Source organism: Sphingopyxis sp. YR583, from assembly GCF_900108295.1.
Taxonomy (GTDB): domain Bacteria; phylum Pseudomonadota; class Alphaproteobacteria; order Sphingomonadales; family Sphingomonadaceae; genus Sphingopyxis.
In genome coordinates this window covers 1,414,816-1,472,116 of the sequence record NZ_FNWK01000001.1, presented here as the reverse complement: position 1 = coordinate 1,472,116, position 57,301 = coordinate 1,414,816, and the positions used below count along the sequence as shown (strand labels likewise).

General features: G+C 60.4%; 53 protein-coding genes and 2 pseudogenes (2 of these 55 running past the window's edge). 32 read left to right on the top strand and 23 right to left on the bottom strand.

Annotation, left to right across the window (positions count from 1 at the left end; all coding sequences use genetic code 11):
- Positions 1-748: the 5' end (the start) of an alkyl/aryl-sulfatase gene (locus tag BLW56_RS06780; protein WP_093510834.1), read on the bottom strand. The gene continues 1,214 nt to the left of window position 1, outside the view; only the first 748 of its 1,962 coding nucleotides appear in the window; its start codon is at positions 746-748; its stop codon lies off the left edge, out of view.
- Between the two features lie 65 nt (positions 749-813).
- On the opposite strand from BLW56_RS06780, the gene BLW56_RS06775 reads away from it, so the two are divergent.
- On the top strand, positions 814-1,299 hold the full coding sequence (locus BLW56_RS06775; protein ID WP_093510833.1) for an NAD(P)H-dependent oxidoreductase: 486 nt from the start codon (positions 814-816) through the stop codon (positions 1,297-1,299).
- A 389-nt stretch (positions 1,300-1,688) separates the two neighbouring features.
- Here BLW56_RS06775 and glpX read toward each other — a convergent pair whose 3' ends face one another.
- Positions 1,689-2,657, bottom strand: coding sequence for a class II fructose-bisphosphatase (gene glpX, locus BLW56_RS06770; RefSeq protein WP_093510832.1), 969 nt, complete (start codon positions 2,655-2,657; stop codon positions 1,689-1,691).
- A gap of 129 nt (positions 2,658-2,786) precedes the next feature.
- Between glpX and BLW56_RS06765 the strand changes: the two genes are divergently transcribed.
- Positions 2,787-3,194: a hypothetical protein gene (locus BLW56_RS06765; protein ID WP_256203331.1), complete on the top strand. Its 408-nt coding sequence runs from the start codon at positions 2,787-2,789 to the stop codon at positions 3,192-3,194.
- On the opposite strand, the gene BLW56_RS06760 is transcribed toward BLW56_RS06765, so the two are convergent.
- The 3 genes from BLW56_RS06760 to BLW56_RS06750 form a co-directional block, all read right to left on the bottom strand.
- On the bottom strand, positions 3,191-4,027 hold the full coding sequence (locus tag BLW56_RS06760; protein WP_143043406.1) for a hypothetical protein: 837 nt from the start codon (positions 4,025-4,027) through the stop codon (positions 3,191-3,193). The two genes, BLW56_RS06765 and BLW56_RS06760, sit on opposite strands and share 4 nt — an antisense overlap.
- 56 nt (positions 4,028-4,083) lie before the next feature.
- Complete coding sequence (locus BLW56_RS06755; protein ID WP_093509813.1) at positions 4,084-5,403, bottom strand: homoserine dehydrogenase; 1,320 nt, start codon at positions 5,401-5,403, stop codon at positions 4,084-4,086.
- A 113-nt stretch (positions 5,404-5,516) separates the two neighbouring features.
- Positions 5,517-6,398, bottom strand: coding sequence for a hypothetical protein (locus BLW56_RS06750; RefSeq protein WP_093510831.1), 882 nt, complete (start codon positions 6,396-6,398; stop codon positions 5,517-5,519).
- A 269-nt stretch (positions 6,399-6,667) separates the two neighbouring features.
- Here BLW56_RS06750 and BLW56_RS06745 point away from each other — a divergent pair, with 269 nt between their 5' ends.
- From BLW56_RS06745 to BLW56_RS06725, 5 genes are all read left to right on the top strand, one after another.
- Positions 6,668-7,324 carry an energy transducer TonB gene (locus BLW56_RS06745; protein WP_093509812.1) on the top strand — a complete coding sequence of 219 codons (657 nt, stop codon included), beginning with the start codon at positions 6,668-6,670 and terminating at the stop codon, positions 7,322-7,324.
- Positions 7,325-7,382: 58 nt separating this feature from the next.
- Positions 7,383-8,201 carry a MotA/TolQ/ExbB proton channel family protein gene (locus BLW56_RS06740; protein ID WP_177175863.1) on the top strand — a complete coding sequence of 273 codons (819 nt, stop codon included), beginning with the start codon at positions 7,383-7,385 and terminating at the stop codon, positions 8,199-8,201.
- 128 nt (positions 8,202-8,329) lie between these two features.
- Positions 8,330-8,851: an ExbD/TolR family protein gene (locus BLW56_RS06735; RefSeq protein ID WP_093509811.1), complete on the top strand. Its 522-nt coding sequence runs from the start codon at positions 8,330-8,332 to the stop codon at positions 8,849-8,851.
- 35 nt (positions 8,852-8,886) lie between these two features.
- A complete protein-coding gene (locus BLW56_RS06730; protein ID WP_093509810.1) occupies positions 8,887-9,312 on the top strand; it encodes an ExbD/TolR family protein in 426 nt (141 codons plus the stop codon).
- 202 nt (positions 9,313-9,514) lie between these two features.
- Positions 9,515-10,087 carry a superoxide dismutase family protein gene (locus tag BLW56_RS06725; RefSeq protein ID WP_093509809.1) on the top strand — a complete coding sequence of 191 codons (573 nt, stop codon included), beginning with the start codon at positions 9,515-9,517 and terminating at the stop codon, positions 10,085-10,087.
- 88 nt (positions 10,088-10,175) lie between these two features.
- On the opposite strand, the gene BLW56_RS06720 is transcribed toward BLW56_RS06725, so the two are convergent.
- Positions 10,176-11,762 carry a spinster family MFS transporter gene (locus BLW56_RS06720; RefSeq protein WP_093509808.1) on the bottom strand — a complete coding sequence of 529 codons (1,587 nt, stop codon included), beginning with the start codon at positions 11,760-11,762 and terminating at the stop codon, positions 10,176-10,178.
- A gap of 98 nt (positions 11,763-11,860) precedes the next feature.
- Between BLW56_RS06720 and BLW56_RS06715 the strand changes: the two genes are divergently transcribed.
- Entirely contained in the window at positions 11,861-12,361 is a 501-nt protein-coding gene (locus BLW56_RS06715) for a low molecular weight protein-tyrosine-phosphatase (RefSeq protein ID WP_371262210.1), read from the top strand.
- On the opposite strand, the gene thpR is transcribed toward BLW56_RS06715, so the two are convergent.
- Positions 12,268-12,885 carry an RNA 2',3'-cyclic phosphodiesterase gene (thpR, locus tag BLW56_RS06710; RefSeq protein WP_093510828.1) on the bottom strand — a complete coding sequence of 206 codons (618 nt, stop codon included), beginning with the start codon at positions 12,883-12,885 and terminating at the stop codon, positions 12,268-12,270. The genes BLW56_RS06715 and thpR overlap by 94 nt on opposite strands.
- Before the next feature lie 166 nt (positions 12,886-13,051).
- On the opposite strand from thpR, the gene BLW56_RS06705 reads away from it, so the two are divergent.
- Entirely contained in the window at positions 13,052-13,780 is a 729-nt protein-coding gene (locus BLW56_RS06705; RefSeq protein WP_093509807.1) for a Bax inhibitor-1/YccA family protein, read from the top strand.
- A gap of 93 nt (positions 13,781-13,873) precedes the next feature.
- Here the strand turns inward: BLW56_RS06705 and BLW56_RS06700 are convergent, their stop codons facing one another.
- The gene (locus tag BLW56_RS06700; protein ID WP_093509806.1) at positions 13,874-14,509 is read right to left on the bottom strand and encodes a glutathione S-transferase family protein; all 636 of its coding nucleotides are present in this window, start codon (positions 14,507-14,509) and stop codon (positions 13,874-13,876) included.
- 102 nt (positions 14,510-14,611) lie between these two features.
- Here BLW56_RS06700 and BLW56_RS06695 point away from each other — a divergent pair, with 102 nt between their 5' ends.
- Positions 14,612-15,373 (top strand): competence/damage-inducible protein A, encoded by a 762-nt coding sequence (locus BLW56_RS06695; RefSeq protein ID WP_093509805.1) that lies wholly within the window; start codon positions 14,612-14,614, stop codon positions 15,371-15,373.
- On the opposite strand, the gene BLW56_RS06690 is transcribed toward BLW56_RS06695, so the two are convergent.
- Entirely contained in the window at positions 15,346-16,581 is a 1,236-nt protein-coding gene (locus BLW56_RS06690; protein WP_256203329.1) for an MFS transporter, read from the bottom strand. The two genes, BLW56_RS06695 and BLW56_RS06690, sit on opposite strands and share 28 nt — an antisense overlap.
- A gap of 60 nt (positions 16,582-16,641) precedes the next feature.
- Between BLW56_RS06690 and BLW56_RS06685 the strand changes: the two genes are divergently transcribed.
- The 3 genes from BLW56_RS06685 (at position 16,642) to BLW56_RS20365 (ending at position 20,001) form a co-directional block, all read left to right on the top strand.
- Positions 16,642-17,418, top strand: a complete 777-nt coding sequence (locus BLW56_RS06685) for a transglutaminase-like domain-containing protein (protein ID WP_093509804.1) — start codon at positions 16,642-16,644, stop codon at positions 17,416-17,418.
- A gap of 339 nt (positions 17,419-17,757) precedes the next feature.
- Complete coding sequence (locus BLW56_RS06680) at positions 17,758-19,131, top strand: tyrosine-type recombinase/integrase (RefSeq protein ID WP_256203328.1); 1,374 nt, start codon at positions 17,758-17,760, stop codon at positions 19,129-19,131.
- 558 nt (positions 19,132-19,689) lie between these two features.
- Positions 19,690-20,001 (top strand): hypothetical protein, encoded by a 312-nt coding sequence (locus BLW56_RS20365; RefSeq protein WP_143043405.1) that lies wholly within the window; start codon positions 19,690-19,692, stop codon positions 19,999-20,001.
- A 19-nt stretch (positions 20,002-20,020) separates the two neighbouring features.
- Here the strand turns inward: BLW56_RS20365 and BLW56_RS06675 are convergent, their stop codons facing one another.
- Positions 20,021-21,133: a hypothetical protein gene (locus tag BLW56_RS06675; protein ID WP_093510826.1), complete on the bottom strand. Its 1,113-nt coding sequence runs from the start codon at positions 21,131-21,133 to the stop codon at positions 20,021-20,023.
- Here BLW56_RS06675 and BLW56_RS06670 point away from each other — a divergent pair.
- Entirely contained in the window at positions 21,123-22,052 is a 930-nt protein-coding gene (locus tag BLW56_RS06670) for a phospholipase D-like domain-containing protein (protein WP_143043404.1), read from the top strand. The two genes, BLW56_RS06675 and BLW56_RS06670, sit on opposite strands and share 11 nt — an antisense overlap.
- A gap of 11 nt (positions 22,053-22,063) precedes the next feature.
- Here the strand turns inward: BLW56_RS06670 and BLW56_RS06665 are convergent, their stop codons facing one another.
- Entirely contained in the window at positions 22,064-24,700 is a 2,637-nt protein-coding gene (locus BLW56_RS06665; protein WP_093509801.1) for an AAA family ATPase, read from the bottom strand.
- Positions 24,697-25,815, bottom strand: a complete 1,119-nt coding sequence (locus tag BLW56_RS06660) for a metallophosphoesterase family protein (protein WP_256203327.1) — start codon at positions 25,813-25,815, stop codon at positions 24,697-24,699. The genes BLW56_RS06665 and BLW56_RS06660 overlap by 4 nt, the downstream gene beginning before the upstream one ends.
- 179 nt (positions 25,816-25,994) lie before the next feature.
- On the opposite strand from BLW56_RS06660, the gene BLW56_RS06655 reads away from it, so the two are divergent.
- Entirely contained in the window at positions 25,995-27,872 is a 1,878-nt protein-coding gene (locus BLW56_RS06655; protein WP_093509799.1) for an ATP-dependent nuclease, read from the top strand.
- Here the strand turns inward: BLW56_RS06655 and BLW56_RS06650 are convergent.
- Complete coding sequence (locus BLW56_RS06650) at positions 27,859-28,755, bottom strand: hypothetical protein (protein WP_143043403.1); 897 nt, start codon at positions 28,753-28,755, stop codon at positions 27,859-27,861. The two genes, BLW56_RS06655 and BLW56_RS06650, sit on opposite strands and share 14 nt — an antisense overlap.
- Positions 28,756-28,827: 72 nt before the next feature.
- Between BLW56_RS06650 and BLW56_RS06645 the strand changes: the two genes are divergently transcribed.
- Both BLW56_RS06645 and BLW56_RS06640 read left to right on the top strand, forming a co-directional pair.
- A complete protein-coding gene (locus BLW56_RS06645) occupies positions 28,828-29,562 on the top strand; it encodes a TRADD-N-associated membrane domain-containing protein (RefSeq protein WP_143043402.1) in 735 nt (244 codons plus the stop codon).
- A 15-nt stretch (positions 29,563-29,577) separates the two neighbouring features.
- On the top strand, positions 29,578-30,312 hold the full coding sequence (locus BLW56_RS06640; protein WP_143043401.1) for a hypothetical protein: 735 nt from the start codon (positions 29,578-29,580) through the stop codon (positions 30,310-30,312).
- Positions 30,313-30,341: 29 nt separating this feature from the next.
- Here the strand turns inward: BLW56_RS06640 and BLW56_RS06635 are convergent, their stop codons facing one another.
- The 6 genes from BLW56_RS06635 to BLW56_RS06610 form a co-directional block, all read right to left on the bottom strand.
- Positions 30,342-31,817, bottom strand: coding sequence for a hypothetical protein (locus tag BLW56_RS06635; RefSeq protein WP_371262209.1), 1,476 nt, complete (start codon positions 31,815-31,817; stop codon positions 30,342-30,344).
- 183 nt (positions 31,818-32,000) lie between these two features.
- Positions 32,001-32,906: a hypothetical protein gene (locus tag BLW56_RS06630; RefSeq protein WP_093509794.1), complete on the bottom strand. Its 906-nt coding sequence runs from the start codon at positions 32,904-32,906 to the stop codon at positions 32,001-32,003.
- Complete coding sequence (locus BLW56_RS06625; protein WP_093509793.1) at positions 32,906-33,994, bottom strand: type IV toxin-antitoxin system AbiEi family antitoxin; 1,089 nt, start codon at positions 33,992-33,994, stop codon at positions 32,906-32,908. Before BLW56_RS06625 ends, BLW56_RS06630 begins: the two co-directional genes overlap by 1 nt.
- 129 nt (positions 33,995-34,123) lie before the next feature.
- The gene (locus BLW56_RS06620) at positions 34,124-35,236 is read right to left on the bottom strand and encodes a restriction endonuclease (protein WP_093509792.1); all 1,113 of its coding nucleotides are present in this window, start codon (positions 35,234-35,236) and stop codon (positions 34,124-34,126) included.
- 73 nt (positions 35,237-35,309) lie between these two features.
- Entirely contained in the window at positions 35,310-36,497 is a 1,188-nt protein-coding gene (locus tag BLW56_RS06615) for a hypothetical protein (protein WP_143043400.1), read from the bottom strand.
- Positions 36,498-36,542: 45 nt separating this feature from the next.
- The gene (locus BLW56_RS06610; RefSeq protein WP_177175862.1) at positions 36,543-37,160 is read right to left on the bottom strand and encodes an ImmA/IrrE family metallo-endopeptidase; all 618 of its coding nucleotides are present in this window, start codon (positions 37,158-37,160) and stop codon (positions 36,543-36,545) included.
- A gap of 463 nt (positions 37,161-37,623) precedes the next feature.
- On the opposite strand from BLW56_RS06610, the gene trbB reads away from it, so the two are divergent.
- The 15 genes from trbB (at position 37,624) to tnpB (ending at position 49,996) form a co-directional block, all read left to right on the top strand.
- A complete protein-coding gene (trbB, locus tag BLW56_RS06605; protein WP_093510825.1) occupies positions 37,624-38,553 on the top strand; it encodes a P-type conjugative transfer ATPase TrbB in 930 nt (309 codons plus the stop codon).
- Positions 38,550-38,864 carry a TrbC/VirB2 family protein gene (locus BLW56_RS06600; RefSeq protein WP_093509789.1) on the top strand — a complete coding sequence of 105 codons (315 nt, stop codon included), beginning with the start codon at positions 38,550-38,552 and terminating at the stop codon, positions 38,862-38,864. The genes trbB and BLW56_RS06600 overlap by 4 nt, the downstream gene beginning before the upstream one ends.
- The gene (locus BLW56_RS06595) at positions 38,864-39,127 is read left to right on the top strand and encodes a VirB3 family type IV secretion system protein (RefSeq protein WP_093509788.1); all 264 of its coding nucleotides are present in this window, start codon (positions 38,864-38,866) and stop codon (positions 39,125-39,127) included. Before BLW56_RS06600 ends, BLW56_RS06595 begins: the two co-directional genes overlap by 1 nt.
- 5 nt (positions 39,128-39,132) lie before the next feature.
- Positions 39,133-41,682: a conjugal transfer protein TrbE gene (gene trbE, locus BLW56_RS06590; RefSeq protein ID WP_093509787.1), complete on the top strand. Its 2,550-nt coding sequence runs from the start codon at positions 39,133-39,135 to the stop codon at positions 41,680-41,682.
- A complete protein-coding gene (trbJ, locus tag BLW56_RS06585) occupies positions 41,679-42,422 on the top strand; it encodes a P-type conjugative transfer protein TrbJ (RefSeq protein ID WP_093509786.1) in 744 nt (247 codons plus the stop codon). The genes trbE and trbJ overlap by 4 nt, the downstream gene beginning before the upstream one ends.
- Entirely contained in the window at positions 42,415-42,780 is a 366-nt protein-coding gene (gene trbK-alt / locus BLW56_RS06580) for a putative entry exclusion protein TrbK-alt (protein ID WP_177175861.1), read from the top strand. The genes trbJ and trbK-alt overlap by 8 nt, the downstream gene beginning before the upstream one ends.
- 3 nt (positions 42,781-42,783) lie before the next feature.
- Entirely contained in the window at positions 42,784-44,163 is a 1,380-nt protein-coding gene (trbL, locus tag BLW56_RS06575) for a P-type conjugative transfer protein TrbL (protein WP_093509784.1), read from the top strand.
- On the top strand, positions 44,160-44,855 hold the full coding sequence (gene trbF / locus BLW56_RS06570) for a conjugal transfer protein TrbF (RefSeq protein WP_093509783.1): 696 nt from the start codon (positions 44,160-44,162) through the stop codon (positions 44,853-44,855). The genes trbL and trbF overlap by 4 nt, the downstream gene beginning before the upstream one ends.
- Positions 44,852-45,691, top strand: coding sequence for a P-type conjugative transfer protein TrbG (gene trbG / locus BLW56_RS06565; protein ID WP_093509782.1), 840 nt, complete (start codon positions 44,852-44,854; stop codon positions 45,689-45,691). The genes trbF and trbG overlap by 4 nt, the downstream gene beginning before the upstream one ends.
- On the top strand, positions 45,688-46,788 hold the full coding sequence (locus BLW56_RS06560) for a TrbI/VirB10 family protein (protein WP_093509781.1): 1,101 nt from the start codon (positions 45,688-45,690) through the stop codon (positions 46,786-46,788). Before trbG ends, BLW56_RS06560 begins: the two co-directional genes overlap by 4 nt.
- Positions 46,789-47,202: 414 nt before the next feature.
- A protein-coding gene (locus BLW56_RS06555; RefSeq protein WP_093509780.1) for an IS5 family transposase occupies positions 47,203-47,963 on the top strand; the annotation gives its coding sequence in 2 pieces (ribosomal slippage) (positions 47,203-47,527 and positions 47,527-47,963; 762 coding nt in all).
- A 90-nt stretch (positions 47,964-48,053) separates the two neighbouring features.
- Entirely contained in the window at positions 48,054-48,410 is a 357-nt protein-coding gene (locus BLW56_RS20360) for a hypothetical protein (protein WP_143043399.1), read from the top strand.
- 221 nt (positions 48,411-48,631) lie between these two features.
- The gene (locus BLW56_RS06550; protein WP_177175860.1) at positions 48,632-48,892 is read left to right on the top strand and encodes a transposase; all 261 of its coding nucleotides are present in this window, start codon (positions 48,632-48,634) and stop codon (positions 48,890-48,892) included.
- Positions 48,864-49,022 carry a hypothetical protein gene (locus BLW56_RS20605; protein ID WP_177175859.1) on the top strand — a complete coding sequence of 53 codons (159 nt, stop codon included), beginning with the start codon at positions 48,864-48,866 and terminating at the stop codon, positions 49,020-49,022. Before BLW56_RS06550 ends, BLW56_RS20605 begins: the two co-directional genes overlap by 29 nt.
- On the top strand, positions 49,019-49,996 hold the full coding sequence (tnpB, locus tag BLW56_RS20730) for an IS66 family insertion sequence element accessory protein TnpB (protein WP_218140495.1): 978 nt from the start codon (positions 49,019-49,021) through the stop codon (positions 49,994-49,996). Before BLW56_RS20605 ends, tnpB begins: the two co-directional genes overlap by 4 nt.
- A 253-nt stretch (positions 49,997-50,249) precedes the next feature.
- Here the strand turns inward: tnpB and BLW56_RS21050 are convergent.
- From BLW56_RS21050 to BLW56_RS06520, 4 genes and pseudogenes are all read right to left on the bottom strand, one after another.
- Positions 50,250-50,894 (bottom strand): annotated as a pseudogene (locus BLW56_RS21050) (insulinase family protein); the annotation flags it as partial.
- A gap of 1,452 nt (positions 50,895-52,346) precedes the next feature.
- Positions 52,347-52,883, bottom strand: a pseudogene (locus BLW56_RS21045) (insulinase family protein); the annotation flags it as partial.
- Positions 52,884-52,939: 56 nt separating this feature from the next.
- Positions 52,940-56,461, bottom strand: coding sequence for a TonB-dependent receptor (locus BLW56_RS06525; protein ID WP_177175858.1), 3,522 nt, complete (start codon positions 56,459-56,461; stop codon positions 52,940-52,942).
- Between the two features lie 120 nt (positions 56,462-56,581).
- On the bottom strand, positions 56,582-57,301 hold the 3' portion of the coding sequence (locus BLW56_RS06520; protein WP_093509775.1) for a FecR family protein. The gene runs 399 nt beyond the window's last position; 720 of the gene's 1,119 nt are visible here — the last part of the coding sequence; its start codon lies off the right edge, out of view; the stop codon is at positions 56,582-56,584.

The window sequence follows — 57,301 nt, the reverse complement described above, 5'->3', positions numbered from 1 at the left end:
CGGTGCCCGACGACAGCTTCGGGCCCAGCCCGGTGTCGACCTGTCCCTTTTCGCCCGGCGGCAGGATCGCGCCGAACATATAAAGCGCGCGCCGCCCCATCGCTCCGCCCGCGAGGACATTTTCCGACGTCGCTTCTTCCGAAAATCCGTGCGGCGCGATGATGCGGATCTTCTGCGCCTTCACCTGTTCGGGGGTGACGATGCCGCCGACGCCGCCGAAATGGTCGCTGTGGCTGTGCGAAAAGATCACCGCCCTGATCGGCAGCTTGCCCGATTTCGCCTCGACCGTGTCGGCGAACAATTTCCAGCTCGCCGCCGCCGCTTCTTCGGACAGCAGCGGGTCGACGATGATCCAGCCGCTCTTTCCGCGGATGATCGTCATCACCGAAATATCGTAACCACGCACCTGCCAGATCTTGCCCGGCACGACCTCGAACAATCCATGTACCGCGTCGAGTCGCGCCTGCCGCCACAGCGACGGGTTCACCGTGTCGGGCGCTTCTTTGGCGTTCAGAAACGTATAGGGCCGCCGGTCCCACACCGTCTTGCCATTCTTGTCCGTAATGACCCCGCCCGGAATCTCGGCGAGCTTGCCGCGCATCACATTGGCTTCGTCGCGCGGATCATCCAGCGGCAGGCGCCCCGCGATCTCGGCCTGCGCGGTGCGCGTCGCCTCGCTCGCGGCGTCCTGCGCGGTGGCGGCAAAGGGCAGGCTGCTCGCAAGCAGCAGGGCGGTCAGTCGGCGCATCATATGTCTCCCCCATATTTCTGGGCAGCTTGCGCCGCGTGTCGGTGCTTGGCAAGCATCGGCTCATGACCGACACGCCGCACCTCCTCATCGCATGGCACAGCCGCACCGGCGGCAGCGAAGCGCTCGCGCGCGCTGCCGCCGAAGGGGCGGGGAACGCGAAGCTTGTCGCCGTCGCCGACGTGACCCCGGACGCGCTGCAGGCCGCGGGCGGCTATCTCTTCGTCGGCCCCGAAAATCTCGCCGCGCTGTCGGGCGCGATGAAGGAGATGTTCGACCGCTCTTATTATCCCTGCCTCGGCCGGCTTGAGGGGCGCCCCTATGCGACGATCATCTGCGCGGGATCCGACGGCGAAAACGCCCAGCGCCAGCTCGACCGCATCGCGACCGGCTGGCGGCTGAAGCGCGTCGCCGATCCGGTCATCGTGAACACCGCCGCGCAGACCCCCGAAGCGATTATGGCGCCCAAGACGATCGCGCCGGATCGCCTCGCCGAAGCCCGCGACCTCGGCGCCGCGCTGGCGGAGGGGCTGGCAGCGGGGATTTTCTGACAATGCCAAGGGTCATCCGAACTGTATTATTGAGATAATACGGCAAGGATGGTGCGCGGGTCAAGTGCGCGGGGTCCGCATTGGGGTGGGGCGCGGACGTTTCCGCATTTCACCTTCGTCATCCCGGACTTGATCCGGGATCCGCAGCCGCGCCGAAGTCATGGGCCCCGGATCAAGTCCGGGGTGACGAGATGAGTGATATATCCTCCCTGTCGCGCAGCGATGGGGGAGTCGCAGACGGCGCGTAGCGCCAGCGGGACCGCCGCCGCAGGCGGTGGTGGAGGGGCTGCGACTTAGCGCCATTGGCCCCTCCGTCAGCGCTTCGCGCTGCCACCTCCCCATGGCTACGCCACAGGGAGGATTAACGTCTACAATCGGCCGAAACCTTATCAATGCGCGCGATGCTCGCCCTTCACCCAGCGCACCGTGCCCGACGAGGCGCGCATCACCACCGTCTCGGTCGTCATCACGCCGTCGCGGCGGCGCTTGACGCCGGACAGCAGCGATCCGTCGGTCACGCCGGTCGCGGCGAAAATCACATCGCCGCTGGCGAGGTCTTCGAGGTCATAGACGCGGTCGAGATCCTCGATGCCCCACTTCTTCGCGCGCTTGCGCTCGTCATCGTTGCGGAACAGCAAGCGGCCCTTGAACTGGCCGCCGACGCAGCGCAGCGCCGCCGATGCCAGCACGCCCTCGGGGGCGCCGCCCGAACCCATATAGATGTCGATATTGGTTTCAGGGTTGGTCGTCGCGATCACGCCGGCGACGTCGCCGTCGGGGATCAGCGCGACGCCGCAGCCGATCGCGCGCAGCTCGCTGATGATCGCTTCGTGGCGCGGGCGGTCGAGTACGCAGACGATGATCTGTTCGGGCTTGCAGCCCTTTTCGCGCGCGACGGCTTCGACATTTTCGCGCACGCTGTTGTCGAAATTGACGATGTTCGGCGAATAGCCGGGGCCAACCGCGAGCTTGTCCATATAGACGTCGGGGGCGTTGAGCAGGCAGCCTTCCTCGGCGATCGCGAGCACCGCGAGCGCGTTGGGGCCGGCCTTGGCGGTGATCGTCGTGCCTTCCAGCGGATCGACCGCAATGTCGATCTTCGGGCCCTTGCCCGGCGCGTTGCCGACCTTTTCGCCGATATAGAGCATCGGCGCCTCGTCGCGCTCGCCTTCGCCGATGACGATCGTGCCGTCCATATAAAGCGTGTTGAACGCGGTCCGCATCGCTTCGACGGCGGCGGCGTCGGCGGCTTTCTCGTCGCCGCGGCCGATCAGCTTCGCGGCGGCGATCGCCGCGGCTTCGGTGACGCGCACCATTTCGAGCACGAGCACCCGGTCGAGGTTGCTGCTATTCGTCATCTCGGCCACTCTCCGTCTTTACTTGTTCCGCCCCGTCGGCATGGTGGGCGCCATATGGTCGCCCGTGCCACTTGTCGAGAACGCTTCGCCCGATTCGGTGCCGCTTTCGCCATGAGCTGTGTCATCGCCATGACCGCGGCCGTGCCCGGCGCCACGCAGACGCAGGGGCCGCCCGCGCCGCCGCCACCGCGCAATGCTGAAAGTGCCGCGGCGAAGGCGAAGGAAATGGTCGATCCGATCAAGCGCTGCAAACCCGCCGACGACGGTTCGATCAACGTGTGCGGCACCGATACCGAACGCCACCGGCTGTCGCCCGAACTGCGCGCGATCGCCAAGGAAGGGCGCGAGGCGCCGCCGAAGCTGCCGCGGGCGGAGGCGCAGGCGATGACGCTCGACAAGCTGCCCTATAACTGGATCTCGTTCGGCGGCCGCTATAAGCCCGGCCCCGAATATAATGAGCAGTTCGAAGCGATGAAGCGCGCGACCGATCCCGAAACGGGAACGCCGGCCCCGCCCGAAGACGAGCCCGAGCCCTAGGCGAAGACCTCGGCGGCTGCGGCGCGCGGGCGCGCGGCGCGGAGGAACCCCGCCGCGACCAGGATCTTCGCCAGAAAATAGGCTGCGAACAGCAGGACCCACGCGAAACTCATCGCCATTTCGAGCGCGCTGCCGGGCGCCTGCGCATTGTTCCAGATGACCGCGCCATGGACGAGGATCAACCCGCCGACCGCAAGGCCGAAAAGCGTGCCCAAAGCCAGATAGAAGCCGAAGAGTCGCCCTTGCGCCTGCCCGGTCGCCCGCCATGATTCGGCGATGGCCGGAAAGGGGTTGAGCCGCCCGCCGGCGCCCATGATCGCGCCGGTCAGGCACAGCCGCGCCTCGATCCAGGTACCGAGGACGACCAGCACCAGCCGGTACGCGCCATCGGCAAGGCTCCCGGCCAAGGCGTTCCACTCGGCGATACCGATCGTGAGCAGGATCGGCAGCGTCGCGATCACGCCGATCCCGGCATAGAGCAGGATATTGACGATCAGATAGGCCGCGCCGGCGACCATCCCGTACATGATCTCGGAAATATAGCCTTCGCGAAATTCGGCGAGGATGGCGTTCCACGCCGCGAACATCGCCCCCGCGACGATCACCGACACGATGCCGAGCAGATAGAGCGGCCCCGTGATCGATCCGCTGACATAGGTGCCATAGGTGTTGACCATCAGCGCCATGATGGTGCGCAGGTCGAAAATCGGCTCGCTCGACAGGAGCAGGAACGGCACCAGCACGCCCATCCCAGTATAGGCGGCCAGCGCGCGCCAATGTCCTGCCGCCAGCGCGCGCGCCTCGGCCAGCCCCTGCCTGATTTCGATATCCATGTCCGCCCCCTGTTCCCCGGGCATGGGTAACAAGGAGGCGCGGGATTACAAGCGGGTCAAAGCGCCAATATGGGCATATGCATCGGCGCGCCGACGACATGGTCCGACGCGCCGAGAAACGCGAGCGCCGCGTGGATCGCGCTGGCCGGACCCTCGTGGGTGACGAGCACGATCACGACGCCGCTGCCGTCCTCGCTGCCGCGCTGGATCAGGCTTTCGATCGACACGCCGGCATCGCGCATCGCCGTCGCGATCTCGGCGAGCACGCCGATGCGGTCCTCGACGATCAGGCGGACATAATGTTTGCCGATCCGCGCGCCCGCGTCGGCGACGGGGGCCGCGTCGAGCGCGTCGACCGGCATCGCGAAAGCGGGGCCATATTCGTCGCGCGCGATGTCGATGATGTCGGCGACAATGGCGGAGGCGGTCGGCCCGGCGCCCGCGCCCGCGCCCTCGAAGAAGAGGCGGCCGACGAAATTGCCCTCGGCGACCACGGCGTTCAATGCGCCCGGCACATAGGCGAGCGGGTGGTCGGCGGGGACGAGGCACGGCTGGACATGCTGGTACAGGCCGCTTCCGTCGCGCTCGGCCATGCCGATCAGGCGGACCCGGTGGCCCAGCGCTTCGGCCTCGCGAATATCGGCGGCGATCAGCCCGCGGATGCCGTCGGCGGTCACCGCCCCGATGTCGAGCTTCGTCCCGAAACACAGCGCGGCAAGGATCGACAATTTGTGCGCGGCGTCGATCCCGTCGACGTCGAAGGTCGGGTCGGCCTCGGCATAGCCCTCGGCCTGCGCCGCGCTCAGCGCATCGGCGAAGCTCGCGCCGTTCCGCTCCATCTGCGTCAGGATATAATTGCAGGTGCCGTTGAGGATGCCATAGACGCGTGCGATCTCGTTCGCCGACGCGCCCTCGCGGATTGCCTTGATGACGGGAATCCCGCCCGCGACCGCGGCCTCATATTTCAGCGGCGTGTCTTTCTCTTCGGCGAGCCGCGCAAGGTCGAGCCCGTGATGCGCGATCATCGCCTTGTTCGCGGTCACCAGCGCCTTGCCCGCGCCGAGCGTATGCCGCGCGAGCGTCAGCGCCGGGCCGTCGGCCCCGCCGATCATCTCGACGACGACATCGACATCATCGGCCGCGACCAGCGCGTCCATATCGTCTTCCCAGCGATAGGGTGACAGGTCGACGCCGCGATCCTTGTGCCGGTCGCGCGCCGACAGCGCGACGATCTCGATCGGCCGCCCGGCGCGCCGGGCGATCAGGTCGCGGTTCGCCTCGAGCAGCTTGACGACCCCGCCACCGACGACGCCAATACCCGCGAGCGCGACGCGAAGCGGCGGGCGGGCAGCGGTCGGGGCGGAATAGGGCGACATGAAGCAACTCCGTAAAAGCACGGGGCCTCGCCCCGTCATCGCGAGCGCCCTATCGGCTTTTGCCGGCGAAACAAGGAAGCTTTTCTGTTTCGGCGATGCCGAAAGCTACGCGATCAGCTCACCGGCGGCTTGCGCGTGCGCGTGCAGTCGCCGAGCGCGCCAAGGACGATGCCGTAATCGGACGCGGCCTTGCGGCGATCCTCGGGCGCGGTCCCGGCAAGCTTGCCGAGCGGCAGCTGGCGCGGCAACCCGCAGGCGAGGCGATACCACGCAAGCGTGTCGCGCTGCGGGACCGCGGCCGACCCGTCGACGATTTCGCCGAACGCGGCCGCCCAGCGCCGCGACCCGTCGGCCGCGGTCAGGATCGTCAGCGACACCGGCTCGCCCGTGCTGGTGTTGAGGAACAATTGCGTCTCGCCCTCGCCGGGCAGGGTGCCGGGAACGTGGAAGCCGTTGGCGATGCCGGTGATCGCGGGGGCTGCGCCGGGTTTGACGAGTTCGGTCAGCACCGCGCGCAGCTGCGCCTCGGTCGCCGGATCCCAGGGCAGTTGCGCGTCGGGCGCGATCAGCTGGACGCTGCCGGTGTTGCTGCTTCCGGCGGTGGCGCCGGCGACGGGGCGGGCAAAGAGCAGGACCGGCTGCTTCTTTTTCAGCTTCGGCGGCTTGCCCTTCGCGTCCAGCGGCAGGTCGACAAGGTACGAGATTCGCGCCGCAAGCGGTCCCTTGCCGCGAATCAGGCTGACGACGTCCGCCTCGACATAGAATCGCGCGCGACCCGCCGCGACTCCGGGGGCTTGTGCCGTTTTGAGCGCCGTGGACTTATATATGCGCGCGTGCAGCGCGATCGGCGCCGCGGTCGCCAGATCGGCGATGTCGGCATAGCTGTACGGACTGGCGACCGGCGCGGCGACCGGCGCCTGCATCGCGGAAACGCTCGGGATTCCAAGGCTTAAGGCAAATATGCCGGCGATGGCGGCCGGGTGGGGGAGGCGCATGATCGATCCACTTTCCGTCATTTATGACACCGTTATCGGCGTTGAAATCCCTATCATGGGACATGGCACATTAACCGCTGATAAAGGGTTTGCGAATGTGCCGCCACCGCGATAGGACGTGCCCGAAGTGTCCGGCAAAAACATAATAAGCCGGATGCAGCGCCGTCGGGTCTCGCACAACGCATCGGAAATCATCCGGGCATTTGGCAACCGAACCCGTCGGCAGGGAATTGGTGTCAGGATGATCTAGCAAGGAGCGTCGTCCCTGAATGGCTTATGGTGATAATGTCGACCCTAAAAACAGGGTAGTGGCGATTGTCTTGGTTGGTCTGCTTACAGCGGTTCTGGGCTACGGCCTGGTCAACGGCTTGAATATCAGTATCGTCAAGAAACTCGCCGAAAAATTGGATGTGGTGGACGTGGAAGAGCCGCCGCCGCCGGAGGAACCCCCGCCGCCGCCGCCGCCGGACAACAAGTTGCCGCCGCCGCCGCCGGTTGTGACGCCGCCGTCGCCGATTCCGCCGCCGGTTACGACCAACACGGTCCAGTCGGTGCCGAAGGCGCCGCCGACGCCGCCCCCGCCCGTCTATACGCCGCCGGCACCGCCGGCGCCGCCGCCGACGCCTGATCTCAGTGCCGCCGGTACGCCGAAAGGCAACCCGGGTCGCTGGGCGACGAACGACGACTATCCGGCCCGTGCCATGCGTGAAGAGCGTGAAGGCACCACCGGGTTCCGCGTCACCTATGGCGCCGATGGTCGCATCACCTCGTGTGACGTGACCGCGTCGAGCGGTCATGCCGACCTCGATGCCGAAACCTGCAAGCTTATCCAGCGCCGTGGCCGGTTCAATCCGGGCAAGGATCGCGCGGGTAACCCCACGGGCGGCACGTACAGCAATCGTATCCGTTGGCAGATTCCGCGCTGATCGCGCGACGGATCTGTGTTTCGAAACTTACCGAATATTTTGAGAGGGATTTTCCAGTATGTTTAATCTGATCGCAAACGCCGCCGCTGCGGCGCCGGCAGCCGCCCATGGTGAAGGTGGTCTCAGCCTGATGCCCGCCGCAATGTGTGTGAAGGAAGAAGGCGCGAGCCCCTACGGTCTCGTTCCCGCACTGTGCGAAGGCGGCATCGTCTCGCAGGTGACCTTCCTCGTCCTGCTGATCATGTTCGTCGGCACGCTCTACATCCTGTTCACCAAGCTGTTCGAACAGAACAAGGTGATGAACCAGGGCAAGGCCGTCGACGCCAACTTCTGGCGCGCTCCGACGCTCGCCGACGGCGCTTCGAAGCTCGAAAAGAACAGCGCCTATCGTCAGGTCGTCGAAGACGGTCTGCGCGCCAACGAAGAGCATAACAAGCTGACCGACCCCGTCGAAGCGCATGACTGGATGCACGGCACGCTCGAGCGTTCGCAGAACCACATCAACTCGAAGCTGAACTCGGGCCTCGCGTTCCTCGCGACCGTCGGTTCGACCGCTCCGTTCGTCGGTCTGTTCGGTACCGTTATCGGTATTCTTCGCGCTCTCGTGAAGATCGGTGCATCGGGCCAGGCCTCGATCGACACCGTCGCCGGTCCGGTCGGTGAAGCTCTGATCATGACCGCAATCGGTCTGATCGTGGCCGTTCCCGCGGTTCTCGCATTCAACTGGCTCCAGAGCCGCAACAAGGCGATCGCTCGCCGCCTGTCGACCTTCTCGAACGACGTTCTCGGTTCGATCATGTCGAACGGTCAGGTGAAGCCGGCGTCGGCCGCTCCGGCGAAGGCTGCTGCTCCGGCCGCGGCACCGAAAAAGGCCTGATCGGTCTCATGGATCCCCGCCTTGTCGCCATCGGGCGAAAAGGCGGGGTCCGTTGGACAGGGAAGGCGCGCTCCAGGCACGCCGTCCCGATGTCCGTGACAGAAATTTTGTGACAGGATGCTAATCCTATGGCGATGAGTGTAGGCGACAAGGGCGGCGAAGAAGCCCCAATGTCCGAAATCAACACGACTCCGCTCGTGGACATCATGCTTGTGTTGCTCATCATCTTCCTCATCACGGTTCCCGTGGTGTTGGAGACGGTGAACCTGAAGCTGCCCGACGTGGCGTTTGAGGTGACGACGACGAAGCCTGAGAATGTGCTGCTCTCGATCCGTTCGGCTGACACCGACGGCGATGGCGAGCCCAACCCCGAGAGCACGGCGTGTGAAGTATATTGGGGCCAGACCCCGGTCGATTCCAAGCAGTTGCTGGAGCGTGGACAGAAGAAGCTCGAGCAGCTGCTCGAAGATATCGGCGGTCCGCAGAACATCACCGAGGAAAACTTCCCCGAAGTGCACATCCGCGGCGACGTCAACACGCCGTACCAGTGCATCGGTGGCGTGATCTACACGATGCAATATGCCGGCTTCCAGAAGATCGGGTTCATTTCGGAACCGGCTCCTGGTTCGGGTACGGTGGGCCGCCTGTAAGGGCGCGCTCCGTTTAGGAACGAAGGAATAATCGCATGTCCATGGCAGTTGGAGATCGGGACGAAAATGAACCGATGATGGACATGAACACGACGCCGTTGATCGACGTCATGCTCGTGCTCCTCATCATGTTCATCATCACCATCCCGGTCCAGACCCACGCGGTGAAGATCGATCTGCCGGTTCCGACCGATGCAAAAAGCAACGTCGATCCCGAAAAGAACAAGGTGATGATCGATCCGGCCGGAACGATCACCTGGAACGGTTCGCCGGTCGACCTCGCGCAGCTGGCGCAGTATCTGGAACAGACCAAGGCTCTGCCGGTCGAACCCGAACTGCAGGTTCAGCCCGACCCTTATGCTCGCTATATCGTCGTCGACAATGTCATGGCGGTGATCAAGCGCAGCGGCGTCGGCAAGCTGGGCTTCGTCGGAAACGAGCAATACGCCCGCGTCTTCTGATCCTCGATCAGAGCCGTCAGGCCAAAAATACGGGGCCGCGAAGCAATTCGCGGCCCCTTTTTTGCGCCCGCAACATTTTGTCACGGCACGATCTCCATAAGGGCTTGGAACGCGCGGCAAATATCGGCATCACCGGCGAACCGGGATCGAAACGCGCCGCCGTGACGTTCTGGTTTCAAATCTTGCGACAGGGAGCAGAAAAATGACGATCGGTTCGCGCCATAAAAGCATATTGGCCTGTGGGGCCGTCGTCATCGGCACGCTCGCGCTCGCGGGCTGCGCCGGCATGGGCAAGAAGTCGACGACGACGCTGCCCGCGCCCGACGCCTATGCCCAACTCACCGACAATAAGGGTGCCGACCGCGGCCGCGCCGACATCTACCGCGACACCACCGGCTTGCGTATCGAACTCGTCGCGCGCGGCTTCGCGCCGGGCACCTATGGCATGCATGTTCACGCCGTCGGCCAGTGCAACGCGCCCGATTTCGCCAGCGCGGGTCCGCACTGGAACCCGACCGGCGCCCAGCATGGTCGCGACAATCCGATGGGTGCGCACCATGGCGACCTGCCCAACCTTGCCATCGAACCCGACCAGATCGGCCGCGCCACGCTGCGCCTCGTCGGCTCGCGGTTCGAGGGTGATGGCGGGCTGCTCGACGCCGACGGCGCCGCCTTCGTGATTCACGCGGGGCCCGACGATTACAAGACCGATCCCAGCGGCAACAGCGGGGGCCGCGTCGCCTGCGGCGTGATCGTCAAAGAGGGTACGAAGTAAAAGCGCCCGGGTTCGCCGCTCCGGCGAAAGCGGGGCAGCGGTTCAGGACGGCGGACTGATTTTTCTGGCGGGCGTCTCGATCGAAAGATCAGGCGCCCGCCGCGCGTTCGGCGATCGTCGCTTCGGCCTCCGGCACTGTGCGATAGGCATAGATGAGCAGCGCGAGCGCGATCGGGGCGACGCCGATCAGCGACAATATGCCGGTGCGCAGGTCGCCGACCGGCTTGCCGTCGACGATCGTGCCGGCCAGATCCGAAATCTGCCCGACCATGTACGGCCCGAACGACAGGCCGACAAGTGTCGTGCCGAGGAAGAAGGCGGCAGTCGCGGTGCCGCGCATGCGCGGCAGCACCAGATCCTGCGTCGTCGCGGCGGCGGCGCCGAGCGCGGCGGCGCCGAGCATCCCGGCGAGGAAGTTCATGCTATAGAAAAGCGTCGAATTTTCGGTCGTATAGCCGACCCAGATCGGGATGACCGGGGCGACGACGCCAAAGATGATCATCAGGACACGCCCCGCCGGATTTTTCGCGCGGAGATGATCGGCGAGGCGGCCGCCGAGGATCACGCCGACAAAACCGGCGACCGCGCCGTTCGCGCCGAGGATGAAGGCCAGTTCCTGCTTGGGCAGGCCAAGTATGACTTCGGCATAGGGCGCCGACCAGAAGGCGAGCCCGTAAGCGGCAAGCGCGACCAGGCCATAGCCCAGCGTCGTGCAGATGAAGGCGGGGGTGCCCCAGATCAGGCGGAAGGTTGCGGGATCATTTGCGCGGAGCGCGCTCGACCAGGAAAAGACCGCATAATAGCCGAGGCCTACCGCCGTCCATTGCGGGAAATTGCCGGTCAGGCGGATCATCCACCACGCGAAGGCCGCGATCACGGCGGCGACGACCATGTTGACCAGCAGCGCCCCGGGCCCTCGCAACAGTGCTCCGATCAGCGTGAGAGGCGGAACGATCATCACCAGATCTTTGAAGAATTCCCAAAAGGGTGACGGCGAACTGGTACCCGGCGTTCCGTCCATCGCGCCGCGCACCGGCTCGCGCAGGCTGGCGACCCACAGTGCGAGCAGCAGGCCGGGGATGCCGACCGCAAGGAAGGCCGCCTGCCAGCCGACCAGCCCCATCGGTCCGCCCGCCGGATACGCCTGGTTCCATGCCTCGACAATCAGCGCGCCGATAAACAGCGACACGCCGCCGCCGAGGTAGAGTCCCGACGAATAGATGGCGAGCGCGGTCGCTTTCTGCCGCTTCGGAAAATAGTCGGAGATCAGCGAGTAAGCGGTCGGGCTCGCGGTCGCTTCGCCGATGCCGACGCCCATCCGCGCGAGCGTCAGCGTCGTCTGGTTATAGGCAAAGCCCGATGCCGCGGTCATCGCCGACCACAGGGTCAGGCCGATCGACAGCAACTTCACGCGGCTCCAATTGTCAGCGAGGCGGCCGAGCGGAATGCCGAACAGCGCATAAAAGACCGCAAAGGCGGCGCCGCCGAGGAAGCCCATATCGCCGTCGGTCAGCCCGAGGTCGGCCTTGATGTCGACCGCGAGGATGCTGATGATCTGCCGGTCGATGAAATTGAGGATATAGACGACGACCAGCACCGACAGGACATACCAGCTATATCCGGTCGCTTTCGGTTCGGCCAAAGCCTCGGCACCGCTCATGTCGTCATCGGCCATCTGGCAACCCTCTCCCTGACCCATTATCGTTATGCCCCATGGCTAGCAGAGCCGGACACAGGCGCAAGTTGAAAGTCGGTTCAACTTTGCGGGAGGACATGGCCGATATGCGCAACGATCGAGAAGTTACGAAGCCCGCAATCCTTTTCCTGTGCCTCGGCAACATCTGCCGCTCCCCGCTCGCCGAGGGCGCGGCGCGGGTCGCCTTCGCACGGGCCGGTCTCGATGCGACGCTCGATTCGGCGGGAACCGGCGACTGGCATGTCGGCCACGCCCCCGACCGCCGTGCGCAGGCCGAGGCGCGCCGCCGTGGCACCGACATATCGGATCTCCGCGCCCGCCAATTGTCGCGCGACGATTTCTACCGCTTCGACCTGATTCTCGCCGCCGACGAAAGCAATTTGCGCGACGCGCTGGCGATCCGCCCGGCCGACGCGACGGCGGACCTCCGCCTGATGCTCGACCTTCTTCCCGGACGCGGCGGGGAAGGCGTTACCGATCCCTATTATGGAGAAGACGACGGCTTCGCCGCGACGTGGCACGATGTCGCCGCCGTTTCCGACGCACTGGTGGCCGAATTCTCGCCGCCCAGCGGATAGCGCACGACGGGGTGATAATGCGATCCGCCGTGGCCAAGCTCGCTTTCATAGAGCGTGATATAGCTGAATTCGAATGTCGGGCCGGCCAGGTCATTGTTCAGCGCGAGGAAGGGGCCGACCGGACCGGATCCGCGGTTCAACCGTGCGAGCGTGATATGCGGCACGAACGCACGCATCTCGGGCGCGACGCCGACGCGAGCGAGCAAATGGTCGACCTTGCGGTGCAGCGCCGCGAGCGGCGCATGTGGTTCGATCCCTGCCCAGACCATATGTGGCCGTCCCTGCCGTTCGAACAGGCTGACCCCCGCGATTCGCGCTGTGACCGGGGACGCGTGAAGCGCGCCGAGCGCCGCCGCGATATCCTCTGCCCGATGATGATCGACCTCGCCGATAAAGCGCAGCGTCAGGTGGAGCTGTTCGTCATTTTGCCAGCGCGCCCCCGAAATGCCGTGCATCGCGGCGATCAAAATATCGTGGACCGAACGCGGCGGGCATAGCGCGACGAACAGGCGGTGTGTGGACATCGGAAACAGCATAGGGCGCAATCTTCGGAACCGCGATCCTTAACTGGTCGCGGGCTAATATGTTGCTGGAATGTTGCTGATGTCCGGTTTCGCTTGAAACGGCCGGTCAAACCCCCGATATTGCTGTTCACGGCCGGTATGGGCTGGCCGGTTATGGAGATGAAAAATGGCGAATTGGAACGACCCCAATATGGCGGCTTCCGGTTTTGGCGCCGGCGCGAACGCAATGGACCAGGCCGTCGATGCCGGCCTGCGGTCGTACATGCTGTCGGTTTACAATTATATGGGCTCGGGCGTGCTGCTGACCGGCATCGTCGCGATGCTGGCGTATAACAGCGGCTTTACCGCCTCGCTGATCGGCAGCCCGCTTATGTGGGTGGTGGCGCTGGCGCCGCTCGCCTTCGTGCTGGTGCTGAGCTTTGGCATCAACAAGCTGTCGACCAGCGCTGCGCAGGCGCTGTTCTGGGTCTATGCGGCGGTCATGGGTCTGTCGATGTCGACGATCTTCCTCGCCTTTACCGCATCGTCGATCGCAACGACTTTCTTTGCGACCGCGGCCGCCTTTCTTGGCCTCAGCCTCTACGGCTACACGACCAAGAAGGATCTGTCGGGTTTTGGCACCTTCCTGATCATGGGCGTCGTCGGCATCCTCGTTGCGATGCTGATCAACTTGTTCGTACAGTCGAGCGCGCTCAGCCTCGCGATCAGCGTGATCGGCGTGCTGCTGTTCGCTGGCCTCACTGCCTATGACACGCAGAAGATCAAGAGCATGTATTTCTATGTCCGCGGGACCGACTTTGTCGGCAAGTCGGTGATCATGGGCGCGCTGACGCTCTATCTCGACTTCGTCAACATGTTCACCTTCCTGCTCAACCTGCTGGGCAGCCGCGAATAAGCGGACGGACAAAGAGCAAAAAATACGGGAGCCCGGCGGAGAAATTCGCCGGGCTCATTTCTTTTTCGCGGCCGGGTCGCGGGCCGCGCTGTCTCAGGCCGGGTTGGCCGCCTGCATTTCAGCGATCAGAGCATTGTCGATGTCTTTTGCGCGCTTGTAAGCTGCGCGCTCGCGAAACGGGGCAACATAGGCCTCGAACGCCGGGCGCGACGCGATGGTGCCGAATTGCAGCCCCCAGTCGATCTGGCTGCCCACATAGACATCGGCGGCGCTGAAGCGGTCGCCCGCGACGAACGCCCGGCCCGCGACAGCGCTTTCGAGCGCGTCGAGCGCCGCGGGGAGCGAACCGAACCCCGCCATGCGTTGCTGCTCGGTATCGGGCTCGACGCCGAAATGCTTGGCGGTAATTGCCTGCTCGACCGGACCCGAGGTGAAGAAGAGCCAGCGATAATAATCGGCGCGGTCGGCGGGGGCGGGCGCAAGACCGGCCTCGGGGAAGGCATCGGCCAAATAGGCGCAGATCGCGGCGCATTCAGTGACGATGTCGCCGTTGTGAACAATCGCGGGAACCTTGCCCATCGGGTTCACTGCCAGATAGGCCCCGTCTTTCATCGTCGTGCCGTAGTCGAGAATGCGCTGTTCATAGGGCGCGCTCACTTCTTCGAGCATCCAGCGGACAATCTGTCCGCGCGACATCGGGTTGGTATAGAAAATCAGGTCTTCGGCCATTGCACATCTCCCATATCGGCTCGATTCTTTGAGAACATATCAGGAACAATAGCAATATTCCATCGGGCTTGTTTTGTCATCGTTCCGAGTTAAGGCAAAGGCATGAGCGACGAACGCATATGGACCGCCGCCGTGCTGGTGATCGGCGACGAGATTCTCTCGGGCCGCACGCAGGACAAGAATGTGTCGCAGATCGCGACCTGGCTCGAGGTGCAGGGGATTCGCCTGCGCGAAGTGCGGATCGTTCCCGATGTCGAGGATGAGATCGTCGATGCGCTGAACGCGATCCGCGCACGCTACGACTATGTCTTTACCACCGGCGGCATCGGTCCGACGCACGACGACATCACGGTCGACGCGGTGGCAAAGGCACTCGGTGTCGATGTGGTGATCCATCCCGCAGCGCGCGCTATCCTTGAGCGCTATTACAGCGCGCGCGGTGCCGAACTGACCGACGCGCGCCTTCGCATGGCGCGCGTCCCCGACGGCGCCGACCTCATCCCGAACCGCATGTCTGGCGCACCCGGTATCCGCATTGGCAATTTGTTCGTGATGGCGGGTGTCCCGCATATCACGGCGGGGATGCTCGACGCGCTCACTGGCGAGCTTGAGGGTGGCGCGCCGCTGATCGCGCAAACGATCGGTGCCTGGGCGCCCGAAAGCGAAATTGCCGACCTGCTGCGGCAAGGTGAGAAGGATTATCCGGGGGTTGCGATCGGCAGCTATCCCTTTTTTCGCGAGGGCAAGACAGGCGCTAATTTCGTCATTCGGTCGACCGATGGCGAATTGGTGGCGGCCTGCGTCGCCATGTTGACCGCCGGGTTCGAAGCGCTCGGCTATGCGGTGACCGACGGCGGCATCTGATCGGTTGCCGCTGCGCGCGGTAAGCGGCGAAGCATCAGGATCGCGAGCAGGCCGAAGACCGCGGCAACGACGAAAGCGGCACCCGGAAAATGCACCGGCGCGCTGACGGCGGTGAAGTAAGCCATGGTGCCGGTGAGTAGCAGCGGCGCGACGAGCTGGCCGAGGCCCATCGCCATCGCCGATATCCCCTGCACCTCGCCCTGCGTCTCTGCGGTCGCGCGGCGAGACATCATCGCCATCAGCGACGGCTGCACCGGCGCTTGCAGCGCGACGGGGATTAGCAGCAGGAAGGCTCCGATCGTCGAGGTGGTGAAGGCATAACCGACATAGACCGCAACAGCGACGAGGATGCCGAGCGTTGCCGCGTCGCGTTCGCCGAAGCGCGCGACCGCGGGACCGACAACAAACATCTGACCCAGCGCGATCATCACGCCGACTGCGGCAAGACTCGCGCCGATCATCCCCGGCGTCCAGCCGAGCTGCGCGATGCAGTAAAAACTCCATGTCATCGGATAGACGAGGCTTGCGATCTGCCAGAGCACGAGCACTCCTGCGACACCGTCCATCCCAGGTAGCGTGCGCATCGTCTGCCATGCGCCGAGCGGATTGGCGCGGCGCCAGTCGAAGCGGCGACGGCGTTCGACCGCCAAAGTCTCGGGAAAGATGAAATAGCCGTAGAGCATGTTCGCGGCGGCGAGGATGGCCGCCGCGACGAAGGGGGCGCGCGGACCGACTTCACCCAGAAAGCCGCCAATGGCGGGCCCGGCAACAAAGCCGATGCCGAACGCTGCGCCGACGAACCCGAAGTTGCGCGCGCGGTCTTCAGGGGCGGTAATGTCTGCAATCGCCGCTTGCGCCGCAGCATAGCTGCCGCCGAAAATCCCCGACAGTGCGCGGGCGATGAACAGCCATGGCAGAGTCTCGACGATCGTTAGCAGTGCATAATCGATCGCCAGCCCGCCGAGCGCGAGCAGCAGCACACGGCGCCGCCCGCAATGGTCCGACAGATTGCCGAGAACGGGCGAGGCGAGGAACGTCGCGACTGCCATGACAAGGCCGATCCATGCGCCAACCTCGATCGCCTCGGCCAGGTCGATTCGGCCGACCTCCATCACGAGTTGCGGCAACACCGGCATGATGATGCCAAAGCCGACCGCGTCCATGAAGATGGTCGCGACGATGAACGGGATGGTCCGTGCTGCCGTCACTTGCTCTTTGCCCCTGTCGATCCTAGCGCCACCGAATCCTCCTTCATGCGTTGCCGATAGATGAAACTCGAAATCTCCGCCTCCCTGAATTATCGGCTGCCTGAGCCCGTCGACCTGATGCTCCAGATCGAGGCGGCGAACGGGCATGGTCAGCGCGTGCTTGACGCCTCGCTCGACCTCGGAACGCCAGAAAAAGTGTCGCGCATTCCGACGGCGGACGGGATTTGTGATCCGATCTGGCTACGCGCGGAAGGCAGCCTCAGCGCCGAGTATCGCGCGCTGGTCGAAATCGACCGGCCCGATGTCGACTTCCGTACCCTCGCCGCGGTTCCGCTCCACCGCCTTCCCGCCGCTGCGGTCCCCTATCTCAACGAATCGCGTTATTGTCCGTCGAACAAGTTCCACGCCTTCGTCGACCGCCGGTTCGGCGAGCTTGAGGGCGGCGAGAAGATTGGCCGGATGCGCGACTGGATCGAAAGCCGCTTCACCTATGTCTCGGGTTCCAGCACGTCGGAAACAGGCGCTCTCGACAGCTTCGTCGAGCGGCGCGGTGTGTGCCGCGACTATGCGCATGTGATGATCGCGCTCGCCCGCTCCGCGCATATCCCCGCGCGCATGGCGAGCGTCTATGCGCTCGGCGTGAAACCGCAGGATTTCCACGCGGTCGCCGAAGTCTATCTGGACGGCGACTGGCACATGATCGACGCGACCGGAATGACGCGTTCCGTTGAATGTGCCCGCATTTGCGTTGGGCGCGATGCCGCCGATATCGCCTTCCTCACTGCCTATCGCGAGATCCGGCTGATCGAGCAAAAAGTGACGGTGGAGGCGGTCTGAGCGCGCCACGATGGAGTCCGGCGACAATTCCCGCAGGTTGGGCTGTCAGCCGGATTTCGATGAACGGGATTTGACGCAGCCGGATCGCTGCGAAAACTGGAGCGGGCGAAGGGATTCGAACCCTCGACCCCAACCTTGGCAATTTGAATTCGATCCAATCTGCTAAATCGCCAAAAATGCGCTAATCTACGATTTATCCTTATATTGCTGTATATTAAAAGCCATCAGAGCAACGCTCTCGTATCCGAATTTCGCCGTTGATTTCCGTCGATCTGGTTACCAGTTGGTTTCCAGAAGCCAGTTTGGTAAGCTGGTAACCACATTGGGATGGAGTTACGAGTGGAACACGCGGGCAAGCTGACCAAACGCGCAGTCGAAGCACTGGAGGCGAAGGGCGCATCGCCGACGCTGCTATGGGATGCCGAACTGAAGGGCTTTGGCGTGAAGGCCAATCCCAGCGGCTCCAAGGTATTCGTCGTCCAGTACCGCAATCAGGAACGGCAACAACGTAGAGTGGAAGTAGGCCGATTTGGCGTGATGACAGTCGAGCAGGCACGAGCCGGAGCCCGCATCATCTTGGGAGAGGTCGCGAAGGGGATTGATCCTTCAGCCGAAAAGAAGGCGGCGCGCGACGGCGTGACAGTCGGGCAGCTTTGCGACTGGTATCTAACTGAAGCGAAGGCAGGAAGGATTTTGGGGCGTATGCGTCGGCCAATCCGAGCTTCGTCGCTTACAATGGATGAGAGCCGGATCGAATCTCACATCCGGCCGCTGCTCGGTCGGCGCAAGGTCGCCTCGCTTCGCGTTACGGACATTGAGCGAATGCAGGTCGACATCGCAAATGGCAAAACAGCTCGCCCCCGCGGGGAAGGGCGAGGAGGTGTGACCAAAGGCGGCGAGGGCGTAGCTGCACGCTCGGTCGCCACCATCCATTCCATTTTCAATCACGCGCTGCGTGACGGCCAGATATTGTCGAACCCCGCCCTCGGCGTCCGAAAGTTTCCGGACAAGAAGCGGACTCGCCGGCTGAGCACGAACGAGATTGTCGATCTCGGAAACCTCATGCGCGAAGTGGAGGAAACAGAGCACCCGACTGGTCTCGCCATCATCCGGGTTCTGCTGCTCTCGGGAATGCGGCTCAATGAGGCGCAAGCGCTCAAACATAGCTGGGTGCATGACGAGGGATATGTCGCTTACCCGGAGACAAAGACCGTTGAGCAAATCAGGATCGTTGGAACGCCGGCGCTGAAAGCAATCAGAGCGCGCGCTCCGCTAGAAGACAACCCTTATGTCTTTCCGTCCGACGGCGGACAGTCGCACTTCATTGCGGCGGACGGTGTACTCGGACGCCTTTGCCATCGCCTCGGATGGTCGGATGTGACGGCCCACACCCTGCGCCATACCTACGCAAGCATCGCCGGCGACTTGGGCTACTCCGAACTTACGATCGCGGCGATGCTCGGCCATGCGGCGGGTTCAAAAACGGGACGCTATGTTCATCTCGACGAAGCCGTAAAATCCGCTGCCGAACGCGTGTCTAGAGAGATCGCGTCATTGCTTGATAGCGGCAAGCAGGACGTAACCCCAAGCGTGTCAAAATTCACTCTCACGGCGCCCCTGACGACCGGAGGCTTTGGGCTAGCAGGGCCTTCCTCCATCAGCGTAGTGCAAAACAGTCTGATTAAACCGCTACCCTTGGGCGCTGAACCATGAAGCCATTAACCCAACGGCAGCAGCGGGTTCTCGTCTCGCTGACGGAAGGAGCAGGCACGACGCAGCGATTTGGACGATGGTCACGGCCGTCGATGGCGGCGCTCCAACGCGCGGGCTTGGTGACCATCACCTCTCTAGATACCCCGCCAGACTGCTATGTCTTGGCCCGTGTTGATCTGACACCAGCGGGTCGAGCATTGCGTGACGAGCTAAAACGTGCCGTTGAGCCTATCCCTTTCCCGGTATTCGCGCGATATTCTCACGCGGAGATGTGCTGGCACAACCCGCAATATCCGGCTGGCGAATGGCGATGCCCATTAAAGAGGCAACATGCTGATTTTCATCGTTATGTCCCCGTCGAAATGATCGAGTTGAAAGCATGATGAATGAGGATCGCGCCTCGTGCTTGAAACAGCAAGCGACCATCCCTAATTAAGCGTTACCGCGTAGGACTTCCGATAACACGCGGCTTGTAACACTCCGCCATCTGGCGGCATTTGGTGCCTGCTCGAATTGTAACCCGAGCATGCGCTGTGAACAGGCCCAGGGAAGTTCGACGTGCAAAACAATCGCAAATCGAAAGCTACAGCTGCTCCGCGCGCGCGTCGCGCAGCTTCGGATCTGACGTTGCTCGAACGAGTTGTTGAACGAAGCGACATCAAGGTGGATGTGGCCGCCTGTATCCGCTGGTTGTGCTGGGGTTTATCGACGCTGCTGTTGGCAACGGCGATTCTCATAGATCACGTGTCCGATAAACGCGATGCCGTCGGAGGTCAGCATTCACCGAAGAAGGTGGTAGTGACGCCGCCCAATCTTTCTATCATGAAAGCCTCTCCGAGCGAGCGGAAACCCTCTGCCAGTAAACCTTGAAGGCTCCGCTCGCCTGAACCTAAATGTTTGCTGTAGTTTCGCTTATCGGCAGGAAATCTTCGTCGTCTTCCGGCCATTCCGGATCGAAGAATTGATCATCATTCCCATGAGAGAGGAATAGGCCGTTGAAGCCGTTCGTGCCCGCGCGAAAACTGTCCCGGATATTCTCGCCCAACCAGCTACGATCCATGCCCAACCGGATGGTTATGGAATAGACTGCACACGCCTTTGAATCGCACCAGATTGACTCAACCCGTAGCCTGACATCATCGGGCATTGCGTCGACGACGGCCTTCATCTCTTCAAACTCATGCGCGACGGCATAGCGGCTTTGAAGTTCGACTCCGCGATAGCTCATCTCATGATAAGGCACTTTCGGCCCGGAATCGCGCACATCCAGCGATTCCTGATGCGCAAGCGCCCCGGCCAGATCTTCGTCCATTTCGATATAATCGATCTTCGGCTCTTGATCGCGCCGCCATGTCAAAGCGCGTTCCAATAGCTCGGCTTTCAAGACATCGCTTTCGGGGGCCAAGACATAAGTAGAACCGCGTTCAATCCTGAGAAGGCCGGCATCGACAAGCGAACTTACGGCTTCACTGAACTGCGCGTTGCGCGCAAGTTTGGGAAGGAGCGAAGCAGGCTCACCATCGAATATGAGATGGAGTTTCTCCGCGTCGAGTTTCGGCAACCGATCTAAGCCGCCCTCGATGTTCAGAAGGAGGCCGGAGACAAGTTCAAGACGGAGCCGCTGCCCTTTTCCCGATCCCGGCCGCAGGGGCGCAGCGTGCGTGCGATGGACGATTTCAAGGCTGACCGCATAGGGAAGAATGTCTCTGACCCACATTTCCGGCGGCGCAAGTTCCGGTCCACCGCGGCCGCTCAGATGCGACCGCACGGGGTATTGGCAGGGGGCCGGAAGGACTTTGAGCAAATTGCCCCAATAGTCGAACGGCAGCCCGGTCTGTGGGCGCTGACCTATGCGCCGGTTAAGGTCGTGCCAATCTTGATATCCGCCCGCTTCAGCTACTGAGGCTTGGCACCGAGCCAATGGGAAAATCAGCGCGCTCGCCTCGAGCAGACGCTTAAGCTGCTTTGCGCACTTCTTGGCGCCATCCAACGTGGAATACATCATCGCATCCTTTATCCCGGCCCTGAAAACGCGCTGCTCGTTTCTCTGGCGGCCGGATAAAGTGCGGTCACAACAGAGTTTGATTTTCGTTGGATCAATGATCCTTCGCCATGGCAGCGGCCACGCCGACGATGGCGGCGTTAGCTACAATCTACCGTTGTCGGATGATTTTGCAACGACCTGTCTCCACGCACACGAATATGCTAGCCGTGTTGCGATGAGGGGCGTGGTAAATCTGAATGATCTTGGTGTTCCGGTCGATCATACGACCGAGGCACAGCGGGATTTTGGCATCACCGCCAATGCTCGGCTTGACGTCATCTTTCGCGATCATCGCGCGAGGCTTATCGCCGAAATTGGTCGTTCACCCGTCGTGCTGGGGTGCGTCGCGTGGCTGACCGACGCGGACGTGCTTCGCGCCCTCGCCTCCTGTTATCATGTCAGCATTGTCGTGCAGAAGGAGGACTTCCTTCGTCCCGACCTCGGCGGCGCACGCTATTCCAGCCTTCACGCCCTTTACAGCGCCCTGCCGTCAAGATTGCTCAGATACCATCTGCCCGGCGGGGTCTCCAGCCTGAACCATGCGGGAGATCCCAGCATCGAACCGGTCCGCTGCGTCGGAAATCACAACCGCGAGAAACGGCCGGCTTGGCCGCGCATGCACAATAAATTCCTGATCTTCTGCGATTTGGAGCCGGGAACGGAGCATCGCGATACTGATGTGGTTCCGCGGCGGGTCTGGACCGGAAGCTACAACATCAGCAACAACGCGACGCACTCTTGGGAAAATGCGATCCTCATCGAAAGTGAAGAGGTGGCCAGCGCCTTTGCGAAGGAGTTTGGACAGATTCTGACCTTCTCCGAGTGCTTGGACTGGAGCAGCGATTGGGTCGAACCCGAGTACCGGATAGGGTCATAGAGCCTGCCCAGTCAGGCAATCGGAATTCTCTTCGCCTCCAAACCTCGATATGCCGACGTGCGGCAGCTCAGAATGATGATCTGCATCCTCTTTGCTGCATCCGACAGGATTTCGAGCATCGTATCGAAGCGATCGTCGTCGGCGAACACCAGCACGTCATCGAGAACAAGCGAAGCAGGCTTCCCTTTTTCAATCAGCAGATCGGCGAAGGCGATCCGCGTCAGAACCGCCAGCTGTTCCTGCGTGCCCTTGCTGAGGTCGCCCGTATCCTCGCTGCGACTGCCCCGTTGCAACAAGACCGGCCGCAGATCTTCAGAGAAGGACAAGGTGGCACCTGGGAGCAACCGCGCGATGTAGGGAGCGACCCGCTCGGTCACCGGCGTCAGAAATCGCCGCGACGCTTCGCGTTGCGCATCGCGTATCGTTTGGACGAGCAGGGCCAACGTCGCAGCCTCTTCCTTCAGTTTGTCATGAGCCGCGACGACGCTCTCCGCCATCTCGGCGGCAGCGGCAGCGCGGCTCGCCGGTCCCGATCCGCCCAAAGTCTTCGCACGCTCCTCAAGCTGGGCAATTTCACCGACCAGATCGAGTCGATCTTCGGCGAGACGCTCGCGTCGGCGCCGGAGCGTATCCCGGCGTTGCGTGATCTGTGCCTCGTCGAGCCCTTCCACCGCTCGCTTCGCTTCGTCACGAGCAACGGTTGCACGCCCTTCCTCCGATTTGGCCTCCGCCAAATCAGCGCCCAATTTTTCATCATCGACCTGCTCGAGATCAATCCGCAGTTGATCTTTGAGCCGCTGAAGATCGGCTGCAGCACGTTCGCTATCCGAACCCAGACGGACGTTTTCCTTTTGAGCGTCTTGAAGGGTCTGGAGCGCGGCTTCGCGGCGGCCCTCGGCATCGCTCACGGCGGTCCGGGCGTTCGTCCAAATAACATCAAGTTCGTCGTCTTGCGACTGCGCTTCGGCATCGTCGACTTTCGGCAATGATTCTGTCGCAAGAGACCCGCGAAGCGCATCCAGACCGGCTGCGATATCGAGCACACTATCTTCGGGGCATGACGCATCGAGCTGTGCTTCCAAACGGCTGATCGCCTGGCTCGCTTCTTCGCGCTTTCGACCGGCCTCGCGCGCCGCCTCGGCATCGTGACACCTCATCTTTCCAAGAAACGAGGCCAAATCCTGCTCTGCCGCGCGAAGCCGGGCCTGTGCGGGCTCGCCCGAGGCCGGCGGCGTGATTGCGACCCTGCCTACTCCCTCGACCTCCAAGACGAGCGGCTTCGTGACCAGAGCCCGTGCTTCGCCTTCTACCGCCTCGCCGTCGAGCGTCGCAGCCGGCGCGGTGGGCTGTAGGGAGACTTCGAAGAGCGCGGCCCCGGCATTCGAAGCGGCCTGCGCTTCCACCAAACTCTGCTCAAGTGCTTGTAGTTCTCGCAACGCATCCGGCGTCATGCGGGAGGCGTCCACCTCCTCGCGACGGCGATCCAGGTTCGTGCTGAGAGCTTCCGCCTTGTCCAGACGCGCGAACGCGGCGACGAGCGCACGCTCACGGGCGCGCGTGCGGTGAGCCTTTGCCGCTTCCAATCTCTTTTCGTCGATCTCGCGAAGCGTGTTGCGCACCGTTTCCAGAAGCTTCGCGGCCTCCTTTTCGGCCGTGCTCGCTTCCTTAGCTGCGGTTGCTTGCTCCTTGGCAGCGGTCTGGGCCGCAGTTGCGGTTCGTTCGGCGTCGGTAATAGATGCACGCAGCTCGTGTCGGTCCGTTTGCCGCTTTTCAAGGGCCGTCCGAACACCGGCCGCCTCGCGAAGCAACGCTTCGGCGGTACGCAATGTTTGCCCTGCCGCCTTCGCCCGATCGAGATCGGCTTCGATCGCCCGTAAACGCTCCTCATGTTCGGGATCATCAAGTTCTTCGAGCAAGCGTCGCTGCTCATTCCGCTTCGATTCCAAGCGATCGAGAACCGCGTCGAACTGCTCCAATTCCTGTTGCGCACGCTGCGCCTCGTCGACCGCTGAGGTCGCCGCGTCCTGTGCCGCCTGGAGACGTTTGGTGGGCCGTCCGGTAGCCGTCAGCAACTCGGCAAGGCTGCGCTCTACCGACTGCAATACCTTCTGAGTGCGCTGACCACCCGTCACCGCCCCGATCTCGCCGGCAAGCACTTCCTCGATCGTGCGTCGCGCGCCCTCGCCCGGCGATCCGATAACAAACGACTGCCCCTGTTCGACCCAAAGCAGGCCAAGCGCGCCGCGGCTATCGTCGTCGGCGCCGCGATTGCCCGCGCGAGCAAAGCCAAGCAGCTCCTGAAGTCGGTCCTCCGCATCATCTCCGGTCGCACGGCCCGATGGGCCTTCGAGTTCAACCGATGGATTTTGAAGGAAACGCTTTCTCAGTCGCCAACGACCGCCAGCTACCTCGAAAACCAGTTCGACGGTCGGCGCGACCTCATCGCCGTGCGGGCGGAAGGACCGTATCCGTTCGCTCTTCGAACCGGATCGCTCGAACAGCACCGCGCGCAAAGCTTCAAGGACGGTGGATTTACCGGCCTCATTCTGATCCGAGATCAGATTGATCCCCGGCTCAAACCCGTCCAGGCGCAGCGGCCTCCGGAATTTGCGGAAGTTCTCGATGTGGAGCTCGTGGATGCGCATCATCCCTGCTCCAGCCGTTCGGAGCGCTTTTGCTCCACATAAAGCCGTTCAAGCGCGGCAGCTGCCCGCTTTCCGTCTGGACTGTCTTCGCCAGCCTTGGCTTGCAATAGCTCTGCCGCCGCTCTCAAAACGCCATTGCTATCGATGTCCGCAAGATCTGCATCGGTCGGGCGCGCGAACAAGTCGTCGAGATTGAGATCGAGCCAGCGAATGTCGTGAGCAAACTCGCCTTCAAGACGGTCCCGCAACGCCACGCGTTCCGCAAGAGATAACAACCCCGAGAACTTTAGCCGTGCGACCAGGTTGCGCCGTTCAATTCCGGGAGCGAGACCGGTAAGGACAGCGTCCAGATCGTCCAACGCGGACAGTGAATGCTCTTCGCGTGCCCAATGATATTTGCCGATCGGCAAATCCGTGACGTCGGGGCGGTCACCTGAAATGTCGACGCGCAGCGCAACCCCGGTCACATCGCGCCCGAAATCATCCGGTTCAGGGGTGCCGCTATAATGCGTCAGCGAATCGATCGCGAGCCGCGCGTGCCAGTCGCCGAGGGCCAGATAATGCAGACCGGCCCGCTGTGCACGATCGACGGCAATCAGATTTGACGTCGAATTCGAGGAACCAAAATCACGGATCGAGCCGTGTGCAAGTCCGATCCTCTTTGCGCCCGGCGGCGTTTCCGCGTGATCGAACCAGGCAGTCGGATCTTCGGTGCTGCGCTTATACTGCAAGGGCGCAGGAAGAACCCACGCACCATCGCCCAGATCAAATGGCTCAGGCTTTAGCAAAACGACTACGGAGCTCGGTGCTTCACCGACGAGGCGGCTCCAAAGTCCATCGGCTCGCGCGGGATCGTGATTTCCCGGAACCAGAACCCAGCGCATATCGGATGCACCGGCCATACGAGTCAGTGCTTGCCGGTAAACGCGGTCGCCCGGTTCCGGAGAGTCGAATACATCGCCTGCGACGAGGATGGTCGTCGCACTCTCTTTGCGAGCCGCAGCTGCGAGCGTGTCGATCGCATCCAGCCGGGCCTCGCTTAGCGCCGCCCGCGCATCGTCGGTGGCCCGCCCGAACGGTTTTCCCAGCTGCCAATCGGACGTGTGGATGAATCGCACCAAAGCCCCCTCTGATCGCTTCTAAAGCGCTCCACAGGAAATCGCGAGCGCCTAGTCGAAGCACGCTGACGGCGATCGCCAGATTTTTGGTCCATTGTGGCCGATATCTGAAAAAATGTGCGTGTATTCTCGGTCCGGATCGTCAAGCGGTGGTAAGGGGCAAAACTGGAGGGGCATGTATGGCGAACCGTTCGAAGCTCTTGAAGCTCGTGGTACAGAATATCGGATGCATCGGACCCGATGGCGTCGAAGTGGCGCTGGACGACGTGGTATGCCTCGTCGGCAAGAATAATGCCGGAAAATCGACGATCCTCCGCGCTTATGAATTAGCCGAGAGCCCGAACAAGTTCTCCGTCGCGCGTGATCGCTGCCGCTGGGCTCCCGATGGGGAGCCATGCGTCGTGGAACTGGATGTGCATATCCCGGAAGGGATCGCCAATATCGCAGAGGACTGGAAGATTATCGATGGCAGCGACCGCATTTTGCGAAGTCGATGGGAATGGGCGGCGGACGGAGCCATGGTCCGCAAGACTTGGAGTCCTGCCGAAAACAATTGGTCAGAAGACGGCAAGGCCGGAGGTGCGGATAATGTTTTCAAATCGCGACTGCCGCGGCCGCTGCGCATCGGATCGCTGGAAGACGCCGACAAGACCGAAGAACTGTTGCTGACACTCGCCTTGTCGCCCTTCGTCGCGGAGATGAAGACGGAGCAGGGCGATCCCAATTCGAACCTGTCCAAATCAGTCGCAAGCCTGATGAGCGTGGTCGACGGTCTCAGCAAGACGCACGAAGACCGGTTCGGCGACATTGCCACCAAGGTGCATGAGGGGTTCAAAGGCGTATTTCCGACCCTTGGGGTGCGGCTGGAAGTAGCGATGTCCGCGCCTACGATCAGTCTCGATAAATTGCTCAAGGAGGGATCGGGAATTCGTGTCCAAGACGGACAGGTAGAAACCTCCTTGGCTCAGCAAGGCGCTGGAGCCCGGCGAGCGCTCTTCTGGTCGATGCTCCAGGTTCACAATCAATTGACCCGGCAGCAGGAAGTGCGGGACGGTATTCTCAAGGATCTCAAGAACAAAAAAGAAGAAGTCAAAGCGGCGGCGATTGCGAAGCTGGAGGCGCTCGACGCGGGGGAACAGCTTGCCGGCGCCGAGGATGATCCCGCCTTTCCCGGATATCTTTTGCTGATCGACGAACCTGAAAACGCCCTCCACCCCATGGCCGCTCGCGCCGCGCAAAAGCATCTCTATCAACTCGCCGCCGATCCGGATTGGCAGGTGATGATGACCACCCATTCTCCGTATTTCATCAACCCGCTCGAGGATCACACCACGATCGTTCGACTTGAACGGGCCGGCGGCGATCAAGGCCCACTGAACAGTCGGACCTACCGTGCCGATGAAGTCACCTTCGACCCCGAAACCAAGAGAAATCTGAGCGCCCTGCAACAGATGGACGTCGGATTCTCCGAAATATTCTTCGGCTCCTATCCGATCCTCGTCGAGGGCGACACCGAGCATGCCGCCTTCATCGCCGCCGTTGTGGAGACGAACCATGAACTAGCAGCGCGAGCGGCCGTCATCCGTGCGCGAGGCAAGGGTATTTTGCCCGGTCTCATCCGGATGCTGCGGCACTTCCGCATCCCGTTCAGCATCATCCACGACATCGATTGGCCATATACTTCGAACCGGAAGGCCAACCCGATGTGGACAACCAATCAGACGATATTGGATGAGCTGAAAGCCTGCCGAGCTGCCAATATTGTGGTGCGCCATCGCTGTAGCGTACCTGATTTTGAACGACATCTTGGCGGAGACGAGCTCGGTAAAGACAAGCCGCTGCAGGCTTATATTCGTATCAAGGAGGATGAAACGCTCCGGCAGCAGGTTCTCGATTTCATGCTCGATGTGTGCGATTCACCCTACCACTACGGCCTCGATTTCGATCCCTCAGGTGACCAGGATTACCGTACCTTCCTTCAGGGTGAGCTTTCGACATGGTGCGGCGCAAACGGAGCCTCGGACGACCCTCGATTGGTCGGTCCTATTGCTGGCTAGGGTGTGCCTCGGGTAACGTTTCGGCCGTAAGAAAAGTCTCCAGAATACGCTTCGCTCCCAATCCATCGAACTCCGCTTCGATGCGATCGCCCTCGATATGCGTGATCGTGCCCTGGCCGAATTTCCCGTGACGCACGCGCTGGCCGAGCACGAGCCCCCCGCGGCTTACGGTATGTAGAGCTTCGATTATCGGCGAAGGGTGGTGCTCATCAGCGCTCGATGCAGCTTCAGCACGACGCTTATCGTCGTACCGATAGGAGGCCCGGTGGTGATGATAATAGTCCGCTCGGGCTTCGATGTTGCTCAACGCGATCCAGAGTTCCGAAGCGATCGGCCTGCGTCCGGGGGCCGGGCGCTTTCGCCCCAGCCAATAAGTCAGTCGCTCGAAATATTGGCCGAGCCCCGGTGCAGAGCAGGCGAGACGCAGGTCATCGAGCGTGGTTGAGTTTGCATGCTGGCTGTAAGCGCGACAGGCATCATTGAGCTCCTCACCGCGAGTGGGTGGCCGATCGTCGAGGGTTGCAGCGCCTCCCTTTTGCAAATCCTTGTCCGCTTCCACCGCATCCAGACCGACAACAATCGCCGACGACAGTTCCGACCACCATTCGTCGAGCCGGGCTTGCGACCAGCTGTAGTGCGCGTTGCCGATATAAAGCGAAGGCAACCGGAAATGGGCTCGAACGGCCTTGGGGAGCATATCGTCGATACTGATGATCGTAGTCAGCCGCTGCGTGGCCTGATCCGCGTTCATATTTGGCCATGCTCTCGACATGGATTCGAGAAGGCGCAGATTGGCGTTGGTGGGCTCGTCTCGGGTCTTCCAATCTCGCATCGCGTCAATACCCCATAATCTCGCCTTCTCATCACAATAGAGCTTCACCACAGATTTTCTTGCAATCATCGAAGCGATGAAGTGAGAAGCCGCGGCGCGGAAGCGAACGAACTAGGGGGCAACATGGAAACCGAACCTGCAATTAGGCACGCAACTCAAATGCTCCTCGGAGGCTGGCGCCATCTGAGCCCACGACTGCAGAAGTTCTACATCGCGGGACTGTTCATGTATGTTCTGGGTTTCATTATCGCGCTTCTGGCCTTTTCAGGTGCGCTTAATTTATCGAACTCCGAGGTGGTGGGCGCCCCGGCTGCCGGCATAGCCTTTATCGGCCTGGTCACGATTTCTTCTCTCAGCACCAATGCCCGCCGCGCGGCAGAAGAAGAAAAGGTCGAAGCTGCCGAGGTACGTGCCCGCGAAAATCCCGACCGTTCGCAATATACCTGGGATGTCGCGCGGCTGAAGCTCGAAAGTTATCTTGACCGCAATCTCGGGCATGTCACGGCGATCTTCGTGCTCACGACGGTTGTGATGTTATTCGGAATGGCGCTCGTCGGCCTAGGGGTCTGGCGCGCAATCGACGAGCCGGGCGCGATCACGATGCCGATACTTGCAGCAGCTTCCGGTGTATTGGTTCAAGCGATAGGAGGCACCTTCCTGATCATTTACCGATCGACCATGGACCAAGCTAAAAATTACGTTGTGGTGCTGGAGCGCATCAACGCAGTGGGCATGTCGATAAACATCATTGAATCGATCGAAGCTGGCGACGCTACGTCCCGAAACAAGGCAAGGGCAGAGCTCGCTCGCGAGTTGCTGGGAATGTATTCTCAGCCGTCCAGGCCAGCGGCCGAATAGCATCGGGCGCGTTTCATGCCCCACGATCCAACCTTCAATCTCAGTGCGCTCGCCGATCGGTTGTTTCGCGAGAAGCGATTGCTACCGCTTGCAGGGAAAATACGGCGCGCGCGAGATCTTCATTCCCTCGCGGCCGATCTCGTTATGGCACTCGAGAGCCTCGATGCGCTTGACATGCAGCTAATGCAGCCGACCGACCCAGATGATCACATCAAGCTGATCACCGAATCTGCGCTGCTCAACAACGCGCTGATTCTGTATGTGCGCGCGACTAAGACGGATTCCCGAGAGCGCGACGGCTTTGATCTGCGAGCCCGCTTCGACGAGGGTCAGAAGCGCGTTCACAAGGAGTTGTGCGATCTCCGGGATTCGGCGATCGCCCATTTCGGCTCAGGCGGAGAATATGGCGGGGAATGGCAAGCGGAGTTGGTCATTCTCCAGTTCAAAGGTAGCGAGGCGAAGCCCGCCGTGGCCACTCGGCGGCAGACCGTAGATCGCAAATTGGCCCATCGGGCAAGAAAGCAAATCGAACTCGCGCTCGGCATGATGCGCGCGCTTGCGCTTGATAGGCTGGGAGAAATCACCGAAGCGCTGAATGCTGCGGCAGCCGCCGATCCCACGTTCAGCGAGGAGATCGGACGCCATCCGCTGAATTTCGATATTTTCATGAAATCCTCGGTCGCGGCCGATGCCGCGCGAGCCTCATTTTCAGAAGGTGGATATACAAAAGGCGGCATCCGGCACGATTGATCGGTCGACGTCGAATTTGGCTGCCATCATTATCTCGATTTCTGGCGCCGAGCCGATCGTTTTGACTTTATCCCTTTCGGTTTCGCCGGCGCTTCGCCCTTGCCGCTCGAAATGATCGAGTTGATGTCCCCGACTGCCAACAGTTCGCCATCCGCCGCCATGAGTTCTTTTTGAGTTTCAAATACCGCCTCAAGATCGTCTTTTGACCAGAGAGCGACGTCCGTAGCGAAGCAACGCAAGAGCTTTGGCACGCCAAGCCCCACGAGACGCTTCTCCCCGTTGAGACGGTCGTCAATAATCGGACGCCTGGATATGATACCGATCATCAAGCTTCCGACACGAGCATAGCCATAGGCAAGAAAGGAGGTGAAACGGTCCGGCATATCCGGGCTTCGATCAAGCTCGAAGCGCAAGTAGCGCTCACTCGCCATCGAGCATAATATCATCGGATCACCGTCCTCTCCATAGACTTGGCTATGACTGAGTTCGGGCAGTGGGGACGACAGTTCCTTTTCGATATCGAGGAGTGAGAGGAACGTTAGCGCGGTCCACCCCCACGCTTTTTTGCGCTCGTCATCCGTACCGACAGACAGGGAGATCCGACCATATGATTTTCCGCCCACCTCGATTTCGATATGGAAGCGGTCCGCGGCGTCATGGGCCTTTAAAAGGGCAAAAAGGGCTATTTCCGCGATCGGCATCGCCTCTTCGGTTGATAGAAGAGCGCGAACACGAACATCACCCTCTGATCGCCTCGTCCACTCGAAGCATCGAGTGACGACCCGCATCGCATGTCGATCCTCGTCTTCTGCCCCGTAAAGCTTGGCCGGAAGACTGACCGAGACTCCTTTGGGAAACTGGAAATGCAGCATGGCATCCTGACCTAGCGGCGTGAGTATTATGTCGACGTCCCGCAAATCGACTTCAGGAATGCTCGCCTCGATCCCGAAGCGCTCAGATCTGACCGTAAAGCGATTAGCCCTGAAGCGCGGGGTCAGGCCAAGCTGTATGTCGAGAAAATCGTTGAGATCCTCCATGGCCATCTCAAGCTCGATCGTGCCGCGTGTTTTCTCAAACCCGATCGTGTCGACAATGTTCTGCTTGATCGCCGCATAAGTTTTTCCGACCAGGCGAATCTCCTGCTGCATCCAATCGAGAACTGCCTCCCCTCGTTCGTCTGAGTCCTCGAATCTCAAGGTGACGTCATCGTGGTTGGCCTCGGTCGCCCCCGCAGCGTCGGCTTCTCTCGCAGCTTTTAGCCACGCCCCGATCAGTTCAGTCCAAACGTGCTTCGCGAAGTAGCGAGGCTGCCCACCCTCGATAGCGACGAGGACGATGAATGTTGGCAGAGGGTTGCGCGTATAGTGAAGCGCATTGGACAGACGGATGGAAACAGATCGGCTGCGGGTCTCTGTGGTTTTGACCTGCACGGACGCAGCAGTCACACCGTTGCGCATGTCGAGCGCGATGAGCGGTTGAGCCGCTGGCGGAAACTCGATCAGCATGTCCCATCCGTTATCGTCTTCCTGGGACTGGTTGCAGGTAACGCCGGCGTCGGTGCACAGGAGGCTGAAGCGCTTTTCGCCTTTCCGTCCTATATGGCGACTGTCCATAATTCCCCCACATCATGCTCGATGTTGACGTTGACGACGCCCAGCCAGTGGGCGCGCGACCGCCTTCCAGTGAGGCTAGCCAATGAGCGGCCCCAAGAGCTGGGCGACGACATCTGCAGCTCGCCTTTGACGCAGGATCCGACTGTCACGCTCCCCTTCATCTTCTTCAATGCCCGCGTCATTTCCCTCGAAAGCGGCCACGGCGACAGGACCGTCAAGGCGGTAACTTTGATCCGGGTCGCCATCGCGAAAGCGCTTCGATAAGCGTCCGAGCGCGTCGAGGATGACTTCGCGGTGCTTCGTTTCCAATCCTCGGAGAAACTCGTCCACGGCCGCCTCGACCCCGCCTGGATAATGCTCGAGACAATAAACGAGATCATGCGCGTCCTTGGGCTCGATGCGATCGTCGTACGCCAGCGATTTGAGACAGGTAAAACTCACGATATCGGCAAAACGCACTTTTTCGACCGCCACTCCCTTACCGTTAAGCAATTCGGCTTTAAGCTCGCGGGTCTTGTGAAAATCCACAACCATGGACGAATGAGGAATATTGACCGCGGATACCTTGCCCTCGACCGGCAAGACTTCGACCTTGCCCCCGCGCCGGTCGGGATCGTCGACGAGAAATTCGAGGATCATCGTGGCCCCGTCCACTTCGGTCTGCCATCGCCAGGATTGTTTGATTCCGTCTTCGTTGACTGCGCGATGAAAGTTCATTTCGCGAAGATTGGCTTCCAGCGTTCGATAGGCCTCCGTGTCGGTTAGCATCGCGATATCGACGACGACATCGACGTCAGCCGTTCCGGCGTGAGCTGGCACCTCCGGCGGGCGGGCCTCGATCAGATAGCGGGGCGTCAATCCTCCGACGAGGAAAACGGATTCACGCCAGGGCCCCAGATGGCGGAGGAGCGTAACCAGGACGCGTTCGCAGGCCTCGGTCACACGCGCGTCGTAACCGCCGATGGATTTTGCCTTGGCCATCAGAAATCGAGCCGCTCGGCGCGGAGATGAACGGCCATTTCTTTTGAGCGCCCTGCTCCTTGGAGGAGATCGAGATAGACCTGGATCGGAGGTGCCAACGCGATCCCGTCGCAGCGCTGGCCTACATCGACGTCGCTCGCGCTTCGGACATCTATTATGCCCAAGTTCCACCCCTCACTGACCGGCCGGGCATCCATGTCGGAAAGCATCTCTTCGGCATGCCGACCGGGCGCCATCCGGCAGCGCACCTGAGCCACGCTCGATAGATAGGGAGCGTAAAGCTGGGCAGCGGCTTCGCCGGTCACGGCATAGCGTATCTGAGCATCGCAGCACGCGGCATCAAGCTTTCGCATAAGGCCCTCCGCGGTCTTCATAGACACATAGTAGCGCTTCATCTTTGGCGTCGGCTGATCGGCAATATATTCGCTCCACTCGTCGAGAAGCATGCGCCCGTTGCTGAGTCTCCTCAACTTGCTTGGCCCCAATCCTTCTGCTTCGACCCAGTCGCGCCGCTCCATTTCGCTGAGCGTTGCCGAAGCGGTAGCAGGCGAGATATCCAAATCCTTGGCCAGCTCTTTGACGCTTAGCCAATTAGGTGCTTTGTCGAAGACGGCACGAACAACCCGAGCACGTTGACCTTCGAAAATTGACGTGAAGATTTTCTGCGTCTTCCGAGGCGGAGGCCGGTCAATAAAAACATATGTCTCGCGAGAGGGGATAAAGAGGGCGCCGCCAAAGTCATAATAGCCGATGCCCTCCTCTTGGAGCACTTGTCGCGCGCCCGGTGAAATCGAATGAGCGACAAGAAACGGCAACATCTCGACTGAGCCGTCGTCGATATGGGCCAGATAGTTGCGAAGCTGCCAGATGGTTTCTCGGACGTCGCGCGGGAACACCTCGCGCTTGACCTCGATCACGAGCCGAAAGGGGCGACCCGATATCGATAATTCAGCGATCGCATCGACGCGGCCATAGGCTCCCAAACTCGCGTTTTGGGCGATAATTTTCCCGCCAGCGTTGGGAAGTGCTTCGATTGCCAGCAGCGCTCGATCGAGCAGTTCAGCTTCATTCTCTTCGAATCTCGGCATATTCACTGTCCAGAAAACATATGATTCGATATCGCATATTCGACAAAATGGCAATATTCACTGGACATCAAATATCAAGATATAGGCGAATTTTTAGCCGGTCATGGCTGCGAAACGCCGATTACGAACTCAAATAGAGCCATTGATCGATTTATCGATTAAACCCTTGAAATCGGCATAATCTTTCAAGGAAATGCGATATTTTATATCCTCTTGATATTCTAGCGCTCCTTTCGTGAACCGTGAACTGGTCAGAACAATACCGCTGGTTGCGCGCCCTCTTTCGACTACGCCGTGAAGCGCGCGAACCACAGCCACTCCGACAGACTGATTGGGTGCGTACCGCTTGCACTCAACATAGGTCATCATGGTGCCCAAGTCGGAGCGTTTCAAAAGTATCAGATCTTTCCCGCCGTCCCTCGAAGCTGGCGTGAGTTCGACGTCGAACCCAAGCCGTGTAAAAAGCTCGGCACTCAGCTCCTCGAATTGGCGGGGACTCAGAAGATGAACAATCTCCGGATCCTGCTTCAATCGCTGCATGATCCAATCATTGACTTCGCGAACACCGGTGAGGAATGTCTTTGCTGAAGCGCTCCCGTTCCGCAGAGGCCTACCGTGGCGATCAACGAGGCCGGGCCGTTTGAATGATGAAAGTCTGGCTATAAGTTCAGACCAGTTTGCCGAAACGCGTGCGGCCTCCACAATCGCAGCTGCAATCATGGGACTACCGTCCGCTAGTAGAAGAAGCTGTTGTGGAGGAAGTTCGTCCCTGGGCATGCCCTGACGAAGCATCTCGCTGATTTGGGCGATGTCCATCGGAGGAACGGCGACCCGCTCGAACCGCTCGATCTGCGGTATCCGGCGCGAGGTCATCAAGATTCTCAACTGCGCGTCTTCGGCAAGGCGTGATTGCAAATAATCGGCCGCCCAATCCGCACCCGGCCATACATTGTCGAGCGCATCAAAAATCAGCAGACGATCGCCTGTACCAGTAGCCGGGGCCAAAAACTCGTCGGGCTCGCCAGCGCCGGTGCGAAATTCAATACCGCCCGGAAATCGCTCTCTGAAAGTGTAGACAAATTGCGCCGCTAGCGTTGTTTTTCCAGAGCCAGGAGGCCCTTCCAAAACAATCGCGCGCTGATCGCTTTCGATCAAAGTGTTGAGCAGCCGCTCCAGTTCCGGACCACGATCGATCGATCCCTCAAGCAGACTTTCCCACCGGGCAGGAAGCGCTTTATTCATAGCCGGACGATCATTCGCAACATGCCACTGCCGACCGCAAGCGAATACCCTGAATACGAGCCCAAAATTGAACCTATCGCCTGCTCGACGCGGCAGGAATGCCGGTAGTGAGCTTCCGCGCAAGCTTTGTCACATCTTCTGACGCGATCTGCTTTTGCGGTATACTATCCTCTTCAGAAGCGGCCAGCGCGCTTTTTGCCTTCCGGCGCAACAAGGCCTCTTCGCGTGCCAGATCCTTATAAAGCTTGATTTGAACCTCCATCCATTGAGCGAACTCGGGTGGATAGCTGGTAAGAGCATTGGCGGGGTCGTTTATGATGAAGGGCTCGTGGGTAAATTCTCGATAATGTTCGGTATAAAATGTCTGGGCAAACTTCAGCACCGCCGCATCTTGTATCGGCGTCCGCGCCGCCACCTCGGCCGCTTCAAATGATCCCGCAGGAGAGTTGTCGATCCAGAAGAGGGGATATTTGCGCTGACCGAACACACCCTTCAGAAGAACGCGTCCGTCATAATGAATGGGGATCGGATCGACCGAGATCGTCTTCATATGGCGCCGCAGGATATTCGTGCCACGGAGCGCAAGAATATATGCGACATCGAGGCTGATCACCATTTTCTGCTCGGTGGCAAAGTTGGCGAGACGAAATCCGATGTCGATACCAGGACCGATAAAATCAAACTCAACTCGGGCGTTCGCATCGCGCTTCTGTTGGGACAGCGCCCGCGACTGAGCTCGTCGAAATGCGTCGGAATAGTTACCTCCGCGCAGCTGGCGAGATAGCCCTGCCGGACTGACGATCGTTTTGTTGCGACGAGGAAAGCCCGCGGTCCAAATCGTCGACTTTAGATCAAGCGTCAGACCAACTTCCTGGAGAAGGCCTTTATTCTGCTTTTCAAAATAGGTGCGCACCAGCCCGAGCGCTCGCTTCCAGCAGAGGATGGTGAGAGTGATCTGGCGGCTGTCCGTCAGATCCTTGTAGTAGAGGACCTCGTCGCCGACGGTCTTCCAGAATTGTGGAGGCGGTCCAAGGAAAACATCATGAAGTTCCTCATCGAGGTCGCTCTTAAGCTGTTCCCAGCCCGTTTCCATCGCGTCGACCATTTCGCCATAAAAGCGCTGCATGATCTCCAGCCAGTCGATCTGAGTCTCGAGAAAAACAGGCTGCTTTAGAGCTGTTGATCCCACCACATCGGCACTCAGGAATATCCTCAGCCGTGGCGTCAATACGTCAGGACAACCGGTTAAATCGAATGCCATGGCCCCCCCGAACCACTGGAAGTCGAACTTCGCCGCAATCCGCTGCTAAGCGTGCGCTCGTTCTATCGGTACAGAGAAACGCTTAACGCGAACTTCGGCAACCGCGACTGGAACGCGGAAATGAGCGGCCAAAGCCGCAATGTCTCCGCCCGTGCGGGCAAAAGCGTGTTCAAAAGCTGCGCTGGGCATCAGAAATGTGACCGCAAAAATCACGGCTTCCTGTTCGATGGCACTGATGTCGCCATTCTCTACCTTGCGCCGCGAAGAGTGCCCCGCTGAACGGAAATGAAGAAAATAATGAGCAAGGGCCTTGGCTACCATGAACTGGTCGAACCGCGAGCTACTTGCCGCCGGAATAGCAATTAGGAAATCCGTCGAAGCGCTGCGTACGTATAGCCCTGTTGGCGAAGCGTCGCTGAGATCGCCGATCAAACTCGTGCTTAAATTTCCGCCGATGCGCCTGACGAAACTGCGAAGATCCGAGCCCGGTTCGTAACCGACTTGCTTTCCGATAGCTTCTGCGAGAGCTTCAATGTCCGCAAGCGAAAGACCCGCCGCGTGCCGCGCAACGAAAGGCTGCCAGCCTTCGGCTTCCAGATCGCTAAATCGGAAATGACGTGCCCGCTCTGCGGTATCGAAAGCCGTCTGCACAGCGCTCGCCATTGTTTCCCCTTTGTCCGCCCGAGTCATGGCCTAACTCTAACCGGTCTTCGTGTAAACCGGGTTACTGTAGTCCCGCCTGAAAGCGCGGATGCCGGCCGGTTCAGGACCAGGGCACACAGCTCGATACAGGGCGGGCGGGTCAGGGGAGGAAGACCAACAAGCACGAGCGCAACATGGGCCTGTTGGTGACAAGAATCAACGGGGTCTGGCAGCGTTTACGACGAGCACGATACTCGCAACGACAAACGGCAACAGACAGTTCTGAGCGAGGATCGCTGAGGCGCGGCAGACGCCTCGTCCCTTGTGTATCCATTCGCCGCCGCCCCCACGACGACAATGAATAGCTGTTGCGGCCAGCCATAATCGGCATTCTTTACCCGTCTCCGGCGCCGATCCGCGGTGCCTTCAGGAGACGCCCCAAGTGATCGAACCCGACGCCATCGTCCATGCGCGCAGCACCTCGATGCTGCGCAGCGCGCTCGGCGCGGCGATCGATGGCTGGCTCGGCGATCCCAATATCGCCGAGATCATGCTGAACGCCGACGGGCGGCTCTGGATCGACCACCTCGACAGCGGCTTGGCGCCCACGGAAGAGACGCTGACCCCCGCGCAGGCCGAGCGCATCGTCCGCCTCGTCGCGCATCATGTCGGCACCGAAGTCCACCGCGCGAGCCCGCGCGTCTCCGCCGAACTGCCGGAAGGCGGCGAGCGTTTCGAAGGCCTGCTGCCACCCGTCGTGGCACAGCCGGTCTTCTCGATCCGCCGCCCCGCCAGCCTGCCGCTCGAGCTCGCCGACTATGTCCGCGCCGGCACGATGAGCGCGATCGCTGCGACCTATCTGGCGGGCGCCGTCGAAACCCGCGCCAATATTCTCGTCGCCGGCGGCACGTCGACCGGCAAGACCACGCTTACCAATGCACTGCTCGCCCTCGCAGCGAAGAGCGACGACCGTATCGTCCTCATTGAGGATACACGCGAGCTTCGGTGCGACGCCGCCAATGTCGTGAGCCTGCGCACCGCGCCGGGCGTCACGATGACCGATCTCGTCCGCTCAAGCCTCCGTCTCCGTCCCGATCGCATTCCGGTCGGCGAGGTCCGCGGTCCAGAAGCGCTCGACCTCTTGAAGGCCTGGGGCACCGGCCATCCCGGGGGGATCGGCACGATCCACGCGGGAACCGCGAGCGCCGCACTCCACCGCCTCGAACAGCTCATTCTCGAGGCGATCGCGCATGTCCCGCGCCCGCTCATCGCCGAGACGATCGACGTCATCGCGGTGCTGACGGGCCGCGGCGCCGAGCGCCGCCTGTCCGAACTGGTCCGCGTCGAAGGGCTCGGCGCCGACGGCAGCTACCGCCTGCTTCCGATCCTCCAGCCACAGGGAGTTCCAGAATGAAGACCAGCCATATCCTTCGCCTCGCCGCCATCGCCGGCCTGCTCGCCCTGCATGCCACACCCGCGCTCGCGGGCGGCTCAGGCATGCCGTGGGAGACCCCGCTCCAGTCGATCGTCGACAGCGTGCAGGGCCCGGTCGCGCGCGTCGTCGGCGTGATCATCATTGTCATCACCGGGCTGACCTTGGCGTTCGGCGATACGTCGGGCGGGTTCCGGCGGCTGATCCAGATCGTCTTCGGCCTCTCGATCGCTTTCGCTGCCTCCTCCTTCTTCCTCAGCTTCTTCAGCTTCGGCGGCGGGGCGCTCGTCTGATGGAAGGCGACCTCCCGGGGTTCGCGGCGCCGGTCCAGCGCGCGCTCGCCGAGCCGATCCTACTGGCGGGTGCGCCGCGCGCGCTCGCGATCGTCAACGGCACGCTCGCCGGCGCGGTCGGGATTGGCCTCAGGCTCTGGATCGCCGGCGTCGTCATCGCCCTGGTCGGCCACGGCCTCGCGGTGTTCGCGGCGCGCAAGGACGCGCAGATCCTCCCCGTCGCGCGGCGCCATGTCGCGCTTCCCACCATTTTCGAAAGCTGAACCTCATGATGTTCCTTCGCGAGCATGCCAGGGCGCGCACGCGCCTATCGGATTTCCTGCCCTGGGCCGCGATGATCGCGCCCGGCATCATCCTCAACAAGGACGGCAGCTTCCAGCGCACGCTGGGATTCCGCGGCCCCGATCTCGATTCCGCGACGCAGAGCGAACTGATCGCAACCTCGGCGCGGCTCAACGCAGCGCTGAAACGGCTCGGAAGCGGCTGGGCGATCCATGTCGAAGCGCAGCGTAAAGCCTCACCCGACTATCCTGCCTCCGAGGGTTTCCCCGATCCGGTCTCGGGGCTCGTCGACGAGGAACGGCGGGCACAGTTCGAAGACTGGGCCGTCGTCGCGACCTATGGCGCCGACCGCCGTACGATCGAAGCCCATCAACCCAATTTCACGAGCGCCTATTATCTGACGCTGCAATGGCTGCCGCCGGCGGACGACAGCGCCCGAGCCGCTTCGCTCCTGTTCGAGGGCGGAGAGAAGACACAGGCGAACGCCGCCGACCATGTGCAGGATTTCACGCGCGAGACCGCGCGGCTGTTCGACATGATCGAAGGCGTGATGCCCGAGTGCCGCTGGCTCGGCCCCGAAGAGACGCTCACCTACCTCCACTCGACCATATCGACCAAGGGCCAACGGATCGCGCTGCCCGAGACGCCGATGCATCTCGACGCGCTGCTCGCCGACGAACTTCTCGTCGGCGGGCTGGCACCGCAGCTCGGGCAGCAGCACCTTCGCTGCCTCACCATCACCGGTTTTCCGGCGTCGACTATCCCCGGCATGCTCGACGAGCTCAACCGGCTGGGGTTCGGCTATCGCTGGACGACACGCGCGATCCTGATGGACAAGATCGCGGCGCAGAAGACGCTGACCAAGATCAGGCGTCTCTGGTTCTCGAAGCGCAAGAGCCTCGGCGCGATCCTCAAGGAGGTACTAACCAACGAGGCGAGCATACTCGTCGACAGCGACGCGACGAACAAGTCGGCCGAAGCCGATGCGGCGCTTCAGGATCTCGGCGCCGATGTCGCCGGCTATTGCTATGTCACGACGACGATCACCATCTTCGGCGACACTGCGCGCGACGCCGATGCGAAGATCCAATCCATCGAGAAGATCGTGCGCGGCCGCGACTTCGCCTGCGTCCCCGAGACGCTAAACGCGCTCGAAGCCTGGCTCGGCTCGCATCCCGGCAATGCCTATGCCAATGTCCGCCAGCCGCCGGTCTCGACGATTAACCTCGCCCACATCATGCCGGTGTCGGCGGTCTGGGCCGGACAGGAGCGCGACGACCACATGAACGGCCCCGCGCTGTTTCATGCGCGGACGCAGGGCGCGACCCCGTTCCGCTTTTCGCTCCATGTCGGCGATGTCGGGCACAGCCTCGTCGTCGGCCCGACCGGGGCGGGCAAGTCGGTGCTGCTCGCCTTCATCGCGCTCCAGTTCCGCCGCTACCCGAACGCGCAGATTTTCGCCTTCGATCATGGCAGCTCGATCCGCGCCGCGACGCTCGGCATGGGCGGCGAGTGGCATGATCTTGGCGGGACGATCGCGCCGACCGAAGGCCGTGCGGCCACCCAGACAACCCTCCAGCCGCTCGCGGCAATCGACAAGCCCGACGAACGCGCCTGGGCAGCCGACTGGATCGCGGCAATCCTCGCACGCGAAGGCCAGTCGATCACGCCGGAGATCAAGGATCATCTCTGGAGCGCGCTCGGCAGCCTCGCCTGCGCGCCGAAGGATCAGCGCACGCTCACCGGGCTTGCGGTGCTCGTCCAGAGCGCGGCGCTGAAGCAGGCGCTGCTCCCCTATACGATCGCCGGACCCTATGGCCGCCTGCTCGACGCCGACAGCGAAGCCTTCGGCAGCAGCGATGTACAGGCGTTCGAGACCGAAGGCCTCGTTGGCACCCCGCCCGCGCCGGCGGTGCTCGCCTATCTCTTCCACCGCATCGGACGCCGCCTCGACGGACGCCCGACGCTGATCCTGATCGACGAGGGCTGGCTCGCGCTCGATGACGAGATGTTCGGCCGCCAGCTCAAGGAATGGCTGAAGACGCTCCGCAAGAAGAATGCGAGCGTGGTGTTCGCGACGCAGAGCCTCGCCGACATCGAGGGCAGCGCGATCGCGCCCGCGATCATCGAAAGCTGCCCGACGCGGCTGTTCCTTGCCAACGAGCGCGCGCTCGAACCGCAGATCGGCGGCATCTACCGGCGCTTCGGGCTGAACGACCGTCAGATCGAGATCATCGCCGGCGCGACACCCAAGCGCGACTATTATTGCCAGTCCGCGCTCGGCAACCGCCTGTTCGACCTCGGGCTCGGCCCATTCGCGCTCGCCTTCACCGCGGCCTCGTCGCGCAGCGACATGAACGCGATCGGCACGCTGATCGAAACGCATAGCGCGGAGAAATTCGCCGAAGCCTGGCTCCGCCATCGCGGCCTCGCGTGGGCGGCCGACATCGTCGCCCACGAATTGGCCGCGACCACACCGAGCGAGCCCGCCCCCATCACCGAACCCGACCTCTTTAACGAAGGAGAAGAGCAATGACGCCTGCCCCCTCTATACGCCGATTCCTCGTCGGCGCCGCCGCGCTCGCGCTCCTCGCGGCGCAGCCCGTGCAGGCGCAGCTCACCGTTCACGACCCGACCAACTATTCGCAGAACCTGCTTCAGGCAGCGCGCGCGCTCACCCAGATCAACAACCAGATCAGCTCGCTCCAGAATGAGGCCGCGAGCCTGATAAACGATGCGCGCAACCTCACCTCGCTTCCGACCAGCAGCCTTCGCGAGATCCAGCAGTCGATGGATCGCACCCGCCAGCTCATCGGCGAGGCGCGGCAGATCGCCTATGAAGTGCGCGACATCGACCGCGTGTTCGACCAGCGCTACCCGCAAGGCTCGCTCGCGGGCACGACCAACGGTCGCCTCGTCGCGAACGCCGAGACCCGCTGGCAGGACGCGGTCGCGGGATTTCAGGACGCGCTGAAGACGCAGGCGACGATCGTCACCAACCTTGGCGACACCCGCGCGCAGATCGACACGCTCGTCGGCGCGAGCCAGGATGCGGTCGGCGCCTTGCAGGCAGCACAGGCAGGCAATCAGCTCGTCGCGCTCCAGACGCGCCAGATTGCTGACCTCACTGCGCTGGTCGCGGCGCAGGGCCGCGCCGACGCAATCGCCGCAGCCCGCGCCGCCGCCGACGAAGCGACCGCCCGCGAACGCAGCCGGCGCTTCCGGGGTGAGCGGACGCCCTATGTCGCCCCCAATGTGTCGATCTTCCGTGACTGACGCGCTCGATAGAAAAGCGGCGGCCCCAAAGGCCGTCGCCGGCGACCGCCGCCCGAAGCAAAGTCGCATCCCCTCCGGAACCGGCGCGCTCGCGATCGCTATCGCGGCAGCCCTGCTCGTGACCGGCGGACTGATCGCATTGCGCGATCCGGTGCCGCCGACGCACTATGCTGTGACCGAACAGACCCCACCGGCAAAACCGCGCCGCGATCCGCTCGCCGCCGATCTCGCGCACTGCCGCACCGCGACCTCCGACGAGGATGGCGTCTGCCAGGCGGTATGGGACGCGCATCGCAAGCGCTTCCTCGGATCGCGCCGCGCCGCACCCGATCAGCCTCACACCGCAGCGGAGCGCTGAGCCATGCAGAGCCCCGGCGTCATCGACCGCTTTCTCGACATCTTCGCGCGCTATATCGACAGCGGCTTCGGGCTGATCGCCGGCGACGTCGGGTTCCTCGCCACCTCGCTCATCGTCATCGACGTAACGCTCGCCTTCCTGTTCTGGACATGGGGCGAAGGCGATGATGTGCTCGCGCGCCTCGTTAAGAAGACCCTGCAGGTCGGCTTCTTCGCCTTCCTCCTTACCAACTGGAATGCGCTCGCGCAGATTATCTACCTGAGCTTCTCGGGGCTCGGCCTGAGAGCCACCGGCGCGGGCAGCCCCGACGATCTGCTCCATCCCGGCAGAATCGCGCAGGTCGGGCTCGACGCCGGGCGCCCGCTGCTCGATCAGGCCTCGGAGCTTGCGGGACCGGTCGGCCTCTTCACCAACTTCGCCGAGATCGCAGTCCTTCTCCTCGCCTGGGCGATCGTGCTCCTCGCCTTCTTCATCATCGCGATCCAGATTTTCGTGACGCTGATCGAGTTCAAGCTCGTCACGCTTGCGGGGTTCGTGCTCGTGCCCTTCGGGCTGTTCGGCCGCACCGCCTTCCTCGCCGAGCGCGTCCTCGGCAATGTGATGGCGACCGGCGTGAAGGTTCTCGTCCTCGCAATCATCATCGGGATCGGCTCGACGATCTTTGACGAGTTCGTTCAGGAGTTCGGCGGCGTTCCGCCCACGCTCGAACAGGTCGGCAGCCTCGCGCTCGCCAGTCTCACCCTCCTCGGTCTCTCGATCTTCGGTCCCGGCATCGCCGCCGGTCTGATCTCGGGCGGTCCGCAGCTTGGCGCGGGCGCCGCGGTCGGAACCGGGCTCGTCGCCACCGGCGTCGGCGCGGTCGTCGGCGCCGGGGCTGCGGGCGCCGCGAGCCTCGCGAGCAGCGGCGCCAAGCGGGCGTCCGGCTCCACTCCTTCCCGGTCCACTCCCTCTCCCCATGTCAGGGGTGGATCCCCGTCGTCGCCATCGGCTCCCCCGGCGACGACGGGCGGCGCGCCTGCGGCCCCTCTCCCGAGCGGCGCGTCGGGGTCCGGGGGCGGCAGCGCGAATGCGCCCGCCGCCCCGGCCCCCGCATCATCCGCTTCCGCGCAACCGGCATCGGGACAGACTTCGTCCGCCGAGTCCGCATCAAACAACAGAGCCGAAGCCTCAGAAGGCGCCCCCGAACCGCTGACGCCGACGGCACCCACCGACATCGCGCCGGCGAGCGCGAACATGCCGGCGCCCGAAGGCGCGCCAGCCTGGGCGACGCGGCTGCGCCGTCAGCAGATGATGACGCAGGGCGCCACGCTTGCCGCTCACAGCCTTCGCGCCGCCGACCATGGCGGCGGTAGCGCCCATATCAGTCTGGAGGATCGTTCATGAACCCGTTCCGCCGTCCCTCGTCGCGCTACGGCCGCGAGCCTGTTCCCGAAACACCGTATCAGCGCGCGGGCCAAGCGTGGGACGACCGCATCGGCTCGGCGCGCGCGCAGGCGCATAGCTGGCGGTTGATGGCGTTCGGCGCGACACTCATCCTGTCGCTCGCCGTCGCCGACAATCTTCGCCTGCGTTATGGTGCCAAGATTGTCCCCTATGTGGTCGAGGTCGACCGGCTCGGCGCCGCGCGCGCTGTCACGCGGGCCGAGGCCCAATATCGCCCGACTGATCCGCAGATCGCGTGGCATCTGGCGCGGTTCATCGAGAATGTCCGGGCTCGGCCCGCCGATCCGATCGTGCTCCGCGACAATCTCGCCAGCGCCTATGATTTTACGACCGAGCGCGGCACCGCGGTGCTCAACGACTATGCCCGGGGGAAAGACCCGTTCGCCGATCTCGACGATACGCAGATATCGGTCGATGTCCGTCAAGTGGTGCGCGCCTCATCCGACAGCTTCCGCATCGCGTGGGACGAGCGCCGCTATGTCCGCGGCCAGCTTGCCCATACCGCGCACTGGTCGGCAATCCTGACCTTTGTCGTCCGCACCCCCGCCGATGCCAAGACGCTCAGCCGCAATCCACTCGGCCTCTACGTCCACGCGATCAACTGGTCCCAAGATCTTGGAGAAGAAGAATGAGACATATCGCTCTCGCCCTCGCCCTGCTGGCGTCCGCCGCCCCGATCGCCACCACGGCGCAGGAAAGCAGCCTCACAAGCATCAACAACGCCACCGACAAGGCGCGCATCAAGCCGCGCGACGCCGGATGGCAGGGCGCAACCCAGAATTTCCTCTATGCGTCGGGCGGCCTTTATCAAGTCACCACCGCCGTCGGCAAAGTCACCGACATCGCGCTGCAGGAAGGCGAACAGCTTTCCGACACCGGTGCGGTTGCCGCCGGCGATACGGCTCGCTGGGTGATCGGCGAAGCAACCAGCGGCGGCGGGCCGACGCGGCGAACGCATATCCTCGTGAAGCCCACCGATCCCGGCCTGGTTACCAATCTCGTCATCAACACAAACCGCCGGACCTATTATGTCGAACTGAGATCGACGCAATCCAGCTACATGGCGAGCGCGCGTTGGTCCTATCCGCAGGACGGCCTGATCGCCCTGCAAGCCAAGGCCGAACAAGCTGCTCAGGTCGCCGCAACGCAGGTTGCAACTGACATCGATCCGCAGAAGCTGAACTTCGATTACCGGATCAGCGGCCACCGCCCGCCGTGGCGGCCGAGCCAGTTATTCGACGATGGCCGCAAGACCTATATCCTCTTTCCTGCTGCCACCGCGCAGAGCGAACTGCCACCGCTGTTCCTGATCGGCGACGACGGCAAGGCCGAACTCGTAAACTACCGCGTCACCGACCGCATGATGATCGTCGACCGGCTGTTCACCCGCGCCGAACTCCGGATCGGAACGAAGAAGCAGCAGATCGTCCGTATCGATCGCGTGGCCGCTCAAAGGCCGAAGTCATGACGTCGCGTGCCGACGAGCAGCAAGACCCGCACGACCGCCCGCCGATCCACACGCGGGCCGCGCCGCCGCGTCCGAAGCGGCTCTCCCGAAGGGCACTTGCAATTCTTTGCGGAGCCGGCGCGCTCGCCATCGCCGCCGCGCTGGCTTGGAGCCTCGGCCAAAGCCGCAGTCGCGACACCCAAGAAAATGTCGCGGTCAGCGCCCCACGCGACGCCGAGGCACTCAGCGACGCTCCGAAAGACTATGGCGATCTTGCCGAACGCGCAGCAAAGGATATGCTGCCGCCCGGCCCTGTCGAGCCAGAACCCGGCACAGAGCCACTCGCCGTTCCACGAGCACCGGCGCACGATCCCGCCGATGCGGAGAAGGAACGGCAGCGCCAGGCTCAGGAAAGCGCAAGGGGAAGCAAGCTGTTCACGGGCTCGGGCAACGCGACATCAACGCCTCCCATCGAAGAAGAGGCCACGACAGGTCCGTCGCCACTTTCCGTAGCTTCCCCGCCAAGCTCCGCCGGGCCCGGTACCAGCAAAGCCATTGCCGCGCCTGCCGGACCCAATGCCCTGCTTGCCGGCTCGACGATCGCCGCCGCGCTCGTAACCGGACTTTCCTCCGATCTTCCCGGTCAGGTCATCGCGCAGGTGACCGAGGATGTGTTCGACAGCGTGTCGGGACGAAACCGGCTTATACCTCAAGGCGCCCGTCTGATCGGCACTTATGACGCCCGCGTCCGGTTTGGACAGGACCGCGCGATGATCGTGTGGAACCGGCTCATTTATCCCGACGGCCGATCAATCGCGCTCGACGACATGATCGCAACCGACGGCACCGGCGCGGCTGGCGTAGCCGACCGCGTCGATAATCATTGGGGGCGGATGACAAAAGCCGGCCTGATTGCGACCCTGCTCGGTGTTGGGACCGAGGCGGCGAACGGCGGCGACAATGATGCCATCGCGGACGCCATTCGCGACAGCTCCGGTCAGACAATCGGCAGGGCTGGCGATCGCATCGTCGAACGGGAGTTGGAGATACGCCAGACAATCAGTATTAGGCCGGGCGCACGAGTCCACGTTTTAGTGGACCGAAATTTGGCCTTCTAGGCCGGCACTGCCACTGCCGAGGTCATGGTATCGGAGGGTGCCCTTTCTACCTGACAAACGTCCGATCGTTCCACGCGGACATCGCGGGATGCAGAAGGGTTACCGCGAGTCTCTACCATGACAAAAAACATTTCATCGAGAGGGACATCAACCTAGACGCAACCACATTTGCAGGCTTCACCAGCACTTTCGAAACTCTAATTCAGAAAATTAATCGCAATGAGATACAAACATCTGTAATAATGAAATGCTGCAAATATAATACATCTTATTATGGAATATTATGAAAACTAATTTATATATCTACAGCAAATTCCTTTCTATAATACTGATCATTATCGACTTTAAGTAGGGTCAGGACCCATTGATTTGGGGTTTTGATTATGATTCAGGCTGCCGGGAAGGAGCCTGAATTTGAGCGATTTATTTTGGCTGACGGACGAGCAAATGGCGCGTCTTCAGCCCTATTTTCCGAAGAGCCATGGCCGCAAGCGTGTCGATGACCGGCGGGTTTTGAGCGGCATTATCTTCGTCAACCGCAATGGGCTGAGGTGGCGCGATGCGCCGAGGGATTATGGCCCGGCGAAGACGCTCTACAATCGCTGGAAACGGTGGAGCGACAAGGGCATCTTCATCCGCATGATGGAAGGACTGGCCACGCCTCAGGCTCCGGATCGCAAGACGATCATGATCGACGCGACCTATCTTAAAGCGCACCGCACGGCGTCGAGCCTGCGGGTAAAAAAGGGGGTCCAGGACGCCTGATCGGCCGGACGAAAGGCGGTATGAACACCAAGCTTCATGCCGTGACCGATGCGAATGGTCGTCCGATCAGCTTCTTCCTGACCGCCGGACAGGTCAGCGACTACACGGGCGCGGCCGCTTTGCTCGACAGCCTGCCCAAGGCGCAATGGATGCTCGCCGACCGGGGCTATGATGCCGACTGGTTCCGCGACGCCCTGCAGGAAAAGGGGATCACGCCCTGCATCCCGGGTCAGAAAATACGGAACAAAACCGTCAAGTATGACAAGCGTCGCTACAAACGCCGCAACCGCATCGAGATCATGTTCGGCCGCCTGAAGGACTGGAGACGCGTCGCGACGCGCTACGATCGGTGCCCGAAGGCCTTCTTCTCCGCCGTGGCACTCGCCGCTACCGTCATCTTCTGGCTCTGATCAATGAGTCCTGACCCTACGGATTGCACGCGTTCATTCGTCAATAAGAGTAGCCGTCCAATTCCCGGGCGGGTGAACGGAAGGATTACCATGTCAGTTTATCGCGATAAGCTCCTCCTCGCAGTAGCAACGTTAGGCATCTCATCCGCCGCATACTCGGCAGCCCCAAGCGAGGGGGTGAATACGAACCCTCCAATGGCCTCATTGGAAAGCAGTTCCAAAAGGCTCAAAATCACGATCGACGGCGCACTTATCTCCACAGCATGGCATCTTTCCGACGTTCCAATAGACGAGGCCGATCTTAGCCAAAAGCAGCTGCCCGAAGGAAAATATCTGTGCCTAATTTCTGACAAAGGGAAAATTTGTGGACTAATTAAAAAACAAACGACTTGGACATTTGTTATTGTGAATAATGGAAATTATTACAACGGATCAATACTATTTTGATGAACAAAACATTTCTTCTCCTCCTTGGCTGACGTACGGGTGAAACGTCGGTCGTCAGTCGTATTCTGCAATAGCTAGGCTCGAGCAGATCGTCGATGACCGGCGCACATCCAAGCGCACATCAATGTAAGCTGTAATTCCTCCCCACATTTTCGAAGTTTGTGAGATCGCTATGGTGCGCGCCGATTGTTGCGGGAGCGTAATTAGCGATGCATGGTGTAATGACATTCGAAAGTTCGTTCGAAATTAGCGGCGCTGACCGCCCGCGAGTGATGGAGGTGATCCCGGCGAGTTACGAGCGGCGGCAGTGGACGCCGGAGGCGAAGGATCGGATTATCGCCGAGAGCATGGCGACGCGGGCGAATGTCGCAGACATCGCGCGCAGGAACGATATGCTGCCGCAGCAGCTCTATGCCTGGCGCCGCGAAGCGCGCGAGCGGATGGAAGCGGAGGATGGCCCCGCGTTCGTGCCGGGTGGTTGAGGAGCCGAAGCTGTCTGGGTCGAACGCGGAGATCCGGATCAACGTGCGGGGCATGAAGATCCGGGTGCCCGACGGGGTGACGGCCGATCATATCGAGCGGGTGCTGCTAGCGGTGCAGGTCGCGTCATGATCATCCCGCCGGGACCGCTGAAGGTCTCAATCGCAGTGAAACCCGTCGACTTCCGGAAGGGCATGGTCGGGCTTGCATCGCTCGTCCAGCATGAGCTACATCGCGATCCGTTCAGCAGGATCATGTTCGTGCTCCGGCGCAAAAGGGCCGATCGGATCAAGCTGTTACTGTGGGATGGAACGGGCTTGGTGTTGGTGACGAAGCGGCTCGAGACAGGCTCGTTCCGCTGGCCGCGCTTCGGCGACGGGGTGATGAGCCTGACCGCGGGACGGGCCTCGGCGCTGATCGAAGGGCTCGACTGGGCTAGTTACATCACCGGAGGTGGGGAGGAATTATCGCTTACGCTTCAACGCGCCGATGATCTGAAGCACCGCATTGATATCGACCATGCTATCGACGCGCATGCGCACCCCGCTGGGAAAGTCGATAACGAGCTTGCTCGCATGAACAGGCTCGGCGGGCTCCGGCACCACCTCGACACGGGCGAATGCCGGAGTTGCGACTTCGTCAAGCTCGCCGTCCGACATCTGCCGGCGCCAGGCCGAAAGCTGCGAAGGAGCAACCTCGAACGCGGCCGCGACCTGGACACCGAGGCGCCCGGCTCCATCGTCAGCGCCACTGCCGCGCGCTTCTCCGAAACCGACCAGCGGCGGCGACATCGTTCCTGTTCCATCGTCATGACGCCGAACCAGCAGGATCACACGCCCTGCACAAGGCGCCTACGAGCAACGCATACGAAAAACCGCCTCTACCGCAAAATCATAAATCATAACGACCGCGGCCTTCCCCGGATGCTTACAATGGACCGACACGAAGGCGGCCGAACTTACGTTCGAAACGAGCGACATCGCCCGCGCGGCCTGATCGAAATTACGTTCGAAACTAGTTACAACGAAATTAGGCGCCGGCTTCCTCGCGGAAACCGGCGCCGATGCGTTCATCGCGGGAAGGAATTACCGGTTACACATCAATAGGCTGCGGTGGTAGGATCGACCGAGAAAATTGCTCCACAAAGGACGCCCCATCACAGGAGCTGGACGGGCGACAAAGGCATCACCAACCTAAATGTTCGCCGACCTAACCACACCTAACGCTCCAGATCATTTTCGCCTCCTCAGAGGCTCAGGTCGGGTTGGGAGACACAAGGCAAGTGCCTGAAGCCCCACCCACTCCCATCGCACCCTCATGCCTGCCCCCGTATTAGATCTACAAGCAGGTCACCGACCTCTATAACGAAGGATCGGCAAGTGATTTCACAACCCGACTCACAGATGAAGAGTTTACATTTTCGATCGCTACATTGCGATCAGGAATATATATATCATCCCTACTTTCCTTTATTTTCTTCTTTAAGAGGCCCAATATTGAAGGAGAATCAAATCCATACCCCCCAGCCTCACGAATCCTCTTAATTTCCCTATCAAACTCCTGCTGAGAAACACCATCTATCCTAAATTTGTTAAATTCATCAACCAAGGAATGTTGAGCTAGTGCCAATTTTTCATTTTTAACTGTAAAATTGGAAGTGAGAACAGCGCACCCCTTATCCGATATAATAGGCCTAGTATCAACAGAATATACCAAGCCGTCAGCTTCTCTCAATCTTCCAAATAGCCGACGATCAATCACGCCAGCTACTACGTCGATCGAAAAGGCCTCAGCCAACGATCGCGGCGCGGCTCTAGGAATCGTCGAGCGGAAATACACGACGGATGAATCGGTCTTACGCTGGATCACCCACTCGTGCCCCCCCTCGCACTTTGCGATCGGCGCATCGTTGCGATGCGAAACGCGTTGTCGCGTACCCTCTACTGACGAGAATTGCCCAGAAATGAGCTGTGCGAGCTCCTCAGTTTCAAAGTCCCCAACCGCAATAACGTCCACATCTCGCAGTCCACCCAGAATCTCGGCGTAAGCTTTTGACGTCCTTCCATCGTCAAACTTCATTTTCCCAGCTCCAACTAAGTGAGCGAGTCCTAGGCCGGCACGCAACGACGAATGCGGAATAATGGCATGCATCTCGGAAGAATGCGGACCGGTAACCGAAATAGATACCATAATCCTTCGCTCGCTAATCAAATCTTTCAAACTTGATGCCGATAAAATGTCAAAATACCCGTCCCCAAGGGACTCATTAAGATTCTCCAAATTCCAGTTTTCTTCAAGATCAGCTGTCCCCCTAGGAATAACCGCGTTGATCATCACAATCTGATCTCCGAACAACATAGACTTTTCTCGAGCAGATATAATGCGCAGTCCGTGCGGTTTCGTTATAATTGACGTAGACGCTCCGACTTTAATCCGACCTGCCTGAGCGGGACTTGCCGCTAATTTTCCAACGGTCTCGAGATCCGCCAGGATTTTGGTCGTATTTTCAGGGATGATGGCAGATCTTGGCACAGCTATATCTAGCCACCCATCATACATAGCAAAAATTTGTTCTTTAGTAATATAGTTACCATCCTCTTTCAGAGGCTTGGCTATTACGACCGTAGGTCGAGAAATAGATTCGGATATGCCCGCTAGGTAAGCGTTAATGCCAGTCGACGAAATATCGTTCAAATGCTTTAGACGCTTAGTATGCAGCGAATTTGGCTCATCCAACCAAGATCCCAATGCAAAATGATCAGAAATATTTCTCGTAACATCTTCATTAGATATAGATTGAGATGTCCAAGTATATCGTAATTTCGATTTCGCGTTTTCGACCTCATCCTCCGAAAATCCGAATTTCAAAATTGATCGGTAAATTAGGAAATTTTCTTTCATCGAGCTCATCATGCCGTCAAAAGAATCTGAAGAAGAAATAACGCTGAACGCAGATATCTGAGAAGGCGTTAGAAATTGAGGTAAGTATGTGATACTATTCCCACCTTTTCTATCTACGCTTAAGCTTTTCATCCGATCTGCGATCATACTCGAAATAATCATATCTCTTATATCAGACGACCTGCTATTTTCTTCCAAACGAGGTTCAAATTGACCTTCGAAAGGGAAGACGATTTCGCCCTCATAATTTCCAGAAACGCTCGGAAATTCGACAAATTGCCGCGGAGCAGGAAGAGGCAATCGATACTCGCCGAACCTATTTTTGGCGCACTTTTCGTTTCCAAGATCAGGAATGTCCGAAAAACGTTTCTCAATTTCACGAGAAATACCGCCCAAATCTTCGACACCTATTACAATAATTGACTGACACGCAGGCCTGTACCATCGAGAAATGAACTCTGAAACCGATTTTCCGTTAGCGAGGGAAAAAGAACGCTCGTTGAGTGCATAATAATCACCCAAGAAATTAGGAGATTTACTTCCCTTAGTAAGGATGGCTTTTAAATTGTCCTGATTTCTTCGCTGCGCACGGTCAGCGTTGTCCCACTCGGCCCACACCCCCTTCTTATCGATTTCAACTTGATGGTCGCCTACCGGCTTTGCAGAAGCCATTTCCCGCAGAGCATCGAGCGCAATTGCAATAAGATCCGGTCTATCTGCAGAAACATCAAAATAATAACTAGTGTACCATCCAGCTGACGCATTCACGTCTATTCCTGGCTTTAGCCCGGCGTTCTCCAATGCCCTACCAGACGGTGATAATTTGAATTCGCTAAACCTAATGTGCTCAACTAGATGAGCATACTGAACCTCATCGATATCTTCATCTGCAGCACCAACATTAACTACAAGCTGCAACCTTACCTTTCCTGCTGGCCGTACCCCCTCGTGGATGAAATATGTGATTCCATTCCTAAGTTTTTTTTCAGTTACTTCTTTGCTCGATTGCGCGGTTTCTAGCGCATTAGATGATGATGCCGATGCAGCAAGGATAACGGCTATTAGGGATGCTCCAAATAATATAGGTCGCATTTTAGTTTTTACCTTTTAACTATCAGGCTTTTAATTGTCCGCTTGAGACTTTACGATTAGAACGTCAGATCAAAACCCACACGAACCTCTCGTCCGCCGAAATAGCGACTGATTGCTGGCTGACTGGCGTATGCTGATTGCAAGCTACGGATCGAAGTGTTCGAAGATGCCTCTTCCGACGAGCGCAAAAGGTCCTTGGCTTCGACAAAAATCTTGGGTTTTCCGGAGGTCTGCTCGAAAGTGTAAGACAGCCTAGCATCTAAAGTGTCGTAAGCGTCCTCGAACAGGTTGAGGTCGTATGATGAAAATGAACCTTGGCGGCGAGCGGCTTGGTAAGTGTAGGCAAGAGTGAAATCGACACCATACTTGTTATAGGTCAGTGCCGCCGTTCCGGTATGGTTAGGTTGTCCGGCAAATGGCACATTCTCGACGACAAACTGTTCGGTAGTGTATTCCGTCACCGCGCCCGACGCGCTTACGACTGGCGCATAATCCCACCGCACGGGCTGCTTCTTGCTACTCTTAGTGTAGGTATAATTGACAAAAACGCCCAATCCGGCGAGCCAGCCAGGGAGTGCCCAGAAACGGCGCTCGAGCGACGCCTCAACACCCCAGATATGTGCCGGCGAAGGATTATTCGCGGGCAGGCTGACCGAGAGATGATAGTTCTCCGGATTCGCCAGAACCGCAGCAAAGGCGGGATAGTCTGGCAGAACGCCCGCTGCCGCAATCACATCCGCTGGACTGTTAGACACGTTGCTTTCGAGTAAGTTCTTGATCCTTTTGTAAAAGATCCCAACCTTTATCACCCCAATCTTTTCATGGTAACGCTCAAGGCTCACATCGAAATTGTGTGTCACAGCAGGGCGAAGATCGGGATTGCCCTTGGAAACGCCAAAAAACGGTTGCCGGCCTTGAGGGCCAAAGAATGGGAACATGTAAAGAGTGATATTCGGCCGCGAAGAGAGAAGGCTAATCTGAGGTCTAGCAACTGATTTATAGTACCCAAGACGTATCACATTATTATCATCAAAGCGGTAGTTAGCTAATATTCGTGGAAGAATATCAGTTTGCGTCACCTTTTCCGCTATTATTTTATCGAATTGACCCTCAAAATCTGGATCAAAAGTAAAGTCCGAGCGAATATAAATCGGCATACTCAGATTGGCCGCCTCCAAGGCCAGTCGAGTCATGCGTACACCGCCGATCAGGTCAAGTTTTCCAATCTGAATTTTTGCCTGTAGATAGGCTGCCAAATCCCTCTCAAGAGTGTAAGTGTCGTCCAACCGCGCATCTCGCAAGAAATTTCGAGCGTAGACGAGGTTCGCAGGATCGGAGATCGCCGGATCGGAAGGATCATAGGCAATCGCCAGCTCAGGCAGCTGTGTTGTTAAGAATGCGATCATGTCGCGCCGACTGATCATGCTAATCTGCGTATCTTGGCCAATTCGGCCAAGCGCGTTCTGAGAAAATGGAATGTTGAATAGATTAAACCGAGGGTTTTGGAAGTTATCGAGAGGATCACGAATACCAGCGTATGTTGTCTGATCCGGCGTTCCCGAGGTGAATTTTGAACGCTTGTAGGACGCACCTACCTCAATATATTCCAACCAACTGCTTTCAAATCTATAACGAGCCTTGAAGTCCGCATTCCATCGGCTATTCGATCCGAATTCCGGCCTATTAGAAGCACTAGAAAATCTATATGTGGAAGGATCATTGATAAGGGAGAATCCCGCTTCGTTTAGCAAAGGGAACGGAAAAGTACTCTGTTGCTGTCGCGCAAATGGCGTCAAAATGACGCCCTCTACGTCATCGACAGCGCTGGGCAACAGAAGTTCAGGCGGTAAAAGTGCTTCTGCGGAGATTAACATTGACGCGCCGCCTCGGCGCGAATTTCCCTTTGTCCAACCTGCTGAGTAATCGAGATCGAATCGCCCGAGATTGGTTTTACCACTCGCAACCATTACGCTGGAGGTCGAATTATTTTTTTCATACCCATAGCTTTGCTGGAGAGAAACTCGATTATCTGGATATGATAGAGCGTATCTTAAATCCCCCCCGAGCGCTACAACTGGCCGTATAATATAATAGCTCTCAACATTTATACCAAATGCTTGGTTGGAGTTTTCGGAATTTTGTTCAAATCGAGATAAATCTAACTTCAACCTAGTATGATCGGATATTTGCCAAGCTGCTGCCAGATTGTACGCAAAATTCTCAGACTGAGTTCGGCTTAGCTTTATATTCGTTCCGATCGGATAAAATCCATCAACTCCTTCCTCAAATGGAAAGGAAGTACGGGGATCGATAAAGGACATTGAGGGTATGGGTGTACCGTCAACCTGCAGTGGCAGATATTCCCCGTAAGCGAATGTAGCATCTGTCCTGAGGCTTTCCGCTTTTCGACTACGATACTGTACAGACGCGCTGATCCCAAAATTGTCCTCCGCCCCAAATGTAGCGGACACGGTACCCGAAACGAGCAGATCGTCGCTGAAGCCCTTCCCGCGCTTGCCGCCCTCAATACCGAATGACGCGAAGCGGCGCTTGCGATCGAGCGGACTCTTGGTCTCAATCTCGACAAGGCCACCCGTCCCGCTGCTATCTTGGCTCGGCAAGAGCGTCTTGCTGATCGTAACCTGGCTAATAGACTCCGTAAGAATATTGCCCAAGGACGCGGAGCGCCCCGTTCCGGTAGCTTCAGGCAATTCTATGCCATTCAGTTTGACAGTATTAAAATCGGGGGCCATTCCTCTCACGACTATATTGGCGCCATCGCCAGTCTCTTCTGCCCGTTCGAATGCAACGCCCGGAGAGCGCCGGAGAGATTCAGCAATAGTCGTCCCCGAGAATTTCCCCATTTGGTCCGACGACACGATTGTTGATACATTGTCCGCTGTACGCTCCTGATTCAGAGCTTGGGCACGCGCCGAGCGCGTTCCATAGACAATGATTTCCCTAGTCGAGCTACCGTCAGACAAGATAATGCTCGAAGTAGCGCGCCCGTCCTTCAGCTCGACCGACTGATATTGGGTCGGATATCCAAGATAGGATATCCGTAACTCGTACGTTCCCGTCTTGCCGGGGAAACGAAAATCGCCGAGATCACCGGTCGAGGTAGTTTCTCCGGTTTCTGCGATTTCCACCAAGGCGCCCTTCAGCGCCGCTCCGGTTCGAAGATCGATCACCGCTCCAGGAACGGATGACGTCGGCGCCTTAGTAACGAGAGCCTGAGGGCGGGTCGGCGCCTGACTAGCGCCGTCGTCGCTTCCCTGCGCACTCGAGCGCACGAGCGCCATTCCGCCATTATCGCCGCGCACGGCGCGCAACCCGCTGCCCGCGAGTAGCTTGACCAGCGCTTCACTGGCCGAGAAGCTTCCCCGAACAGCCGGCGACCTTTTGCCTTTAACGAGGTCCATGGGAGCCAAGACGAATATGCCCGACTGACGCGAATATTCCAGAACCGCATTGGCAAGCGGCTGCGCCTTGATGTCGTAGCTCTTTTCCTGCGCGCTTGCCGGGCTCGCTGCGACGACGAGCGACAGCGGCGACGCGGTCATCAGGGCAATGGTCAAAATCCGGTTTCGGTAGGTCCTCATGGTCAAATCCCCCTCACCGCTTAATGCGGCTCATGACAAATGACGCAGGGGAAAGTCCAACCCGAAGGGGCAGTGAAATTTTTTTGTAACCGAGCTTTAACGCGCCCGCTCAACGACCACGGCTCCGTCGCGATTCTTCTCGATTTTCACCGGAGCGATGAGCGGCAGAACATCGAAGAAGGCGTCTACGTCGCTCGGGCGTAGCTCCATCGCGATCCGAACATCGGCCAGCGCAGGATCCGAAATCCGCACGCCAGGACCGTAATAGCGATTGAGGTCCGACACCACATCACCGAGACGAGTGTCGATATAGGTGCGCGTACCGCGCCGCCATTCGCCGGCAGGAACAGGATCCTCCATCACCGCCGCTGCCGGCGGAGCGGCGAAGAAGCCCGTGGAATCGACGATCTCAATCTTCTGGCTCTTGCGGAGCGTAACGACGGCGGCGGCGGACAGCAAGGGTGAGGGCTCATGAACCTTCACGACGCCTTCGAGGACCGACACATGCACGCGGCCGCTCGACCTGGTAACGTCGAACTTCGTCCCGACGACCTGGATGCGCGCGTCGCCGGCTTCGACCCAAAATGGCCGCGAGCGGTCATGCGCGACTTCGAAGAAGGCTTCGCCAGACATCAAAGTCACGCGACGCTCCTCGCCATCGATATGGGTCGCGATACGGCTGTCCGGTCCCAGCGTCACACGGCTCCCATCGGGAAGCGTTAGAACGCGCGTTTGTGCAATCGCCGTGCTAACAGGTTGCCCGATCGGCGCCCGCTCGAACACGCCAACGCTGACCGCAAGAACCAAAGACGCCGC

Bases quoted from the DNA above. Each gene is read 5' to 3' on its own strand.
- trbJ (WP_093509786.1), top strand. From the start codon at position 41,679: ATGACGCCTGCCCCCTCTATACGCCGATTCCTCGTCGGCGCCGCCGCG.
- BLW56_RS06595 (WP_093509788.1), top strand. From the start codon at position 38,864: ATGGAAGGCGACCTCCCGGGGTTCGCGGCGCCGGTCCAGCGCGCGCTC.
- BLW56_RS06735 (WP_093509811.1), top strand. From the start codon at position 8,330: ATGGCGATGAGTGTAGGCGACAAGGGCGGCGAAGAAGCCCCAATGTCC.
- BLW56_RS06700 (WP_093509806.1), bottom strand. From the start codon at position 14,509: ATGGCCGAAGACCTGATTTTCTATACCAACCCGATGTCGCGCGGACAG.
- BLW56_RS06720 (WP_093509808.1), bottom strand. From the start codon at position 11,762: ATGGCCGATGACGACATGAGCGGTGCCGAGGCTTTGGCCGAACCGAAA.
- trbB (WP_093510825.1), top strand. From the start codon at position 37,624: ATGCTGCGCAGCGCGCTCGGCGCGGCGATCGATGGCTGGCTCGGCGAT.
- glpX (WP_093510832.1), bottom strand. From the start codon at position 2,657: ATGACGAATAGCAGCAACCTCGACCGGGTGCTCGTGCTCGAAATGGTG.
- BLW56_RS06755 (WP_093509813.1), bottom strand. From the start codon at position 5,403: ATGTCGCCCTATTCCGCCCCGACCGCTGCCCGCCCGCCGCTTCGCGTC.
- BLW56_RS06630 (WP_093509794.1), bottom strand. From the start codon at position 32,906: ATGGCCAAGGCAAAATCCATCGGCGGTTACGACGCGCGTGTGACCGAG.
- BLW56_RS06600 (WP_093509789.1), top strand. From the start codon at position 38,550: ATGAAGACCAGCCATATCCTTCGCCTCGCCGCCATCGCCGGCCTGCTC.
- BLW56_RS06740 (WP_177175863.1), top strand. From the start codon at position 7,383: ATGTTTAATCTGATCGCAAACGCCGCCGCTGCGGCGCCGGCAGCCGCC.
- BLW56_RS20360 (WP_143043399.1), top strand. From the start codon at position 48,054: ATGTCAGTTTATCGCGATAAGCTCCTCCTCGCAGTAGCAACGTTAGGC.
- BLW56_RS06615 (WP_143043400.1), bottom strand. From the start codon at position 36,497: ATGGCATTCGATTTAACCGGTTGTCCTGACGTATTGACGCCACGGCTG.
- trbF (WP_093509783.1), top strand. From the start codon at position 44,160: ATGAACCCGTTCCGCCGTCCCTCGTCGCGCTACGGCCGCGAGCCTGTT.
- BLW56_RS06675 (WP_093510826.1), bottom strand. From the start codon at position 21,133: ATGTATTCCACGTTGGATGGCGCCAAGAAGTGCGCAAAGCAGCTTAAG.
- BLW56_RS06760 (WP_143043406.1), bottom strand. From the start codon at position 4,027: ATGGATATCGAAATCAGGCAGGGGCTGGCCGAGGCGCGCGCGCTGGCG.
- BLW56_RS20605 (WP_177175859.1), top strand. From the start codon at position 48,864: ATGGCCCCGCGTTCGTGCCGGGTGGTTGAGGAGCCGAAGCTGTCTGGG.
- BLW56_RS06625 (WP_093509793.1), bottom strand. From the start codon at position 33,994: ATGCCGAGATTCGAAGAGAATGAAGCTGAACTGCTCGATCGAGCGCTG.
- BLW56_RS06645 (WP_143043402.1), top strand. From the start codon at position 28,828: ATGGAAACCGAACCTGCAATTAGGCACGCAACTCAAATGCTCCTCGGA.
- thpR (WP_093510828.1), bottom strand. From the start codon at position 12,885: ATGTCCACACACCGCCTGTTCGTCGCGCTATGCCCGCCGCGTTCGGTC.
- BLW56_RS06635 (WP_371262209.1), bottom strand. From the start codon at position 31,817: ATGCTGATCGAGTTTCCGCCAGCGGCTCAACCGCTCATCGCGCTCGAC.
- BLW56_RS06715 (WP_371262210.1), top strand. From the start codon at position 11,861: ATGGCCGATATGCGCAACGATCGAGAAGTTACGAAGCCCGCAATCCTT.
- BLW56_RS06640 (WP_143043401.1), top strand. From the start codon at position 29,578: ATGCCCCACGATCCAACCTTCAATCTCAGTGCGCTCGCCGATCGGTTG.
- BLW56_RS06695 (WP_093509805.1), top strand. From the start codon at position 14,612: ATGAGCGACGAACGCATATGGACCGCCGCCGTGCTGGTGATCGGCGAC.
- BLW56_RS06550 (WP_177175860.1), top strand. From the start codon at position 48,632: ATGACATTCGAAAGTTCGTTCGAAATTAGCGGCGCTGACCGCCCGCGA.
- BLW56_RS06705 (WP_093509807.1), top strand. From the start codon at position 13,052: ATGGCGAATTGGAACGACCCCAATATGGCGGCTTCCGGTTTTGGCGCC.
- trbL (WP_093509784.1), top strand. From the start codon at position 42,784: ATGCAGAGCCCCGGCGTCATCGACCGCTTTCTCGACATCTTCGCGCGC.
- BLW56_RS06685 (WP_093509804.1), top strand. From the start codon at position 16,642: ATGAAACTCGAAATCTCCGCCTCCCTGAATTATCGGCTGCCTGAGCCC.
- BLW56_RS06765 (WP_256203331.1), top strand. From the start codon at position 2,787: ATGACCGCGGCCGTGCCCGGCGCCACGCAGACGCAGGGGCCGCCCGCG.
- BLW56_RS06745 (WP_093509812.1), top strand. From the start codon at position 6,668: ATGGCTTATGGTGATAATGTCGACCCTAAAAACAGGGTAGTGGCGATT.
- BLW56_RS06610 (WP_177175862.1), bottom strand. From the start codon at position 37,160: ATGGCGAGCGCTGTGCAGACGGCTTTCGATACCGCAGAGCGGGCACGT.
- BLW56_RS06560 (WP_093509781.1), top strand. From the start codon at position 45,688: ATGACGTCGCGTGCCGACGAGCAGCAAGACCCGCACGACCGCCCGCCG.
- trbG (WP_093509782.1), top strand. From the start codon at position 44,852: ATGAGACATATCGCTCTCGCCCTCGCCCTGCTGGCGTCCGCCGCCCCG.
- BLW56_RS06775 (WP_093510833.1), top strand. From the start codon at position 814: ATGACCGACACGCCGCACCTCCTCATCGCATGGCACAGCCGCACCGGC.
- BLW56_RS06725 (WP_093509809.1), top strand. From the start codon at position 9,515: ATGACGATCGGTTCGCGCCATAAAAGCATATTGGCCTGTGGGGCCGTC.
- BLW56_RS06655 (WP_093509799.1), top strand. From the start codon at position 25,995: ATGGCGAACCGTTCGAAGCTCTTGAAGCTCGTGGTACAGAATATCGGA.
- BLW56_RS06730 (WP_093509810.1), top strand. From the start codon at position 8,887: ATGTCCATGGCAGTTGGAGATCGGGACGAAAATGAACCGATGATGGAC.
- BLW56_RS06665 (WP_093509801.1), bottom strand. From the start codon at position 24,700: ATGATGCGCATCCACGAGCTCCACATCGAGAACTTCCGCAAATTCCGG.
- BLW56_RS06750 (WP_093510831.1), bottom strand. From the start codon at position 6,398: ATGCGCCTCCCCCACCCGGCCGCCATCGCCGGCATATTTGCCTTAAGC.
- BLW56_RS06620 (WP_093509792.1), bottom strand. From the start codon at position 35,236: ATGAATAAAGCGCTTCCTGCCCGGTGGGAAAGTCTGCTTGAGGGATCG.
- tnpB (WP_218140495.1), top strand. From the start codon at position 49,019: ATGATCATCCCGCCGGGACCGCTGAAGGTCTCAATCGCAGTGAAACCC.
- trbE (WP_093509787.1), top strand. From the start codon at position 39,133: ATGATGTTCCTTCGCGAGCATGCCAGGGCGCGCACGCGCCTATCGGAT.